Raw genomic sequence first — 57,671 nt, 5'->3', positions numbered from 1 at the left:
AGGTACATACCCACTCAGAAGCATTTGCCGAATCGTTACAACGTTTGCTACCTGATTTATCTCACCGTTCGGAGATTGAACAACACCTAATTTACCAGTTGATTTTAGCCTGTGGTGATGTGAGTTTAGCATCCTTTGTGAGAGTGCATGGTGGTGCGATCGCGGCTAGTCGTCAAGCCTTATCTGCCAGTTGTGAGATTTTGGTTGATATTCCTACCGTTGCAGCAGCTTTAGATCAAACTAGATTAGCTCATTTGGGCTGTCGCGTCACGACTTTAATTAATAACCCCCACATCACCACCGCCACAGAGGCCGAACAGGAATTTTGGCAACATCAAGAATGGCAAGAAAAATTACAACAAGTTGCCAATGGCTGCATTTTAGTCATTGGTTATGCACCGTCAGTTCTCCTCGCCGCCTGTACCGCCATCAAAGAGCAAAAAATTCAACCAGCCCTAGTGATTGGAATGCCTATCGGCTTTAGTCATGCTCCCGCCGCTAAACGCCAACTTCTGCAACTAGAAATTCCGGCAATTACAGTTGAAGGAACTTTAGGCGGTGGTTTACTGGCTGCAACTACCCTGAATGCTTTGGTTGAGTCTTTAATTGAAAAGCCTGATTGTCATTGTTATTTATCAGGCAGTGGAGAGTAAGTACTGAGTACTGAGTAATTAACGGTAATAATATTTAATTTTTTCTCTCGCCTATTTTCTCCTTGGCGTGTATATTTTTGTGAAATAATCCTGGGCTAATTGGTAATAAATGTGTTAACTACATCGATATCGACAACAAGAAATAATTTAGATTTTAGAGTATGTCAGCTATTCAATGGTTGAAAAAATTAAACAGGCCATGAATAATAGCAAAAGTCAAGATAAAGTAAAACACAGTATAGATTCGTATACGTAGATTACATAATTTTAAAAGAAACTTGACACCAGATGTATAATTAGCGCGTCTCCTCCTGGATAACAAAATCACATTGAGGACTGGCCGGTTCGCTGTTTTCTGTACCTTGGATTAGGAGTATATGGGGCAACAACAAAAAAAAGATAGTGCGATCGTCAACCTGGCATTAACGTTAGCTTTAGCTACCACCCCTATGGCAGCGACTCTTTTTGTGTCAACATCAGTGTTGGCACAATCTGCCACTGACACTCCCTCTTTCTCACTGCCACAAACAGTGGAGAATGGATCTACGGTGCGTGTTGATGGTTCCAGTAGTTTGGCGCTGATCAACCAAAACCTCAAAGCAGGTTTTGAGAAACAGTTTGCTGGCACAAAAGTAGAAGTGGCTAACAACGGTACAGATGCGGCAATTAAAGCTGTACTTGAGGGAAAAACTGATATAGCGGCCATTGGGCGTGGTTTAACTCCTGAAGAAAAAGCCCAAGGTTTAGAACAAGTCCGCTTACACCGCGAGAAAATTGCCATCATCGTCGGTGAAGAAAATCCTTTTAAAGGCAGTTTAACTGATAAACAATTTGCCAGAATTTTCCGAGGTAAAAGTGTGACTGATTGGTCACAGTTGGGAGGGACAGCAGGCAAAATTAGAGTAATTGATCGCCCAGATACTAGTGATACCCGCCAAGCCCTCAACAACTACCCAGTATTTAAGGCAGCAAAATTTGCTACAAGTGATACAGCTACCAAATTAACCGAAGACAACACTGCCGAAATTGTCAAACAACTCGGCAAAGATGGCATTAGTTACGCCAGAGTCAATCAAATCAGCAAGTTACCTGGAGTGCGGGTACTGCAATTACATCAAGCCTTACCCAATGATCCGAAATATCCTTTCTCTCAACCTTTAGTTTACGTTTATAAAAAGAATCCTAGCCCCGCTGTCGCAGGTTTTCTCGGCTTTGCTTTAGCAAAACCAGGAAAACAAGCGATAGAAACAGCTAGAACAGAAGAAGCAGATGCGATCGCCAAAGGCGAATCTCCTACTCTGCTGTTAGCAGTCAACCCCCCATCGCCGCCAGAAGCCACACCTCAAGCTAGTGTTTCTCCCTTTACGACAGCAGTACCAGTCGCAACTACAGCCCCGACTGCAACAGCATCACAGCAACCACCTGCTTCCATCGCCCCAGCTGCAACAGGCGAACAGCAACCAGTAACTCCCGCTGCGAATAATCCCATTGCTCAAGGACAAATACCGCTGTGGTGGTTGCTATTACCAGTAGGTGTCATCGCTGGATTGCTGTTGTGGATGATTAGAACTAGTCCATCGGGTTCCCCAACAGCAGAAGACATCCCACCAGCAAATCCTCAGCCACCTGCACCAGAAATAGCCCCAGCAATGGAAACCACTGCTATCAGCGAACCTGTAGCAGAAGTTTCCCCGACTAAGTGGGCTAACGGCAATGGGTCTTACAATGGTGCTAACGTCCTAGAAGGTACTATCCCAGCTTCAACAACCGATGCAGCTGTAGCTATTGGTACAGGAGCCGTGATCGGTTCAATTATTGTCGGCAAAAACTCAGAAAACCATCAAGCTGAAGACAGTGGTTACGATCTCGGCATATCACCGTGGGATATGGAAGCACCAGCCGCAGTGGTCAATACTTCCTATCCGCCCATGATAGATAGGTCGAAAACAACCGCGAATTCAGAATCATCAACAATATCTGACCAGCAAGAGGCGACCCCTGCAACAGTCGAAGTTCCTCCAGAAATTACGCCAGTAGCAGCAGTTAATCAGACTGAGACAGAGACAAACGTAACTCTCGACTTGCCAGAAATTCCCGAAAACTCAATAGATGAGGATGATTGGGGTTTTGAACTGACTGAAGATGTCACAGAACAAGACTCGCAATTAGACCCGGAAATAGAGAAATTGAATTTTGTAGCAGATGCAGCAGAACCTGAGCTAGAACCAACAGAGGAGTTGATTGTGACCAATTCAGAAAGCTTACCAGGTGCAGGGATGGGAGACTGGTCAGGGATTAATCTACCAGAATCAGCAGGGCAAATACCAACTACTACCACAACAGAAATTTTAGCGATCGCCGACCCTCACAGCAGTGTCACTCTCACACCAAAAACTCATGATCTAGCTGATGTGACTTGGGAAATTTCCGCAACTGGTCAGCAAATAATTCACAATGCTGGGCTATCCCAATTTATTTTGCGGCTTTATGATGTCACCGATATTGACATGAGCTATCAGCAGCCCCACTTGGTGCAGCAGTATGAATGTGAAATCACTACATCTGGTGGCTCGGTGGCGATTCCTCAAACTGAACGCGATTACGTTGCAGCAATTGGTTATGAAACCGCAGATAACGGCTGGGTAACGCTGGCTCATTCTCAGATTGCGCGTGTCTTTGGCAGTGCTTATACCAATCCTAAAGCTGCTAATGTGGTGTTAGTTGATGAAACCAGCACTGTAACTTTGACACCTAGCTCTCATCAATTAGCCGATATTGCTTGGCATATTTCCGACACTAGCAAGCAAATGCTGCAAAATGCGGGAATATTCCAATTGGCTTTGCGGCTTTATGATGTCACCAACATTGACATGAGTTATCAGCAACCGCAATTAGTCCAGCAGTACGAATTTGATTTCGCCACATCTGCAAGCTCTGTGGGTATTCCCATAGCCGATCATGATTACATTGCAGAAATTGGCTACCTGATTGTGGGCGATCGCTGGGTTAGCATTGCTCGTTCTCCCATTGTGCGTGTCTTCAGCCCACTCTATACAGAAGATGAGCATCTACCAACGTTAGATCAGCCATCGCCCTCACCAATAGACAATAGTAGTATTACCTTGACATCACGCACACCTAAGTGGGCTTATGCTGCTTGGGAAATTTCCGAGACTCGCAAACAAATGCTGCAAAACGCTGGCATCTTGCAATTAGCATTGCGGCTTTATGATGCTACTGATATCGATATGAGTTATCAGCAGCCCCAATTGATTCAGCAGTATGAATGCGAAGAAATTACCCATGACCGCTATGTGGCAATTCCCACGAGCGATCGCGACTATATGATTGAACTCGGTTACGCTACAGAAGGCGATGGTTGGGTGACAATTGCCCGTTCTACTGCGGTTCGCATCTTCAGTCGCCCCCAACGCGATTTCTGGTTTGTCGCTGATGCAGAGTTAATCATCCACGGTGCAACCGAACCCAATGCTACTGTCAATATTGCTGGTAATCCCATCGCCCTTAAACCAGATGGCACATTCCACCTCCGCGTTCCCTTCTCAGAAAACTTGATTGACTATCTGATGACGGCGGTTGCTGCTGATGGGGAAAAATCCAAAACAATTCATAAAAAGTTCTCCCAAGAAGTGCCAGAAGCATAGTTGTTAAGAACAGGGAACAGGTAATCAGTCTGTTCCTGATTCTCTAAAACATCAATTCAAGTATCCTAGAATAACCTTTCCCTCAGCCCTTCTCCAGATTGGAGAGGGGCTGTATCGTTTTGCTCCGCCCATAAAAAAAGCTACAGTGTACACACAAGTAATATCTGCCAGGAATTACGCAAAATTAACGTAAATCTGTCATTACGAGCGATAGAGAAGAAATTTCCCCTGACGCTGGGATTCCTTCTCTACACTCCGTTCCGGTCGCAATGACATATCAGCGTTGCGGAAGTCCTAATATGCAAGGCTTTCAAGCTTTTTAGATCATTTAATTTGTGATTACGAATGTAGGGACGAGGAACGTTCGTGCAAGCATTCCCCCAGGGTAGGAATCGCCAGAACTACGAGATTATGCGATTGCTTCGTCGTTCCTCCTCGCAATGACAATATCGGCGTTGCGTAAGTCCTATAAAGGTCTATTTTTTGACAGTTTACCTTATAAATAACTTCTTTCAGAAAAATGAAAATTAAATGAAATTCTTCTATATCCAAAGATATATACAAAATTACAGTTCATTATTGATGCCTTTTTTATAAAAATGAAAATTAAACGAAATCTTTCTCTATCTAAAGATTTACATATCAAATATTGGAGCATTGATTCATAAATGTTGATTTATTTTCTTACAAAAATGAAAACTAGATGAAATTTCTCTATGCCTAAAGATAGATATATTAAATTGCGGCATATTATCAATATTAATTTCCTAAAAAATGAAAATTAGATGAAATTTTTATCCACCCAAAGAGCAATAAAATATTTTAATTCCTTCCAGATACTGTACTTTATTATTACTGTATGCTTAGTCATAGTAAAGTCTGATAAAATATGTAGTCTCTCCGAACAAATCGGTATTCAAACCTAATATATTGTTGCCTTATCTTGCCAGAATATAGCCGCCATTTTCATAAGATATAAGTTGAATTAGAAGTGAAAATCTGAAGATTGTTAGCAGCTAATCTAGTCTCAAAAGTATCTTATTGTTTAAACAAAGTTCTTGTGCAGTAGTATTTTTAGGCATTTATTGATATTTGCTGTAAACCTGAATAAGGGCAAATACTTATTACCATTTACGCTACACTAAACTTCAGATATTGAGAATGAAGCGTAATACTGATAGCAGGTATTTCAAAAAAAAAGGTGATTGCTTTTCACCAGCCCTCACCTTTGACTTAGTTAATGCGAGCCTTAATTATGCCACAAATATCAAACAATAATCCAGTCCCCTAAAATTATTTCAAATACAATATCCAGTCGATAAACTTGATATTCACTTAAGATGATAAATTGTTTGCTGTCAACAACAATAGCTAGGCGAAGGGTGCAACCTGTGAGTTAAGGCTCGGTTAATAAGCGTATGTTTGTGCAAAATCTTAACCTAATTACTGTATCTAAATTTGGCAATATTTGTTTAGTACAGTCTCCGTAAAATTTTCAAGTGCTAATAAAGCAATTATTAAATTATTAGTAAAGAGATGGAGAATCTACTGGTTATGTATTGTATCTTTTATTTATGTTGAAGTAGTGTATGTTTCTAATAGCGCAGCAGTACAAATCATCACTTAGTTGATGATTGACAGCCTTGTAAAAAGCAACTTTCCTATACAAACCTCAAAACTTATGAGAGAGCGAAACATCTTGAGGTTTACGCGTAAGCGTAAGCTTCCAACTTTGTTATTGATAGTATGTTGTTCATTTGCCCTTGCCATATTTTCGGCGGCTCTCTTCCCAGAGATCGGCTTGGCAAGTATCTTCTCTTCTGCTCCTATTGGTTCCAATGTGCCTGACGATGCTACATTACTGGCTCAACGGCAAACGGAGGTAACAGCCAATGTATTTGATGTCGCAGAGCCAGGCCCCGGAACCGTATTTACTCCAGCAGAGCGTGTCCCCCGGAAAAAGTTTGGTGTTGTAGGAACCTTCCCTCTAGGTCTGAAAGACTTGGATGCGTTGGTATATCCTTCGGCAACCAAAACACAACGTGAGGCTTTGGTAGAAGGGATAGCCTTCTTTACAACACCCCACCTTGCAGTAGAAGGTGCTGGGCCAATTGCCAACCAGCAGATGTGTTTGGGTTGTCACTTGAGTTCAGCAGAAGCAACACCCAACAGCCGAGTAGTGCGTGATGTTTCTAACGTATCCCGCGCGGCACGTTCGACACCAACTAACTTCAAATTCACAGCCCTTGACCCTGCTACCGGTGGTGGACGGGCTGCTGATAACCTCGATGCCATCAATAACACTGGACTAACAGCTGCCTTTACGACCTTCGGTGACTATAATCCCGCACAAAACATATTCGACCCTCTTGATGGGGTTGCTAGAGGTGGAGCTTCACCGCGCCTCGGTGGCTTTGTGCAACACACTCGTTTTTCCATCCCACAGTGTCTACCTGAGCGCATTCCGACAATTGCTGAAGACCCGAATCTACCTAATATTGACCCGGTAACAAAACTTAGTTCCCTTGGTTTCCGAAGAGGTGTGGTAGAGTTTGCAGGGCCTCCATATATTGGTCGTGGTTTGATGGAGGCTATTCCAACAAACGATATCCGACGCTTTGAAGATGAAGGTTCTGATACCCAAAGCATCCCCTCATCTCTCAACAATGCAACCATCTTTGCTTGTACAGGCGATTGTATTACAGGTAAAACCAACACTATTCCTACCCCTTCAGGGACTGCTATCACTGCTGGTTCAGCCTTTGCCGGTGGTGTAGGACGTTTCGGTTTGCGGGCTAATGGTGTAGAAATCCTTCAGTTTGTTGCTGGTGGTCTTCAAGGGGAAGTTGGTTTTACAAGCATTCTCAACCGTAATGAACCAACTGAATCTCCCACCAACCGAGGTCGTCCAGGATGTGATGATCCATACCCTGACACTCTAGAATCACACCTCAGCGTGCCATTGAGCGAACGAAACTTCTTACGGATGACGGCTCCTCCAGAATTTGGTGACACACTATTAGCTGTGTTGAATAATCCTACACGCTCTCGTCCTGCACAAAGCCCGGAAGGTCAAGTTAAGCGCGGAGCAGAGCTGTTTGGGATTGACTTAGTAGCCTTCTCTAACCGGATGATTCCAGGCCGCTTTCCCGGCAGTGGTGATGGTCGCGATCCTAATGCCATTAATCGGAACGATTCTATGGTAAGTTGTGCCAGCTGCCATATCCCAGTTCAAAGAACAGGACAATCACCAGCAACCACAACCAGAGATGGTGCAATTGTCGCGCAACATCTTAGCTATAAATGGGCGCCAATTTTCTCCGACCTACTTCTGCACAACGTACCGCAAATCGATGCAGAACGTTGGGCTTCTTTACCTCGTGACCCACTGGTTGTTAACAGACAATATCAACCAACTCTTTCCAAAGAGCAAGACGCTACTAATGCTGTAGGTCGCTCCTTCGCTACCTTTGATATTCCTCGCAACTTAGCTGGCGATGTATTTGCAAACGGTCAAGCCGCTGCTTTTGGTGATGAGTTCCGCACACCACCTCTGATGGGCTTGGGTAGAATGGGGCCTCCATTCTTACATGATGCTCGTGTGTACTTGAGCCGACTCACATTTAACACCAACCCTGCTGGTACTGTATTCACCAATAATCAAGTTACCAATGCGCCACTAGTAGTTCGTACTTTGGATGATGCTATCCGTGCAGCTATTGAGTTACATGACTTACCAGCGCCTGATGACAGTCGCACACCCGCGGGTGGCGGATGTCCAGTACCCCCAGGTGGTGCCGTAGGCAATATTTCTTATGGCTCTTCACCCAGTGACGTGATTTGTCCTCCTTACAATAGCGAAGTTTCTAGAACCCACCGCAGTGATGCGAAGGAAGTCATTCGTCGCTATCGTTCTTTAAGTCCATCTGACCAACAATCCATAATTGAATTCCTGAAAGAGTTATAAAATTTACACTCACCTAAATATTCCTAACTCTAACGGAATTTAATCATTGTTCATTTTGATAGTCAGAGGAGAGATGAGCAATGCTCACCTCTCCTTTTTTTTATTACATGGAATTGTAAAATTTATGGCAAATATCAATGGTACGAACGGCAATGATAACCTCATTGGCACAACGGGCAATGATATTATTAGTGGCTTGGCCGGGAATGATACCTTATTGGGCAATGGTGGCAACGACATTCTAGATGGTGGTGCGGGAAATGATAGCCTCAATGCGGCCACAGCAGTTGCCAGTTCCACAGGGAACAGTATCCTCAGAGGTGGAACAGGAGATGATTTTTTAAATATTACCCGTTCTACTGGAAATAACCTTTTAGAAGGTGGTGATGATAATGACACTCTACTAGCTATCTTTTCTACTGGAAATAACCTGTTGAGTGGAGGTGAAGGTGACGATATCATCGATATCAGTTCCTCTACCGGAGACAATCTGGTGGAAGGTAGTAATGGGAATGATGAGATTTATGCAGAACGAGTCGCCGGAAATAATAACCTATATGGTGGTGCAGGGAATGACTCCTTCTACATCAGCAACCCTGTGTCACAAGAGCCAAGTTCCACAACAGTCACTCAAATAGTTGATGGGGAAGATGGCGAAGACTATCTTTCAGTTGATTACAGCGATGCTGATGCAGCAATCTCCTCAACGTTCAATAGTGCAAGAAACATCGGCACAATCACAGCCGGCACAAATGAGGTTAGCTACAGCAACATCGAACGTTTGAACATTATTGGTACGCAGTTCAATGATTTCATCACGATTAGCAATGCGCGTTTAGATGACAGCATTGATGCAAGTGATGGAGACAACAACATTGCAGGTGAAGATGGCAATGACACAATACTAGCTTCCTTTACCACAGGAGATAATACCCTGAGTGGGGGTGAAGGTGATGACCTGATTGATATCAGTTCCTCTACCGGAAACAATCTGGTGGAAGGTGGTGATGGAAATGATGAAATTTATGCAGAGCGAGTCGCTGGAAATAATAGCCTATATGGTGGTGCAGGGAATGACTCTTTTTACATCAGCAACCCTGTGTCACAAGAGCCAAGTTCCACAACAGTCACTCAAATAGTTGATGGGGAGGATGGCGAAGACTATCTCTCAGTTGATTACAGCGATGCTGATGCAGCAATCTCCTCAACGTTTAATAGTGCGAGAAACATCGGCACAATCACAGCCGGAACAAATGAGATTAGCTACAGCAACATCGAACGTTTGAACATTATTGGTACACAGTTCAATGATTTCATCACGATTAGCAATGCGCGTTTAGATGACAGCATTGATGCAAGTGATGGAGACAACAGCATTGCAGGTGAAGATGGCAATGACACAATACTAGCTTCCTTTACCACAGGAAATAACACTCTGAGTGGAGGTGAAGGCGATGACCTGATTGATATCAGTTCCTCTACCGGAAACAATCTGGTGGAAGGTGGTGATGGAAATGATGAAATTTATGCAGAGCGAGTCGCTGGAAATAATAGCCTATATGGTGGTGCAGGGAATGACTCTTTCTACATCAGCAACCCTGTGTCACAAGAGCCAAGTTCCACAACAGTCACTCAAATAGTCGATGGGGAGGATGGCGAAGACTATCTCTCAGTTGATTACAGTGATGCTGATGCACCAATCTCCTCAACATATAATGCTTCAACTAACAGTGGCAGAATTACCGCAGGTACAAATCGGGTTAGCTACAGCAACATCGAAAGTCTAAATATTATTGGCACAGCCTACAGTGATAGCATTGTCGGCAGCAATGGCAATGATACACTTTATGGTGGTAGTGGTGGCAATGATCAGATCAATGGCGGTGCAGGTGACGATACTTTAAATGTTGACTATTCCATCGGCGATAACCTGCTGAATGGTGGCGCAGGAAATGATGTGGTTTCCGCTATTGGTGCTTCTGGTGAGAACAATCTTGATGGTGGAGTGGGTGACGATAGAATAATTGCGGATGATTCTACAGGCAATAACTTGCTGAATGGTTACAACGGCAATGATGAGCTTTATGCTATTGGTTCGTCTGGGAATAACACCCTCATTGGTGGTGCAGGTGACGATATCTTAAATGTTGACTATTCCACAGGGGATAACCTGCTGAATGGTGGTACTGGTGATGATTCTCTTTATGCTGTTGGTTCATCTGGAAATAACACCCTTAATGGTGGTGCTGGGAGAAACGCATTAATTGTGGATGATTCAACAGGTAATAACCTGTTGAATGGTGATAACGCTGATGATTTTCTCTCTGCTGATGGTGCATGGGGGAATAACACTCTTAACGGTAGATCTGGTAATGACATATTAATTGTGGATGGTTCCAGTGGCACTAATATCCTAAATGGTGACAATGGTAATGATTATCTGTCTGCTGATAGTTCGTCTGGGAGTAACACTCTGAATGGTGGTAATGGTAGCGACATATTAATCGTAGATAGTTCTAGTGGAAATAACTTACTCAATGGTGGTAGTGGGAATGATTATCTTTCGGCCGCTGGTGCTGTAGGTAATAACACCCTCGACGGTGGTATTGGCAATGATATTCTCACTGGTGGTATTGGCAATGATATTTTGATAGGTGGCCAAGGTAGAGATATTCTTTCAGGAGGTGGCGGTGCAAATACTTTTGTCTTTAATAGTTTCAATGAAGGTACTGACACTATTACTGACTTCAGCATCACTAATGACATCATTCAAATATCAGCAGCTGGTTTTGGTGGTGGTTTATTAGCAGGTTCGTTTTCGATTAGTCAGTTTACTTTAGGAACATCTGCAACTACCAGTGATCAGCGATTTATCTATAACAATACGACTGGTGCGCTGTATTTTGATCAAGATGGTAGCGCTGGTGGATTTAGACAGGTGCAACTGGCACAAATAATTGGTACGCCTTCATTGAATGTTAGTAATTTTGTGATTGTTTGACAAAATAAATGATTCGTTAGTTATTTGGCACATTTGAAATAGTTCAGCAACCCAAGGTTACGCTATAGCGTAACCTTTTTATATTGTGTTCGGTAAAAGACGGCTTTTTGAAACCGCAGAGAGCGCAGGGAAGAAGACTATAAAGGCAGCCGGATTGTAAATGTGCTACCCAAACCAGATTGACTTTGAACGTGAATAGTGCCTTTGTGTGCTTGAACGATCGCTAAAGCAATGGCTAAACCCAAACCAGAACCACCAGAACTACGAGAGCGATCGCGATCTATTCGATAGAACCGATCAAAAATTCGCTGTTGATGTTCGAGCGCAATCCCAATTCCGGTATCTTGGACTTTAATAATGGCGTAAAGCTCACTATCTTCTAAAAAAATGATAACTTTTCCCCCACTAGATGTTGCTTGAATTGCATTGATCATTAAGTTAGAAATTAACCGATAAAGTTGTTCTTCATTTCCTTGAACATAAACTTTTTTTGTAACCAATATCTGACCAGAAAGATTGACGTGATGCTCTACTGCTAAAAATGCTAACTCCTCAATTAAATCGCTAATTAAGTCATTTAAACAGCAAAGCTGATATTCTCTGGTTATTTGTTTTTGATCTATCCTTGTCAATAGCAATAAATCACCAACTAATTGTGATAGGCGATGATTTTGGCGTTTGAGAACATCTAAAGTGCCATTATTAGATTTTTGTTCCGGCTGTAACTTAATAGCAGCTTCAATAGTAGAGTGCATTGCGGCTAAAGGTGTACGGAATTCATGGGCTGCATCAGCAGTAAATTGTTGCATCTGTTGATAGGAACTATACACAGGCTGCATTGCCCTTTCTGCTAACCACCAACTAGATAAAGCAACCAAAATCAGGGAAATTGGCAATCCTAAAATCAAAGTTAATCTCAAATAAGCAACATGTTGCTCCAAATCAGTAATACTCCGTGCTACTTGGAGATAACCAGAAATTTGGTTGTTAGTATACAAGGGTAAAGTGATTTGGCGGTAATGAGTCCCAAAAGCATCAGTAATAATTTGCCACTTTTGTGACGATAAGGTAATTTGTGAATTATCAAATTGTATATCTGTACTTGCAAAGACTTTTTGTGAACTATCTAATAAGCGTATATAGTAATTAACCTGATTACCTGCTTCCTCTATTGGTTGTTGAATAATTGTTGTTTTCGGCAAACAGTTTGTCGGATTTATACATAATTCTAAGGAAAGTTCTTTAGCTAGTTCTTGTAAATGTCCAGGTTGTTGCCAAGCAGGTTCAATGCTTTTATGGAGTGCCTTGGCTACTGATTTTAATCCCTGGTCTATAGTTTCATAATAAGTATGGGCAACCACAGTATAAACTCCTAAGCCAGACAACCCTAAAATACTACTCATAACTAGGGTATACCAAGCTGCTAATCTCAATCTAGTTTCGGAGAAAATAGGATTACGTTTCATATTAATTAACTGCCTATTTCTGTTACCGGAATATTGAGACGATAGCCAACACCATAAATAGTTTCTATCAAAGCTTCGCTATCTTCTTCTCCTAATTTACGTCTCAATAAACGAATTTGCGCTGCTACTACATTGCTGACTGGCGCTGCACCAATTTCCCAAAGTTGATTAATAATCTGGTCGCGGTTGATAATTTGGTTAGGATGTCGCATAAAATATTCTAACAATTGAAATTCTTTGATAGTTAAAGTTAATATTTGCTTTTCACCATTAGGATATAGGCGAGTTAGTTCATGAGTGTTGTAATTAAGTGTCAGATAACCTATTTGTAAACGTCGAGTTTGGACTTGGGGTATAACCGATATGCCTGTGTAAGCAGCCCGTCTTTGTAAGGCTCGCAATCTTGCCAGCAGTTCTGCCATGTCAAAAGGTTTAACTATATAATCATCTGCACCGCTATCTAGACCAATAATTTTTTCTTCCATCCGGTCTTTAGCAGTTAGCATCAACACAGGTAGAGTTAATTGGCGCGATCGCAACCACTTACACAACTCTATCCCAGAAACTCCAGGCAGCATCCAATCAAAAATTCCTAATGTGTACTCTGTCGAGCCATCTTTTAGAGATTGCCATGCTTGAGTCCCATCCAAAAACCAATCCACTACATACGCCTCATGACTGAGAACTTGTTTAATTGCTGCACCTAAATCTGTTTCATCCTCAACTAATATCAATCTCATAGTCAACCAATGCTCAAAACTTGCTTTAAATTATTCTAAATTTCTGCCATGTAAATTTTTATCTTGAGATAGATATGTTTATGAAAAATTTTGTTTAAAATTTTTTATCAAAATTATTTAATTTTAGGATATTACTTTGGTTAATAATCTTCGTAACCGCTTCAGAGAGTTCAAGAAAAAAAGGGTTGAACCTTTAGAAATACAACAGCTTGTGGCTGAATTTTTTGAAGAATCGACTCCTAATAATACATATTTAATTTTAATTATTGGTTCTTGTGCGATCGCTACATTTGGGCTACTCTCCAATAGTACGGCGGTAATTATTGGCGCGATGATTATTGCCCCTTTAATGTTGCCAATTCGGGCTTTAGCTTTTGCTGCATTGGTAGGCAATGTCAACTTATTTCGTCAAGGTACAATAGCAATTTTATTCGGCACCTTATTAGCTCTGTTAATTTCTTATAGTATAGGTTTGCTAGTTAATTTACCAAGTTTTGGTAGTGAAATTTTATCTCGCTCTAAACCTACCTTGCTGGATTTAGGAATTGCCGTTGCCGCAGGTGGTATTAGTGGTTACGCAAAGGTAAATTCAAAAATATCTGCTAGTGTTGCAGGTACAGCAATAGCTGTTGCCCTGATGCCGCCAATTTGCGTTATTGGCTTAGGTCTAGCAAAATCTGATTGGTCGCTGAGTTTAGGTGCAACTTTGCTCTACCTAACGAACCTGTTAGGCATTAGTCTTGCCTGTATGTTGACATTTTTATTCACTGGCTATTCTCCTTTCCGTCGCGCCCGCAAAGTACTTTTATGGGCGTTGTCTTTGACAGGGGTTTTACTTATTCCTTTAACTGTGAGTTTTAGCGAATTATTTAGACAAGCACAACTCGAAACTTCGTTGAAAAGAGCTTTGTTAAATCGCACCGTAACTTTTCAGCGTTTGGAACTACTAAAAACTGATACTAATTGGCTAACTAATCCGCCCCAAGTCCGCTTAAGTGTTCGCGCCCAAAAACCTGTAACATCCAAGCAAGTGCGTCTTTTAGAAGCATTTCTTAAAAAAGAAATGGGTCAAGTTTTCACCTTAGTTTTTGAAGTTAGTCAAGTTGAAGAAGTAAGGAGAGAAAACTCTATTGCTCCTGATAAAATACCAAAAAAAAGTAATCCAGCAAAATTTTAATCATCCTATTTATAGACTACAAAAACTTACTAGAGATGGAATTAAATAATAGGAGTTTTTCTTATTATCAGCAATGCTGATCATTAAGCAACTATCATGAATGCAGATATATCCGCACTCTGGAATCAAATCCAGGGAATGATTAACGGATTGATTGTTTTGCTACCGAATATTGTGCTGGCGTTGATTGTATTTACAGTCTTCTTTGTTGTAGCTAGAGAAATTAAGAGATTGGTGAAACGCTTGACACGCGATCGCCACCAAGCTAGAAACTTAGGATTAGTACTAGGACGCTTGGCACAAGGTACGATACTATTACTAGGACTATTTGTTGCTTTGTCGATTGTAATTCCCACATTCCGTGCTGGTGATTTAGTACAACTACTGGGGATTAGTGGTGTAGCGATTGGTTTTGCTTTTCGAGATATCCTGCAAAACTTCTTGGCGGGGATTCTAATTTTATTAACAGAGCCATTCCGCATTAATGATCAAATAGTTTTTAAAGATTTTGAAGGAACTGTAGAAAATATCGAGACACGCGCGACAACAATTAGAACTTATGATGGTCGCCGCATTGTAATTCCCAATTCAGAATTGTTCACTAATTCAGTGACTGTAAACACAGCTTTTGAAAATCGGCGGCTTCAGTATGATGTCGGTATTGGCTACGGTGACGATATTGATCGAGCTAAGGAATTAATGCTACAAGCATTGCATAGTGTCCCGGAAGTATTGCCAGAACCAGCACCCGATGTTCTCGTTATGGAACTTGCGGAAAGTACTGTCAATATCCGCGTTCGCTGGTGGATAAAACCGCCGCGACGTGCAGATGACCTCACCTCACGAGACAAGGTGCTGACTGCAATTAAGAAAACTTTGGTCGCCAACGGCATTGATTTACCCTTTCCCACACAGCAAATTTTACTTCACGACCAAACAGAAGAAACCGATGGAAATCGCTCTCGTCAGCGAGAAGGCTGGCCTGCTGGTAGAAGTGAAGTTCCCAAACCTCGCCCGATGAGCGATTCATATCAGATGTTTGCCCAAATGCAAACACAGAAAAATGATCACAATAATGGCAAGATTTGATAGTAAATATTCTGTTTAATTTGAATACTTTTATGACATTAGAATCTGCTGCGGGTGAAGTTGTAATTGCAGAACAACTTAAGCAATTTCTGTTAGTACTTTCTGTCTCTTTAGGTGTAGCAACACTACCACAAATTTTTAGTTGGTTGCGCCGCATTCCTTATACACTGCTACTAGTCATAGTTGGATTAGGGTTGGCATTCGTAAATGTACGATTGGTAAATCTCTCTCCTGCATTAATTCTCGTAATTTTCCTGCCACCTTTACTATTTGAAGCTGCTTGGAATTTGAAATGGTCAGACTTAAAGCGGGATTTATTACCTATTTGTTTGTATGCAGTGATTGGGGTAATCATTTCGATTGCCGGGATGGCATTTGGTCTGCATCAATTAGCTGGTATTGAACTAAATATTGCGCTTTTAATTGGAGTTAGTCTATCAGCAACCGATCCAGTTTCAGTAACAGCTTTGTTTCGGGAACTAGGAGCAAGCAAACGTCTGACAACACTGATGGAAGGGGAAAGTTTATTTAATGATGGTATGGCGGTTGTGGCTTTTGGTTTATTAGTTGCCTTGCCTTTAGGCACTGCCAAATTAGATTTACAATCTGCTGTATTAGAATTTTTTCAGGTGGTAGGTATTGGTATCGGCGTTGGCGGATTAACGGGATTTGGTATTTCTTACCTTACACAACGTTTCGATTTACCATTAGTAGAACAGTCACTCACCTTAGTTTCAGCCTACAGTACTTATTTAATTACAGAACATTTGGGTGGTTCGGGAGTCATTGGTGTAGTTACGACGGCTTTAATTTTAGGTAACTTTGGTTCGCGCATTGGTATGAACCCGCGTACACGCATTATTGTGACTGAGTTTTGGGAATTTTTGGCTTTTTTTGTGAATTCGATTGTGTTTCTGTTAATTGGTGATCAAATTCACTTTGCGGTATTAGGAAATAACCTCAAAACTATTGCAGTCACAATTACTGCGATGACTTTGGCAAGAGCGATATCTATTTATGCTTTAAGTAGTATTAGCAACTGGTTGACTAAATCGGAAATTCCCTTAGCTGAACAAGCTGTATTGACTTGGGGTGGATTACGTGGCTCTGTTTCTATAGCTTTGGCTTTCAGTGTACCAGCTATATTTACGCAAAGAGAAGAAATTATTGCGACAGTATTTGGAGTAGTTTTATTTACATTGTTAGTGCAAGGTTTAAGCACCCAAACATTATTAGAAAAATTACATCTTTTAGGTTCGCAACCATTACGTCAACAATACATGGAAGCGATTGCGCGTCAAGTTGCTCTCCAGCGATCGCTAGAATATTTAGAGACAGCACAAAAGCGTCCTGGTATTACCCTAGAGTTTTATAAATATCAAAAAACTTTGATTACTGGAGAAATCAATTTATTGCAAGAAATAATTGACAAATTACTAGATGAATACCCAAATTTGCAAGAGTTTACAACTGAGGAATTATGCGGGGAACTATTGGCTATCGAAGCTGATACATACGCTGAGTTTGTTCGTGCAGGGAAGTTAAATAAAGAACTTTCACCTTTTTTGCAAACAAATCATGATAGTAATTATTCAGAATAAGTATTTTGTGTAACTTCCAAATAAATATGTTCTAAACGCACAGGCTGACGCGCGATCGCCTCAAGTTTTATACCTTCAAATCTGGCAATAATTTCTTTTAATTCTAGTGGTTCTGGTAGCCAAAAAGCTAACTCATTACCATAATATTTAGCAGTAAAATTATATTCTTGAGCGCGGGCGATCGCTTGTTCTTTTTGGGAAGTTTGTACTACTACAATTTCGGCGGCAGGAATTAAGTTACGCAACTGAGCTAAACTACCTTCAGCCAAAATTTGCCCATTTTTGAGAATACCGATTCTATGACAAAGACGTTCGGCTTCCTCTAATAAATGCGTCGTCAATAAAATACTAATTCCCTGGTTACTCAACTGCCGAATTAACTCCCAAATCTCGTACCGAGATTCAATATCTAACCCGGTAGTTGGTTCATCTAAAATGACTAACTTTGGTTGATGCACTAATGCAACAGCAATATTTAACCGTCGCTGCATTCCACCGCTGAGAGTTTCTACAGGACTTTTCGCCCTATCTAATAAATTTACCGCCGCCAGAGTTGTTTGTATTTGTTCTTGACGAATTTTTCTATCTAATCCATAAATATCAGCAAAAAATTTTAAATTCTCTTCACAAGTCAGAGTTTTGTACAATAAATTTTCTTGCGGGGCAATGCCAATAATTTTTTTGGTTGCATCGGAAATTGGCTGCTGATTAATTATCACATCACCACTATCAGCTTTGAGTAAGTTGCAGATAATATTAATTGTGGTTGTCTTACCAGCGCCATTTGCACCAAGTAAACCATAAATTTCTCCTGGTTCTATATGTAAGCTTAAATCTTGTAATACTTGTCTTCTAGAGTAAGATTTATTGAGATTTTTAATTGTTAACATATTTTTATTTTCTCTGTTGAAACTATTAAATAGGAAATATCAATTTTCAATAATTAGCAATTAAAAACATTCACAAATATTTTAACCACTTGCTAGGATGCTTTGCCTTATAACCCTTAAACCAACTACAAATAGGGTAAAGTAGAACTATCATGATTATCCAAAAATTGTAGAGCATTGGTAAATCATATCCATAATCAGCAGGCATTAGGGAAGAAGCGATAAAAGGCATAATAATTGCTTTTAATCCATATTTAGGGAAGGCCAGCAAAATAGCCATCAAATGGAGCAGCCAAATATGAACTATATAAAAAAATAGAGGAACCTGACCAAATAAAACTAGCGGTTTAAAAATTCTAAATCTGTGCTTTTCAAAAAGGTAAAGTAAGAGCGCTGCTAGACCTAATGTGATTAACAAATAAAGTAATGAAGGTGGATATTTCTGACAGTTAATAAACGATAATATGGTAAACGAGAAATTATTCTGTACAGTCCAAGGGGAAGGATCGCCATATATATTTAAAGCGCGGAGAATTACGAAGCCAGTAATTAAACCCAGTCCTAACCTGAGCAAAAATCGCTGCCGATAACTTTTTTCCTGCTTCAGCACTATCCCAAAGGCATAACCTGTTGCCATCACTCCAATCCAAGGAATCAGGGGATAGCTAATGATCAAACTTTTATTAGCAAAAGGCATAAGCATTTTGGGTTCATGAAGTATTACCCAAAACCAACCCCATCTTCCTAATTGTTCAGCATGGATATGATCAAATAAATTATGTCCACATATCAGCACAATTCCAACAGTGGCTATCAGAGGAATTGGCATTCTAATTAATGCGGCTAAAACAACCATTGACCAACCAATTGCCCAAAGTACACCCGCAGCCGAAAAAGAGTAGGTAGGTTCAAATATCCAGCCAAAACGTACCACTGTTAACTCTAGAAACACTAACCATAGTCCCCTAATTATCAGATAGCGTGATAATTCTAGCTTTGTTTGAGGTCGATTTTCAAAATAAAGATAGGCTCCTACCCCAGCTAAAAATATAAATGTGGGAGCGCACAAATGAGTTAACCAGCGGGTAAAAAATAAAGGTATATTTGTCTGTGTTAAGTCTGTAGGACGGAAGCGAACATTAGTGAAAAAAATACGCACATGATCTAATACCATCAGCACCATTACTAGCCCACGCAACATATCTATTGAGATGATTCGCTTGGTTGGCAATTGCTCAGAATTAGAATTTGTAATTGAAGAATCCATAGTTTATTCAATGTTTGTCAAAATAATTATGATTTTTCCCTATTTATAATCTTCTCTCTACTAGTAACATACGGCGATAAGATAACCATCCACCAATAATCATCACCAAAGTAAATACCACTAAAAACCAAAAGTGTGGTGCAATATCACCAATTTGTTTACCTTTAGTTGAAACCCCTACAAATGCCTCATTCATGTGATAAATTGGGTCATATTTAGCAATATTAATTAAACTTTTGGGAAACAATGAGCTTGGTAAAAAGGCTCCACCTAAGATTAATAAAGGTACGCCAAATGCAGCGACTAAAGCATTCACATCTTCAATTCGCCTAGCTAATTGCGTGCCTAAAATAAACCCTAAGCCTACATAAGCGGCAATACTCATCAAAATAATTATGAATCCTAAAAAAATAGAACCTTTAAATGTAGCACCCCAAAAAGCAGCAACGGTATAAACTAGGAAAGTTTGTCCTAAGCCAATGCAACTATGAGCTAAAAAAATTCCTAAAAAATAGGATATACCACTCAAAGGCGAAAGAAACAGGCGTTTGAGGGTTTGCTGTTCTCTTTCTGCAACGACAGTGGCGACGCTACCACCCAAACAACTAAAAAATAGTGCAGCACCCACTAATGTTGAAGGTGCAGTATATTCAAAAGCTGTGTTGATTGGTAGTTTTGCACGTTCTGCCAAAATAAACGCACCCAAAATTAATACGGAAATTGGAAAAATACTCCAAAAAATCAGGCTGCGGCGGCGACGTAATAATTCAATGAGAATGCGTTGAGTGACAGCTATGGTTTCGCGCCAATATTTCATCTGAGGAAGTCTCCAGTATTGTGTACTCTTGACAATTTCTGCCATTCTGGCAAAATAAATCCGTTCGGGACTTAGCACGGTGAGAAAAAAATACCCTTAACAATACAATCTGCGAACTCACAGTTATCATTTCACGACTGTGTTGTGTGTGAAAAGTTAATTTTGTAACCAATGCGCCAAATACCTAATTTGCTGGAATCATCTACTATCTCCCGTCGTACACTGCTGAAGTTGTTCGGGGTCGGTACAGTTGCAGGAGTCACAGGATATTCGCGGTTTACTAAGCCAAAACCAACGGTATTTCAAAAAGATACTCTCGACTTACCACAAATATTAAATCAATCCAAAACTGTTGTTGTGATTGGGGGTGGTTTAGCTGGTTTAGCTTGTGCTTACGAATTGAGTCAGCGGGGATTTATTGTCACACTATTAGAAAAATCTCCTCAATTGGGTGGCAAAATCGCTAGTTGGCAAATAGAAGCGGCTGGGGAAACTTTTATGATGGAACATGGGTTTCATGGCTTTTTTCCTCAGTACTATAATCTGAATAGTTTAGTAGCAGAATTAGGGATAACTAATAATTTTCAATCGTTGAATTTTTATTCTGTTGTTTATCAGGATTCTCATTACAAACCAGAGATATTTCGCCCCAGTAGTTCGGCTTTTCCTTGGAATATTATAGATTTAGCGATCGCATCTCCAAATCGCTTCCGTTGGGGCATAAATTTAACTAAAATCAAACATCTGCAAGTTTTTCAAGCTATCACAGGCTTTCAAAGAGAAAAAAATTATCAGCGATTTGATAATATATCTGTTGCTGATTGGGTAGAAACAGAATTCCCTCAAGGTTTATACGATTTATATTTTCTGCCTTTTGCTAAATCTAGCTTGAATGCACCAGATTTAATGAGTGTGGGAGAATTAATGCAGTTCTTCCATTTTTACTTTTTTGGCAACCCTGAAGGATTAGCTTTTAATGGGACAAAAGACGATATGGGGACAAGTTTAGTCCAACCCATTGCTCAGGCAATTAAGCAACAAGGTAGTAAAATTATCACCGATGCAACTGTAACTGAAGTGGTAGCTGTAAATGGAAAAATTGATGGGTTAAAATATAACGCTGGTAGTAATCAAACTGCGGCACCGTTTATAGCCAAACAAAATACTGCGATCGCAGATGACAAGATAGAATATTTTGGCGCGGCTGATGAGGTCTTTGCTTTACCATCAGGCTCTCAAGAAGTAATTTCTCTTACCTGCACTCATCAAGGTTGCACTGTCCAAAAAGCTGAAGATGGAAAGTTTTTGTGTCCTTGTCATGGAGCAGTATTTTCTGCGGATGGTAAAGTTGTTAAAGGGCCTGCTAAACGAGATTTAGCTAAGTTTAAAGTATTGCAAAGACAAGGTGATGAGGTACAACTAGTAGCAGCAAATCAAGAGTTAGCATTACCCGAAAAACTCCAAGCCGACTATTATGTTTTTGCTACTGATGTTCCCGGAGTGCAGAAATTATTTCAGCGCGTCAGTGGCGATATTGATACTACAGTAAAAAGTCAAGTAGAAAATTTGAGTATTGCTGATCCATTCGCTGTGTGTCGCTTTTGGTTTGACCGCGATTTTGAGTGGCAACAAAGTAATTTTACTTCTTTATCTGGATACAGGTTAACAGATAGTATTACTCTGTATCATCGCATTCAACAACAGTTTATTGAGTGGTCACAAAATACTGGTGGTAGTGTTATCGAGCTACACGCTTACTGTTATAAAGAAAAAGACTTTCCCACCCAGGAAGCTTTGATTCATACTTTTGAACAAGAACTTTATGCCATTGTTCCAGAGTTAAAACAAGCTAAAATATTACACAGAGAATTAGTTAATCAACATAATTTTTCGGGATATCCACCTAATAGTTATGCCACACGTCCCGAAACAAAGACGAATATTTCTAACTTAATATTTGCTGGTGATTGGGTGAAAATGCCTTTTCCCTGCGGTTTAATGGAACGTGCTGTGAGTAGTGGTTTATTAGCAGCTAACGAAATTTTATACCAGGAAGGTTTGCAAAGGCGATCGCTATTTTCTGTCAATCCTGAAGGGTTATTGCAAATATAAACTTTTCCCAGAAGACGTAGCTACTATTTTTTCCTCATAGAAGCTACGTCTTTGTTCTCTGTTACCTAGCTTAACAAGCAATTTCACAACTCATTGAGGATTGCTATATTGGATTCAGTAAATTTTCATACCAACAAAATAAATGAATAAGATGGGATTGGTAGTTGCAGCAGTTCTTACTATGTCACCATTGACGTTAGGACTAGTAAAAGATGTACAAGCTGCTGTGAAGGAGCAAGTAAAATCAGCGCCAGCTAATCAACCAGAACAATCTGTACAAAGAACTTTTACTAGCCTAATAAATGCCATTGAACAAAAAAATTACAATAAGTTTATCTCTCAAGGAAATGCAGCGTTTAAAGAAGGCCTTACACAACAAACATTTACACAAGTTAGTGGACAATTAGCACCTCGGTTCAATAAAGGGTATTCGTCCGTTTTTTTAGGAAAACTGAATCAGCAAGGCTATCAAGTCTACTTATGGAAATTAACTTTTAAAGATGGCAGTGATGATATCTTAGCCAGACTTAGCCTCAAAGCTGGAAAAGTCGGTGGATTTTGGCTGAATTGAGGAACTTCCAGCAAAAAAATCCAACTAAATATTTAGTGCTTTACCGTTTTATGCTGAAGATGGGTAATTTCTGTTGTGGGTGAGAATGTGTTTTTCAGCGTTGTGATACCAACTTATAATCGCCTGCCGATTTTAGAAAAGTGCCTCCGAGCCTTGGAAATGCAGGAATTGAGTGCGTCAAAGATAATTCAGGATTACGAAATTGTCTTAGTAGATGATGGTTCTACCGATGGAACCTTAGAATGGTTGGCAGCCCACAAGCAAGAGTTTCCCCATGTGCGATGCTTTGAGCAAGATCATGCTGGCCCCGCAGCGGCGCGGAATTTGGGAGTAGAACAGGCACTAGGAGATACAATCATATTTATTGATAGTGATTTAGTCGTGCTGAAAAACTTTCTGCAAGCTCACGCTGACGCATTATTGCAGGGAAAAGAGAAATTAGGTAGCGATCGCTTTTTTACTTATGGTGCAGTAATTAATACCTCTAACTTCGAGAATCCTACGGCTGAACCTTATAAAATTACAGATTTCTCTGCGGCTTTTTTTGCTACAGGTAATGTCGCCATCCCTAAGTATTGGTTAGAAAAAGCTGGATTATTTGATATTGGTTTTCAACTTTATGGTTGGGAAGATTTAGAATTAGGCGTGAGGCTGAAAAATCTCGGTTTAAAACTGATTAAATGTCCAGAAGCAGTTGGTTATCACTGGCATCCAGCATTTAATTTAGAGCAAATTCCTAACTTAATTGAAAAAGAAATTCAACGCGGCCGTATGGGAGTTTTGTTTTATCAAAAGCATCCCACTTGGGAGGTGCGAATGATGATTCAAATGACATGGTTACATCGCTTACTCTGGGGCATTCTCTCATTAAACGGGCTGCTGAATGAACGTACAATGGCTCCCTTTTTACGCTGGCTGATTAAATTAGGTAAACCTCAATTAGCTTTAGAAGTAGCTAGGATTTTCCTCAATTGGTACAACGTCAAAGGTGTGTATGAAGCTTATGCACAGGGAATTGGGGAGTAAATTTTGATTGGGTTTAGGGGTGTGTGGGTGTGAGAAACATCACCCCTCCATACCCTTGAAGAAACTAGGACTTATACCATTTCACGAAAAAAATGATCCGAATTTATGGGTTTTTTATTCTTTCCCCCTGCGGTCTATTTGTATCAAACTTAAAGTGAAACGGTATTATACTCAGCACTCCCTTATGTTGACTGTAATATTCCGCGGCCATTTTCGGCAAATTCATCAATGGTTTGTGCTGACAGTTCGTGATTAGTTATGGACTGCAACATTGCTAAAGGTAAAGTGAGATGATGCGCACCAGCTTGTAGGGATGCAACTGCTTCTTGAGGAGATTTGATGCTGGCTGCCATAATTTCGGTGTTGCTTCCTGCTACAACACTCGCCATTTCGCGGACTAGTGCTACTCCATCACCTAATAGTCTAGTGGCTCGATTGACATAAGCGATCGCATATTTTGCTCCTGCTTCTTGAGAGACTGCTGCTTGTGCTGCACTGTAAATAGCTGTGACTGCACAGGGAATTTCTGGCGCTAGTGCAGCCACTACCTGAAAGCCAACTAAGGACGCAGGAATCTTTAAGACTGTTTGCTTTCCAATTAACTCAAAGGCGGTTCTACCTTCTGCTACCATTTCGTCAAATTCAGATGCCATCAACTGATAAAATACTGGCCCTGGAGTTAATTGTGCCAGTTGTTTTAATATAGTCTCGACTGGTAATGGGCTTTTGCCTAACAATGTTGGGTTAGTAGTGATGCCTTTTACCCAACCTAATTTTTTAGCAGCTTCCGCCTCCGCTGCGATCGCTGAGTCCAAAAATAAGCTCACTGAATTTATTTTCCTTAATGTGCTATCGCTGGCATCATACCAATTTTGGCTTTAAAATTTCAGTCTTTATATTATGTCCGACTGATCAGTGATGATTCAAGCCATCTGTGCAGAAAACGCCAAATCATCTCCCCTGCACCGCTATGTTTTTGGAAAATTAAACAAGCACTTGATTTTTCTAGCAGTAGCATATATATTGCTACCCATCTTTTGCCGCTAAACTTTTCTATCCTCTACGTAACCATGCGGTTTCTATATCTATATCATGTCTAGCCAAAGCATAATTCAAAGTATATATACTGATGGCGCTTGTACTGGGAATCCTGGCCCTGGAGGTTGGGGTGTTGTAGTTTATTTTAACGATGGCTCAGTTCACGAAATGGGTGATGCTGCATCCCATACAACTAATAATAAAATGGAGATGCAAGCCGCGATCGCTGCCTTAAAATATTTCCATGCTTCTCAACAATCTCAACCCATCACTCTTTACACAGATAGCGAATATCTCATCAACTGTGTTACTAAATGGGTAAAGAACTGGAAAAGAAAAGGCTGGAAAAAAGCCGATGGTAATCCTGTACAAAATCAAGACCTTTTGGAAGTTTTAGATGAACTGAATACTCGCCAAATCACTTGGCAACACGTTCGGGGTCACGCTGGTAACGTTGGTAACGAACGCTGTGATGCGATCGCCCGGAGTTTTGCTGCTGGTAAAATCCCATCACTCAAAGAATTATCTTCTAGCAATGCTCACAAAACTTTACCTACTTCTCATGAGCGAAATGTAGCGAAAGTTTCTGAAGATAAGGCACACTCGACAATAATTACCAAAGAAAAATCGGAAACCATTACATCTGCATCAGACATAAACGTTATGGAACCATCCACCGCACAGACTGCGGCCGCAATTGACACAACAACGCCTGGAATCAGGGTCGACCAACTTCGTAACTTGGTTGAAACTCTACGTATCGCTGATGAAATCGCTGACAAAGGCTATCTAATTACTAGTTCTGAATTAGCAGACTTAATGGATGTCCACGCCAGCGCCGTCACTAGCCGGGGGGATCAATGGCGCTGGCGGAACTGGATTGTGTCACGAGTCCGCCGCGAAGGTAATCAAATTCTCTGGGAACTTGAACGAGGCGATCGCGTGGGAGGTGAGGAGGAATAGGGGTGTAGGGGTGTATGGGTGTATGGGTGTATTAAGACTCAGCACTCATTCCATACTTCCTACCTCGCCATTCTCGTGGGGTGCGGAATGCAGATAAGAAAATGCGTAACACAGCGATGGGATCAGCCAAAGGAGACAGCCAGAATAACCAGCCACCTTTAGCGATTGTGCGGTCATAAGAAGGTGCGATCGCCAGTAGCATCCCAAAGCGAATCAGTAACAGAAATCCATTCAAACCCAGCAATAACATCTGTGGCACAGATAACGGCGTAGGCAGAAAAATCAAGTAAGTAAGTATAATCAGCAGGGGCAGACCTTGAACTGCTGAAAGTATCCATAAATCTCCCCAAATTTGCCCAGAAGTCGATGCGTCTTTTAAATCTAGGCTACGCCCCCATTCTTTCCAAGTCTCCAGCGCCCCCTCATACATCCGCACCTTCAGCACCTTGGCCCCATCTAAAAAACCTACCTTATATCCTTGAGCCGCAATATACCGCGCCAAAGTCACATCATCACAAAAAGAACTACTAGCACTGGTATAACCACCCACAGCCGCTAAAACAGCGCGACGACATAAAAAACATTGCCCATTGGCCATTACCCTTTCTGGTTGCTCAGTTCTAATTCCCGCAGGGTCAAAGCGATACAGCAAAGTCATCAATAAAGCTGGTTGTAATAAACACTCTCCCGGATACTGAAGGATGAATTGGGGTGAGAGTGACACCAAATCATAGCCTTGTGCTATTGCAGTCTGCACTAAACCAGCAACTAAACCCGGATGTGGTTGAGTATCAGCATCCATCCCCAAAAACCATTCACTATCCTCACAACTATGTAAAAAGCCATTATGTAGCGCCCAAGGACGACCCACCCACTCAGCAGGTAAAGGGTCATCTGTCATCACCCGAAAGCGGGGATCTTTTTGCTGTTTAGCTTTTACTAAGTCAGGAGTCCCATCTTGGGAATTACTATCGACAACGATAATTTCTCGAACTTCGTAGCTTTGTTGGCTCAAGCCCGATAATAAAGGAGTAATGCGCCCAGCTTCGTTCAACGTGGGAACAACAACGCTGACGTTACCAAAAAGCTCTGGAGTTGGCTGTTGGGGTTGAATTGGCGGTAGTCTTCCCGGCCCTTTCAGCAGACGCGACAGCAAAATTGCTGTTGCTGGTAGTTGGATAAGTAGCAATATAAGCGGTATAACGCTTTCTACTATCGAAGCGTTGGCCATAAATCTGTATTAGCTCTACGAAGGCTCATCTGTAACTTGACATAGGTTGAAGTATAAATTTTATCAATTCACAAAGTGAGAGAATTGTAAAATTTAGTTAAAATAATACACTTTTTTTCTAGCTCTTAACCTTCCGTTTACCTATACGTCTCTCCTTTAGGATTATCGTAGAGGCGCTAACCTGGAAAGTTACTGAAAATTAACACAGATGCTCTCACGTCTACATGCAATAAAAAATAACCGTCTTGCCTCTTCAACAGCAGTGTTATTACTGACATTAAGTCTAGCTGCTTGTGGCGGACAGCAAGGTTCTGACAGTTCTGCTACCAAGGAAGCACCTACCGGCACAGCGCAAGATGCTACAGCTTCCAGTCCAGCTAAATTAGATTTGGGCGGCAACGTTTCCTTAACAGGTGCAGGAGCTTCTTTTCCCGCACCACTATATACAAGTTGGTTCACTGAGTTAAACAAAAAATATCCCAGTTTACAAGTCAACTATCAGTCTGTGGGTAGTGGTGCTGGGGTTGAGCAATTCATCAAAGGTACTGTCGATTTTGGTGCCAGCGACGTGGCGATGAAAGATGAGGAAATTCAAAAAGTTCCTCAAGATAAAGGCGCAATTTTGTTACCGATGACAGCCGGTAGTATTGTCCTCGCTTACAACTTACCAGATGTTGCTGACCTGAAGTTACCACGGGCAGTTTACACCGATATTTTATTAGGCAAAATTAAAAACTGGAACGACCCCAAAATCAAAGCAGCTAACCCAGACGCAAAGTTACCAGACCAAGCAATTACAATTGTTCATCGTTCAGATGGTAGTGGTACTACAGGCGTATTTACCAAACACCTCAGCGCCATCAGTCCAGAATGGAAAAGTAAAGTTGGTGATGGCAAAACTGTTAACTGGCCAGTAGGTGTGGGTGGTAAGGGTAATGAAGGTGTAACCGCCCAAATTCAACAAACTCAAGGTTCTCTTGGTTACGTTGAGTATGGTTACGCCAAACAAAATAATCTCAAATATGCGGCTTTAGAAAACAAAGGTGGCAAATTTGTTGTACCAACAGAAGAATCAGCCGCTAAAACTTTAGAAGCCGTAACTCTGCCAGAAAATCTGCGGGCTTTTATCACCGACCCAGAAGGTGCAGATTCTTATCCTATTGTTACCTACTCTTGGATTTTGGCTTACAAGAAATATAGCGATCCTGCAAAAGCTAAAGCAGTGGAAGCTATGATTGAGTATGGTTTAACTGAAGGTCAGAAATTAGCTCCAGAATTAGGTTATGTTCCTCTACCGCAAAACGTTTTGCAGAAAGTAGCAACTGCGGCTGACCAAATTAGCCCAGACTACAAAATTGCGATTAGTGGTAGCACTAGTGCCAGCAAATAACATTTAAAAATCACGAAAACTGAGTGAGACATCTATAGTCAAAAATTGATTTAATTAATAGTAAATGAAAAAACATTGCTATTAAAAATCATTTGCTGATGTCTCAATTTCTTAAAACTTTTGGCGACTTGACTACGCTGGTTTGCTCTCACATTTTTCTCTGATTTAATCTATAAAGTCAGTATTCATGGCTACAAATTCTCAAAATTTGTCATCAGCAATTAAGAATCGCTCCGATATTGGTAAGTCTTTAGATCGGGGTTTTATCTGGCTGACTCGGATTTTTGCTCTAGCAGTTGCTGCAACTTTATTATGGATTGCTATACAAGTTGCCATTGGCGCTTGGCCAGCCATCCAAAAGTTTGGTCTGAGCTTTTTAGCAAACAGTACTTGGAACCCAGTTAAGGATGAATATGGAGTATTACCTCAAGTTTATGGAACTATAATTAGTTCGCTGATTGGGTTACTAATTGCTGTACCAATAGGCGTTGGCACTGCTATTTTATTAAGTGAAAATTTTCTGCCAGCCAAAGTTAGACTAGTGCTGGTATTCTTGGTAGAACTTCTGGCCGCTATTCCTAGCGTTGTTTATGGAGTATGGGGAATTTTTGTCTTAATTCCCATTTTAAACAACATAGGTAGATGGTTGAATACCTATTTTGGGTGGTTTCCGCTTTTTAGCACGCCTCCCACTGGGCCAGGAATGTTACCTGCGGGGATTATCTTGGCAATTATGACTTTGCCAATTATTACAGCTATTTCTAGAGATGCTTTGATTTCTGTTCCATCTAGTTTACGGCAAGCATCTATAGGGTTAGGTGCAACACGTTGGGAAACGATTTTTCAGGTTTTGATTCCAGCAGCTTTTTCTGGGATTGTTAGTGCTGTAATGTTAGCACTTGGTCGGGCAATGGGAGAGACAATGGCGGTGACAATGTTGATTGGTAATTCCAACAAAATTAGTGCATCACTATTAGCCCCAGCCAATACAATTTCTTCTTTATTAGCAAATCAATTTGCCGAAGCTAGTGGTTTGCAAGTGGCAGCTTTAATGTATGCTGCTTTAGTTTTATTTGTCTTAACACTGATAGTCAATATTTTGGCAGAGTTCATCGTTCTCCGAGTCAAGCGAGTGTAGCTGAATTGTGGGTTAAATTTATGGTTTCTCATTATCCAGAAAGGAGTTTAACTAGTGCCTCTATGTCGCCTCGGACACTGTTTAATACAACGATGACTGGGGTAGCGTTTATCTGTGGAGTTTTGGCACTTGTGCCTTTGGTGGCAGTACTTTCTTATGTTATAATCAAAGGCTTTGGCAGTCTTAATTTTAGTATTTTCACTGAATTGCCCCCCGCACCGCTGAGAAAAGGCGGAGGTTTTGGGAATGCAATTGTGGGAACGTTGCTGATGGTAGGAATTGCGTCCTTAATTAGCATTCCGTTAGGTGTGATTGCCGCAATTTATCTAACTGAGTTTAGTTCTGGTAAAATAGCTAGGTGGGTACGTTTTGCGACTAATGTCTTGAGTGGAGTGCCTTCCATTATTGCTGGGGTATTCGCTTATGGAATTGTGGTTTTGACATTAGTGAGGCTGAACCTAGGATCATATTCAGCTATTGGCGGAGGGTTTGCTTTGGCAATTTTGATGTTGCCAATTATTGTGAAAACGACTGATGAAGCTTTACAGCTAGTATCGAATGATTTACGGCAAGCATCTGTAGGTTTAGGTGCAACTAACTTTCAAACTGTTACACAAGTTGTATTGCCGGCGGCATTACCAGCGATTGTCACTGGATCAACTTTGGCGATCGCCAGAGCCTCTGGTGAAACGGCACCGTTGCTATTTACCGCTTTGTTTTCTACCTTCTGGCCAAATAGCTTGTTCCAACCAACAGCGTCCCTAGCCGTTTTGGTTTTTAATTTTGCGATTTCTCCATTTCAAAATTGGCAGTCGTTAGCTTGGGCAGCATCTTTGATATTGGTGTTAATGGTTTTAATCACCAGTATTTTTGCTCGCTGGGCAACTCGCCAAAAAGCCTGAATCAAGTCTGAAGTATGAAATAAAAAACACCATTGATGATGGGTGTTTTATTTCTGCCAAAAAATTCAGTCAATTACCCAAATAGCAAAGTTGCATTACTGTCTCAAAAACTTACATTAGACTTTTTATGGCTACTAACATTAGCACATTGAATAGTACAGACACCGTATTACGCACAGAAAATCTAAACGTTTATTACGGCAAATTTTTAGCTTTGCAGAATATTTGGCTAGATATACCCAAAAATAAGGTGACAGCCTTTATCGGGCCTTCTGGCTGTGGTAAAAGTACACTGCTAAGATGCTATAACCGTCTCAATGATTTGATTGATTCATTTAGAGCCGAAGGTCAAGTTTTTTATTACGGGAAAAACTTATACGCATCTGATATTGACCCAGTAGAGGTGCGGCGCAGAATTGGGATGGTATTTCAAAGACCAAACCCATTCCCAAAATCAATTTATGACAATATTACTTTTGGTGCCAAAATTAATGGCTACAAAGGTAACTTAGATGAATTAGTAGAAAAAAGTTTGCGCCAAGCTGCGTTGTGGGATGAAGTTAAAGATAAACTCCGCCAAAGTGGTTCATCTTTGTCTGGTGGACAGCAACAAAGATTATGTATTGCTAGAGCGATCGCAGTTCAACCAGAAATTATCCTCATGGATGAACCTTGTGCAGCTTTAGATCCTATATCTACATTGCGAGTTGAAGAGTTAATTCATGAACTGAAAGAGCAATATACAATTGTGATCGTTACTCACAATATGCAGCAAGCGGCGCGGGTTTCTGATAAAACCGCCTTTTTTAACGTGCGTCCTACAGAAACAGGTGGACGGATTGGCTATTTAGTAGAGTATGACGCAACAGAAGTTATTTTCAATAATCCTAAGCAAGAAGATACCCGCGATTACGTTAGCGGTAGATTTGGTTAAATATTGCAATTGAATTAAATATTTTCCGAATTGAGAATTAGGTATGCGGCGCATATCTAATTTTATTTTTTATAGACTTTGATTTTTCAGAATCAAAAGGCTCAGATCCCCGACTTCTTCAAGAAGTCGGGGATCTTGTTGTTCACGAGAATAACATCCTCAATAAATGTAGGATGGTTACTAAGCATGACTTAACCATAGAAAATTAAGTTGTGACTATCTTCATCTCCAATCTCTCGTAAATTCCGCATGGCTCGCATCTCCAAATTAACCTTCGATCGCGGTACATTAATTCTGCATCCACCACCACGCGGTAAAGCTTGGATGGATTATGCTACGTGGGACGATCGCGTGGAAAAATTTCGGATTCCGGCGATGCGTTATCGTGCTTTAGTTGAAGCACTACAAGGAGAAGAAGTCGATTTTATTGATGAGGCGAAGGAATTTTATCCGCTAGAGTTGATTGCAAGTTTGGAAATGGAACCCTATCCCCACCAAAGTGAGGCTTTAGCTGCTTGGAAATTGGCGGGAAGACAAGGTGTAGTTGTGCTACCAACGGCGGCGGGAAAAACTTATCTGGCGCAGATGGCGATGCAAGCGACACCGCGCACAACGTTGATTGTTGTGCCAACTTTGGATTTGATGCACCAATGGTATGCACATTTAGTGGCGGCGTTCCCCGATGCAGAAGTGGGATTATTAGGGGGTGGTTCGCGGGATAAGTCACCCATATTAGTGGCGACTTATGACAGTGCAGCGATTCATGCAGAAGCTTTGGGGAATAAATATGCTTTGATTGTGTTTGATGAGTGTCATCACTTACCCACCGATTTTAGTAAAGTGATTGCAGAATATGCGATCGCCCCTTATCGTTTAGGATTATCAGCGACACCAGAACGCACCGATGGTAAACACGCTGATTTGAATATTTTGATTGGACGAGAAGTATATCGTAAACGCGCTGAAGATTTAGCAGGGAAAGCCTTAGCCGAACATGAAATTGTCCAAATTAAGGTGAAATTATCGCAGATTGAGCGCGAAAGATACAATCAATTAATTCAAACTCGCAATGATTTTTTACGCCAATCGAAAATTTCTTTGGGGAGTATTCAAGGTTGGCAAATGTTTGTGCAGATGAGTGCGCGATCGCAAGCTGGCCGTAGAGCGATGTTAGCACACCGTGAAGCCAAAGAAATCGCTTTAGGAACTGATGGCAAGTTGCGAATTTTAGCTGATTTATTAGCGACACATTATCCTGAGCGCGTGTTAATTTTCACGGCTGATAACGCGACGGTTTATAAAATATCTCAAGACTTATTAATTCCGGCAATTACTCATCAAACTCCAGTCAAAGAACGTCATGAAATATTAACTAAATTTCGGGAAGGTGAATATAATACTTTGATTGCTTCTCATGTGTTGAATGAAGGTGTTGATGTTCCGGCGGCTTCTGTGGCAATTATTCTTTCGGGAACTGGTTCGACAAGAGAATATGTGCAGCGTTTGGGGAGGATTTTACGTAAGGGAAATGTGGAAAATAAACAAGCGATTTTATATGAGGTAATCGCAGAAGATACGAGTGAAGAAGGAACTTCGGCGCGGCGGCGAGGGGATAATAAAGCAGGGGAAGCAGAGGTAGCAGAGGGAGACAAAAAGCAGAGAGGAAATTTGCAGGTTGTGTATGGTACCGGAAAGGAAAAAAGTTTAAAGGCTGCGGAACAATTAGAAATTCATTATTCAATCCAAAATCCAAAATCCAAAATCCAAAATTCAGAAGATGTTACCAACGGAGTTACTAAGCCATCGCCTAAACGGAGAAGAAATCATTCCGAAAAGACTGAAGATTGATGATAAACATTTGGCGTTGACCAACGAATTAATTGCTTGTTTTCAAGCAGCGCAAGGTAAAACTCAAGGGGAGTTAGACAAGCTGCTTTTAGATTTGGAAGGTGACGCTACAGATTATCGGATAAAGCGGGGATTAGCTTATATTATTAAAAGCAATTTTTGTACTTTTGAAGTGGTGAGTCCTTTAGAACCACCGATGTTAAGAGAACGGGTGTTTGCATTGGCGGCTCAGTCAGTTGCGCGTCAGGACTCAACCCAAGCTACTTTAAACAAAATTGCTGATGAATTAAGTCAAGAATTAGAGCGAGAAGTTTTGTTAGAACAGGTGCGTGCTGGGTTATATGCTGACTTATCAGAAAATAAAATTTTGACGCAATTTGATACACCTTCGGCTGTAGATATATTAAATAGATATAATTTGTCGCAGGTGCAGGGAATTTTTTATAAAGCTAGTCAATTAGTATTAAATGCTCATCGCAATGTACCGGGAGAATATAAGCTATTATTTCGCTATTTAAAATTGTTTCAATTAATGGCTTATATAGAAGGTGATGCTGACCACGGGTTTACAATTACAGTTGATGGGCCGACGAGTTTATTTAATCCTAGTACGCGTTATGGGTTGGCGATCGCTAAATTAATTCCGGCTTTACTGCATGTCACCAAATGGAGTCTGTCAGCAACATTACAAACCCGTGATGCTTACACAGATACTTGGAAAATTGGCAGATTTACCCTCAATTCCGAATGTGGTTTAGTATCGCACTATTCTAAAGGTAAACCTTACGATAGTATGTTAGAAGCTTCTTTTGCTGATAAATGGGATGCTTTAAAAACAGATTGGGTGCTAGAGAGAGAAGTTGATTTAATCCCCATTCCTGGTAGTGTGATGATTCCTGATTTCCGCTTAGTGCATCCTAATGGACGGGAATTTTTATTAGAAATTGTTGGTTATTGGCGACCAGAATATTTACAAAAAAAGTTTTCTCAGGTGCGGCGTGCAGGATGTGATAATTTGATTTTGGCAATTTCAGAACGGCTGAATTTGGAAAAAGCAGGGGTAAAATTAAATGATGTACCTGCAAGAATCGTATGGTTTAAAGATAAGTTATTACCCAAGGCTGTGTTAGCAGTGATGGATTAAATATCTGTGTATTCTTTCATTCAAAATACCCGAAAAGTGACACAAAAAGGATAAATATTTTTCGTAAGTAGTTTAAGCAAAATATGTTCGGACAAAGGCGCTAAAAAAACTTTGCGCCTTTGCTCGAAATTATTCTTAAACAATCCCAAACACAGACCCGACAGTTGATTTAATCGAATCTCTAGCATCCTTTAAAGTTTGAGTAATTGGATGTTTAGATTGTAAAAATACCCGCGCACAATTGCGTCCTGGCATTCCAGAAATCGAACCACCTGGATGAGTACCCGCACCAGTTAAGAACAAATTTTCAATGGGGGTTTTGTAGTTGGCGATTTCCGGTAAGGGACGGAAAAATACCATCTGATCTAGGGTCATATCAACGTGGTAGTAATTGCCTTTATATGCGCCTAATCTTTCACCTAATTCTGCCGGACTTTCTACTCGTCTAGCAATAGTCGCTGTTTTGACATTAGGTGCATAAGTAGCCAACTTATCAACTACTTTGTCTGCAACTTGATTTTTCAATTCATCAGTCCAACCAGTACCTCTTAAGCCTGTACCTTCTGCACCAGCAATTTGATAAGGTGCAAAAAACTCAATCCAGACTGTATGTTTACCAGGAGGTGCTAATGTGGGGTCAAGGTAACTCGGCATCACCACATACATTGATGGATCAGAGTCTGGGATTTCTCCCAAGGTACACTTACTATGAGCCTGTTCCACATGAGCCACAGAATCAGCAATTAAGATAGAACCCACAAGATACTCATCTTTGTGCGCGTGGAAAGGAAAGCGCAGAGGTTCATCTAAAGCCAAATCTATTTTGAGGATGGTTTCGTTGTTGTTGACAATGCGGCGTTCTAATCTTTCCCACAAATCAGGATCGGCTGAGTCAATATCGCTTTTATCGGTCATTTGTAAAAACAACCGCTTGGCATCGATATTAGAAATTACACCGTATTTCGCCCGATATTCTGTGCCACCAGCAACGCGTACACCAGCAGCTTTCCCATCATCAATCAACACTTTTTCTACGTGCTGATCTGTGAGAATTACACCGCCTTTACTAGTGACTAAATTCACCAAAGCTTTGACTAATGCACCAGTTCCACCACGCGGTCTAGCCATACCAGGATTATGACGCATTGCCATCATAATTGCACCAATACCAAGAGTTTTTTGTGATGGTGGCGCACCTAATTCTGCTGCTAATCTTGCCAATGGTGCTTTTAAAAATTCTGAATCAAACCACTCATTGAGTAAATCTTCAGCACTGGTTAGCATGGTACGAACAAAATCTAATGTTTTGTTTGGTGAACCAATAACTGAGAATAAATCTTTGAGTTTGGTAATGTCGTAGTTACCAACAATATCGATGATTGATTTTGGTGGTGCATTAAACATAGGAATCATTGCACCTAATGCCCGTTGCCAATACTCAGTAAATTCGGCATATTTTTTAGCATCACGTTCACTATAACGGGCGATTTCTGCACAAGTTTTTTCTAATGATTTATGTGCTAGAAAATACTTGCCATCGGGATGAGGGCAGAAAACTACTGGATCACATTCGAGATATTCTAAGCCGTATTTTTTCAGTTCTAATTCTTCAACTACTGGCCCTAAGTGAATAAATTCGTGGTCAATAGCACACAAATTAAATTTAAATCCGGGGGCTTCTTTGGGTAAACATTCTTCCGTGGTTGCTGCACCACCAGGGACAGAACGTTTTTCTAAAAGTAGGACGCTATAACCAGCTTTGAGCAAATATGCTGCACAAACTAGTCCGTTATGTCCTGCGCCGATAATTACAACATCATATTCTTGCATATTTGTATTTTAGAATAAAGTGGCTTGTTAATAGTACAAAGGGTTAAAAGAAATGACAATCTTGATAATTGATTAATTTTTTGCTGTAAATTTTACATATAATAATTTAATCCATTAATTCTGTTACAGATTCAGGTATTTGGTTAACATTAGCTTCAATAAACAAAATTAAGTTTTTATTCTGCAATTCCATATTTTTAATCCTGAATTTCATATCTTCCAACTGAATATAAGGTAAATTGGATAATTCTTGGAATCTCTGCATTAACGAGACCATCAAGTCTAGAGATACACCTTCTCCTTGAGTACAGGTAAAACTGTCAAAAATTATGGGGCGGGATAAAGTACGAGGACGAAGTTTAGCGCTAAAACCTAATAACCGACTGTGACCATTTTCTTGCAACTGAAATTTTCCTTCTAAAGCGATTTGACCAGTATCATGTAAGTAGATTTGCATTTGTTGTAAAGCAAATTTGACAATTTTTCCTTCTACATTTAACTGGAATTTCTGTACTAAATCACGAGAGAACTTAGAATTAAGAGCATTGTTAATATCAGCTTCTGCCAGGGTAATACGAGCAACTAGATTTACTGATTTATTCAGTTTAATTTGCCCAAAAATAGCACTAATAGGATTAATATCAATGTTATCAGTTTGCAGTTTGATTTCTTGAAGACGGATATTTTGTTTAGTTACTAATCCTTGTCCGGCAAATCTCAAGCCGTCTACTTGACCTTGAACTATTTTTAAAATATCTGTTTCTACATAAATATCAATTTGTTCTGCTGCTTCTAGCTGATTAGATATACTGTTTTCAGCGACTTGAGAGATGATTTGCTGATCTAGGCTGTGTTGGTCTGCCATGAATACATAGTTTTTTCATTTACTATCATTAGTTACTTTAAACTCTCAATATCTATTGATGAATCTATAGCATGGTATATATCTATCAACTGAAAAGTCGGAAGATAGATAAGGAGGAGATTTAAATTACTGATTTTATTGATTGTCAATATGTAGCAAGGCTCAACATTTTGTACTAGTTGCTTGATGGTGATCGCTACCCGGTAGACTATACTGAAAACTAATACTACAAAATACTTGACTAGAGAAATTATCTGGTGTTGGTAGCTTTGAATTGTGACGAAAATCATTAGTTTGTGTGCTGTCTGCCAAGCTAACTAGCAGCGAAAGGAATTTTAGATTTTAGATGAAAAACTAATCTAAAATCCAAAATTTAATTGCCTTGTCCGTAAAATTAATTTGTCATCATCCTATGGTGGTAGTTTCTAAACTGCGAGACTTGATTTGACGCTGACTTTTCACCACCATTTGAATAGGACGATTTGGCCCGGTGACTAAACCACGACGTTGGGGTTTAACTTCTGTGCTATCAACTAAATCTAATTCTTTCATGGTTAAAATTTTAGCGATCGCTAGTTTCATTTCCCATTGAGCAAAAGCTAAACCAATACAACGTCTTGCACCAGCCCCAAAGGGTATGTATTCGTATGGTGAAAACTGTTTTTCTAAAAAGCGTTCTGGTTTAAACTGTTTGGGTTGTGGGTAGATATCTTCCCGTTGGTGGGTTAAGTAAATTGAACCCATAACTGGTGTACCCGGTGGAAGTTCACAACCACTGACAGTAATAGGTGTTTTGACTCTTCTAGGAAAAGTTAGCATTCCCACTGGGTAAATGCGTAAAGTTTCTGAGCAAACAGCACTGAGATAGGGTAGCTTGTAAATTGTATTTGGGTCTGAATTATCCCCCAAACTATCCAGTTCTTGGATAAGTTTTTCCTTAACTTGGGGTAACTTATGAATCCAGTACATAGCCCAGGCTATAGCCGTGGCTGTGGTTTCGTGGCCTGCGACCAACAAAGTCATCAGTTCATCGCGTAACTCGACATCCGTCATTTGTTGACCTTGGGCATCTCTAGCATCCATCAATAAGCTGAGGATGTCTGTGCGTGATGAGTCTGGATGTTCTCGCCGTTCTTGGATTTCATCATAGATGAGTTTGTCGGCTTGTTGCTGGAGTTCCTGTCGTCTTCTCCAGATTTTAATCGGCCCAAAATCTCTTTGTAATGCCGGGAAATATAGTGAAACTACACGCCACACAGAACTGCCATTTTCTAAAAGTTCCTTTAATCGCTGTTGGAGTTGTTCGGCGCGGAGTCCTTCATCTAGACCAAACACAGCCTGCATAATTACCCGTAGAGTAATGTCTTGGCTGACCGTGCGAATATTCAAAGGCTGTCCCACTGGGTATTGGCTGATAACTTTGGCAGTAATCTCATTAATAATCTGGCTGTAGCCGCGCATTCTTTCGCCATGCAAAGGCGGCATGATTAATTGCCGTTGGCGTTGATGTTCTTCACCAGACAGAGTAATTACAGAATGCTTACCCAGTAAGCCTTCTGCTAAACTATTTAACTCCCCAGGGGCTTCTAATTCTTTGGTATCGTGACTCAAAATTTGCTGTAAATCCTGGGGGTGACTAACAAACACTATAGGAGGAAACTTTTTTTGCAGTTTAAGGGCAAAAACGTCACCATAGCGTTTCGTACACTCTTCCATGTAGGGCATAGGACGGAATACCCAATTCAGCAGTTGTAAAGCTGCTGGAATATTCGGGGTTTTTGGTAGCTGCATAAAAATAGGTTTAATGGATATCGTTATTTTTACTTAAATTAGAAGTTAATTGCTGAGTGTTGAGTCAAGACACCAATCTCTAGTTATTTAAACTACTTATCTTTAGCATCGTGAAACACTGATATTTCTTCACATCCTTAAAGATGTAAAATTTCTGTTAAATTCAACGGGCATCTACAGTTTCCGTTCATCCTCATAAGGTACTCAGCATGACAGCAATTACACCAAAGGCATCTTCCGCGCTTCCTGACTTTTGCGAAGGAATTCAATATTTTGGCGAAGCGTTACCAGATTTTGCCACTTATGGTGCTACACCTGCGATAGATTCAGATAAAGTAGCGATCGCATCTCCTACAGATACCGCAGCCGTATATCAAACTTTACTTGCTGCTGATGCCCTGCGTTATTTAACATTGCAAGTTACTGGTAGTAAAGCATCAGGACATCCAGGCGGGTTTGCCAGCCAAGCGGAAGCGTATGCAGCATTGGTCATGCTGGGTTACAAAAATATTATTACCGAAGTGGGACACCACGCCCCTGGATTTTATAGTGCCATGTTTTTGGATCGCTCCTTAGAAGACATGGGCATTTTTACAGTACAACAATTGCGCGATCGCTTCCGCGAAAAGCACGGACTTTTAGGACACCTCTCCGGTTACATTCCCGGCATTCTCGCACCAGCCGGGCCTTTGGGACAAGGGCAACACTTTGCAATGTCGGCTGCGCTGTTGCACCGAGACAAACTTTTCCCCTTCACCCTTGGTGATGGTGGACTGGGTGAACCATACATCATGAGTTCAATGGCACATTTCAACACCGCTTACCCCAGCGTCACCAACTTCTTACCCGTGCTGGTATGGAACGGTTACAGCCAAGAACATCACAGTATGGTTTCCCTCAAAACTAACGAACAGATGAAAGCATACTGGCAAGGTAACGGTTTTGCAGAAGTCATTCTTGTAGATGCTAAAGAATTTGACGACCAAAATCAACCAGGAGACTACGTTGATAGTACCGCCTTTTCCTTCCAGCAACGCCTTGCCTTTACCCAAGCCGTATTAGTAGCCGTAGATAAAGCCGCACGTTCCGCACTTAGCGGTAAACTCACAGTATTCATTATCAAACAACTCAAAGGTGCAGGCGTTCACGCCAGAGGTGCAAAATCTCATAACTTATATCCCAAAGACACTTTAGATGCACCGCACATTATTAGTGCATTGCAAGGACGCGCCTTATCACAAGCAGCTTGGCAAACAGTCAGAACCAACGCCGAACGCGCTGGTGGTGGCCCAGCTGCCAAAACTGTAGTGACAGAATTTGAATTACCATTACCAGATTTAGGCGAATTGCCATTAGAAGAATATGCAGTTGGTGGCGAACCCAAAGTTTCGACAACCGCAATGGGAAGATTAGTTGGTATCGTCGGACAAAAGGATAAAAATTTCCTTGTCACCAACGCCGATGGTAACGAAGCATCAGGAATTGGCAACATCAACCAAGCATTAAAAATTATTCACCCCACAACCGACGACTTATATAATCAAGCACCAAACGGACAAGTTTATGAACCATTAAGTGAAGATGCTTGTGCAGGTTTAGCAGTTGGTTTATCACTCATGGGTGCGAGAAGTTTGTGGTGTTCTTACGAATCTTTTGCCATCAACGGTTTACCAATTTGGCAAACAGTCACCCAAGCAATGGCAGAATTACGCCGTCAAACTCCCTCAACAATTACCTTATTTACAGCTGGTGCATTAGAACAAGGTCGTAACGGTTGGACACACCAACGTCCCGAAATTGAAGCTTACTTTGCATCGATGATGCGAAATGGAAATGTATTTCCTGTATTCCCACCTGATGCTAATAGTATCCAAGCTTGTTATGACTGGGCATTGCAAACAAAAAATAAAGGAATTGTGATTACTGCGAGTAAGTCACCCTTGCCAATTCGCACAACATTAAAACAAACTCAACAAGGTTTAGAAGATGGTGCAATATTATTAAATGAAATTGCTGGCGATAAGCAAGTTGTATTTGCAGTTATAGGCGATATGACATTAATTCCTGTCTTTGAAGCAGCAGCTTTCTTAGAAAATGAAGGTATCGGTGTCAAGATAGTTTCTGTTATTAATCCTCGCCGTTTATATCGTCCTAATGATGTTGCTTGGGATACTTGTTCTGAAGCCGATGGTGGTTTTATTGATGATGCAAAATTCGCTGAATTATTTGGTGGTGATGCGTTAATTGGTGTAACTGGTGGTGCTGCGGCAATGCTAGAACCAATTATGTTAAGAAGCAACAGCAAACGCGATACTTTTGCCTGGAAACGTGGCGAAACTACAGCTAGTGCTGGAGAGTTAATGGCGTTTAATGGTTTGACTGCTGAGGCGTTGACGAAACGGGCTATTGAGTTAGTACATTAGGATTTAATCGCAATGGTGGGTTATAGTGAAATGTAAGTATATTTGTTAATATCATTTCACAAGTAGCACCTAACCCACCTTGCTTTTATAAATGTTTAAAATCATCCATTTGGTTTTCAAATTGTGCGAAACATTTATTAGAAGAATTTGTTCCTAAAATACATTTCCAATAAAGATACTAAAAAATAGTGGCGATCGCCATCAGCTTCTTGTAAATCATCACACTCATAATTTTTACAGCAATTATAAAAAAATACGAGCATACGACGGTAGTTTATAATCAAAATAAAGTCATAAACATTATTTAACTATGACTCTCCAAACCTTAGATAAAAATATCACAATTCTAGAACAGCGATTTCTCCTACCTGGACATTACACCTGGGAAGAACTGGAGAAAATAGAAACCTTAACCGCAGATGCAGCAGGTTTGCGGATAACTTATCTTGATGGGTGCATTGAATTTATGACGCTTGGTGAACAGCACGAAATGATTAAAAGCGTGATTGGGATATTATTAGCATTATACTTTTTTGAAAAAGGTATAAACTTTATCCCAGTGGGTAGCGCCACGCGTCGCGCCAAAGAAAAAAGTGCTTCCTTTGAACCCGATGAATCGTACTATATAGGAGAGAAAAAAGAAAATCCAGATTTAGCGATTGAAGTTAATATCACCAGTGGCAGTATTGACAAACTAGAAAAATACAAACGGTTTAATATTCCTGAAGTTTGGTTCTGGGACAATAATCAATTTTATCTATATCGTCTAAAAAATGATAATTATGAGCAAATTCAACAAAGCGAATTATTCCCAGATTTAGATATACAATTATTAACTAGTTGTGTTTTAATGCCTTCGATTATTGATGCTAGAAAACAATTTATGCAGGGAATTAAAAAATAGCTATAACTTGGATAGTACGAACCCTATACAATAGACTGATTTTAAGTCAAAATTATTTAAAGAATATGCGTGACCAAATATCAACAATATCTACCATCTTGTCGGCGCTTATACCCTTAACTTGTTTTTTAGCACTAGGAATTGTTACTCTGGCTATTACATCTTTTAGAGATTCAAATTGTTTCTTCTTCCGTGCTTTTTCAACACTTTCAGCCACTTGAACAGCTTTTTTATCTGTAAATCCAGCCGTTCTTAATCTTAAAGTGAGTTCCAGTAGATTTAAACTATTAAATGCTTCTAATGGTGTAATCTGCTTGGGTATTTGAGTTTCAAGTGACTTTATGTATTCATAAAATTTTTGTCTTTCTTGCCTTTCTTGTGCTAACTCTACCCTTAAGTCATTAATTTGCTTTTCTATTAAACTCAATTCATGTTTTCCCAAACTTGATTCAGATTGATTGGTTTCTTTTAATACCTTATTCTCTATATTCTTAGAATATTTAAATTCTTTAAAAGCAGATACTTGCTTAAATATTGTATCTTCATTCTTCGGTGAAATGACAAAAGCATTCACCATTTCACCCTTCCGGGGATTTTTTTCCTTTGCTTTTACAGCAGCATAGTACTCAAAATGCCCATCAATAACTGTATAAGTTTCTGCATCTGTTGGTTTTAAAACTAATGGTCTTATAATTCCTCCACTTTCTATAATCATATCTGCTAAGTTGTCGATATCAGCCTCAGCAAAATTTGAACGCGGAATATTGGAATTAATGTCTTTCACATCTACAAGATAAAACTTCATCATTAATTAATCCCCATTTTTTGTAAAACTTCATCTGCCAAAATTTCAAACTCCATAGCAGATTGTTGAGCATTAGATTTAACTTCTGCATATTTAATAACAGACTTAGGATCAGGATATTCTAATTCTCCAACTGTTATTGTCTGATTCATACACTCTGACAACACTGTTCTATCATAAATTACTGCTTCCATCAGAGGTAGATTATAGCGTTCTAATATTACTTCTCTTTGCTTTGGAAATGTGTATTGTAAAAATTTAGCATTTGTTGAAATTTTAGAAGCAACAATACCCATTATATTGATAGGTAATTTACCTATATCATCTCTATATTCATTAACTTGCTTAATAAAATTTCTTACTGTCGGTAAACCTTGGTTGGCAAATGGTTTTAAATCGGACGGAATGATTAAGTAATCAGCTGCAATCAAGGCAACCTCAGCATAATAATCTCTTGAAGGAGGTGTATCAATAATCACAATATCATAGTTGCTTTCTACCATATTCAGTTTTTTTACTAACCTACGTCTAGTAGCAGCAATTTTATTTAGTGTATCTTGGTACTCAATCAAAGTTATATGAGAAGGTATTACATCAATCTCAGGATTATTAAAGTATTGAGACTGACGAACAATATCTGGAATATAATTAAATTCTCCTGATTCTATTAAATGGTATACATTTTTATCTTTTAAATCATCATCTTCTTCAAATTGAAATTTAATTAGCCCTGTAGCAAAAGTAGTATTTGCCTGAGAATCGATATCAATTAAAAGAACCCTTTTACCTTTTTTACTTAATGCTGCTGCAAGGTTGACAGCAACTGTTGTTTTTCCAACACCGCCTTTATTATGGTATATTGCAATAGTTTTCATAGAATTTTTCCCCTGATCTGGTAAATTTAATTCTTTTTCAGAGTTATGAATTGTTGCACTATCTGTTAATTGGTTTTTGTTGAGGCTATCTCTACCAATTAAATCTTTAATTTCTCCTAGCTTTGTCTCTACATCCTTCCCATAACAAGAGAAAACCAACTTAATATCATCACCTGATTTTTCATAAATTCTAATCTCTTTGCCATTAGTCAACAAACCATATCTCACATTCAAGCTGGTTAAATAATGCCTGAGTCTGAGAAAGTGATTATTTAAGTTTTGCTTAGGATGCTTTGCCTCCATCACCACACTCAATGGTGAATTAGCATCTATGACAAAGGGTAAGACTTGTGCTGCAAATGCTAGAAAATCTAATCGTATGCTACCAACTGCGACTTCTTGATGCCAGGTATCGGGGGTATATCCTAACTGTGGTAGCAAATATTGAACGATGAGTTTACTTTCAACTTCGCTTTCGTTACGACACAACTCAGGATTAAAAGGCAAATTATTTACCTCTATAGAGTTTAGTTTATGGAAAAACACTTAATATTTGTTTGATTTTGTCACAAGATTACTTATAAAATTTGTGTATCAATATTTTTTAAGTATTTGTAAAAAAAAGAAATATATTTGATTGAGAAAATAATACTGTATTCAAGGCTCAGATTCCCGACTTTTTAAAGAAGTGGCGGATCTATTTGTTCACGAAAGATATATGACTGCTATAATCTAACAGCGTTTATTTTTGATTTGCCACAAATATTAAATTTAACGAAAGTTTTAGTTATTCAGGATGGGTGTACGCTACCTAGATGGGAATGCGTCATCAGAGGAATTAACCAATGGGATATGTAATTGCTACTGCAAATATGAAAGGCGGTGTCGGGAAAACTACTCTCACCGTCAACTTAGCTACTTGTTTGGCGAAAAATTACGGTAAAAAGGTACTAGTATTAGACTTAGACACCCAAATTAGCGCGACACTTAGTCTAATGTCCCCTTTAGATTTTGCCAAGCGTCGCAAACAAAGACTGACATTTAGATATCTCATCGACGATGTTATCAATCCAGATCCCAACAGTAAGGTAACAATTAACGATATTATTCAACCCCAAATTTGTGGACTTTCTGAACTGAGTTTATTACCGGGAGATATCGACTTATATGATGAGTTTGTTGTGTCAGAAATGCTGCATAAGCAAACGGTTGCGTTTGGTGAACAAAACTTTGAAACAGTTTGGAACCGTTTTGAACGGGTTTTGATTAATAACATTTTAAAACCAGTGCGCGAGCAATATGATTTTATTCTTTTAGATTGTGCGCCTGGTTATAATCTTTTGACTCGTAGCGCCTTAGCTGCGAGTGATTTTTACATTCTCCCCGCCAAGCCAGAACCTTTATCTGTGGTGGGAATTCAACTTTTAGAAAGACGCATTGGCCAGCTAAAAGACAGCCACGAACAAGAAGCGAAAATAAATATCAAAATGTTGGGAATTGTCTTTAGTATGTGCAATACTAATTTGCTTACTGGCAGATATTACAAACAAGTTATGCACCGGGTTGTCGAAGATTTTGGTGTAGAACAAATTTGTAAGGCGCAAATTCCTGTTGATATTAATGTGGCTAAAGCTGTAGATAGTTTTATGCCTGCGGTATTGAATGCACCTCAATCTGCTGGTTCTAAAGCATTTTTGCAGTTAACTCAAGAGTTGTTACAAAAGTTGTAATCATCATTTGTAGAGACGTTGTATACAACGTTTCTACAGATTTATTTTTGCAATAAATCACTTTAACCTCTGTTATGCTTCTGGATAATTTCACTTATTTACTACTTGCTTAATTCGGAGAATTATACAATGGGTATAGCTGAACAAAATACCCGACTTCTTAAAGAATCGGGTATTGGAAAATATGGATTTTTGCAACTCAAATAGGAATGTTCAATAGTTTTCCTGCTAAATTCTGAATTGTGTGTTCTCAATACTTTAATTACTGCTTACACAATACCTGGCGCATTTTCCGCATATTTGCAGGTAATTCAAAATTCATTGCTTGTTGAATAAAAATTGAAGGGATGGGGATATTAGGTGTAGCTTGCACATTATAAGCAAGCAATGTACCATTACCAAAATCTTTTAAATCTACGCAGGCAGTAAAGTCATCAAAAGTGCCTTTTTCCATCCGAAAGTGGATTTGTTGTCCAATCACTTCAACAACATTGAGGTAAATTTCCACTTGAGCAGTAAAAAATAAAAAAGCCTTTTGTGCTGCTTGATACAGGCGCTTAACTTCGCCTCTCTGGACAACTTCGCTTTTGGTAATGTCAGGAAAATAGTGTACCCAACGAGGGTAATCTGTGAGTTGCTGCCATACCTGCGATCGCATCATTGGTACATACATCCATGCAGTAACTGCACCACCCCACGCCGTATGCGATCGCGCTTCTACTAAAATTTCGCCCTGTATTAATAATCTTCGCTTGTCATCGCTCCAAGCCATATCTAAACCTGCAATAATTGGGTCGGAAATATGAGACGCAGCCATACTAATTCACTCACTCCTCACTTTGCCACACTTCCAGCGTTGATGCTCATCAACTGTCGATTTAACTTTAGATCAACTCACTCAAATTTTAGTTCCACTTCCCAAACACTGTTTTCCGGAACTAATCTCATTTCTGGTCATTATTCTGGGAAATCACTGATAAATTCGTATTGATGATTACAGTTAATCAAATCTATATTTAAGCAGCTTTAACAATAGCACCACTTTTAATATAGAAGTGTAATAAATTTTGAATCAAAGGCGCATTCCATGAATCAATCTTCTCTAAATCGTCGGCTAACCCAGGCTTTTGGTATGCTACTAGGCATTGGTATCACCATTTGGATTCTCAGAGGCCTTGGTATTCTTACATTTCTACCTGGAGGAATTATTTGGCTATTTGTCTTAGGTGCGATCGCTATGGGAATTATTAGTTTTGCTCAAAGGACATGGTGGCGTTTCTAATCTATATAACAAAATTGTGTAATATTACGTAAATAAGATTGTTAAAGTTGCCATAAATCTAACTTGTGTAAACTTTTAAATCTTAGTAATTATGGTCATAAAAGCCATATATCTTGTTTTCTCTTGAGTGTACAACTGTGCTAATTGTAGTTTGACACTCAAACATGCTCCAGAAATCATTGAAATTAAGCGATAAAACAATGGAAACTTACGAATGCACTGTTTGCGGCTACGTGTATGATCCAGAAGTCGGTGATCCTGAAGGTGGAATTGCGCCAGGAACACCATTTGAAGATATTCCTGAAGATTGGGTGTGTCCAGTTTGCGGCGCGACAAAAGATCAATTTGAACCAGCAGAAGTTTAATGTAGGAAGTACTAAATAAGTCAAAAGTCAAAAGGTAAAATCTTTTACTTTTCCTTTTTGCCTTTTAACTTCTTACTTGACCATTGACCAATCAACGAGATTTTTTAAAATTGCAACCGTTAACAATTGTAGTTATTGGGGGTGGGGCTGCGGGATTTTTTGGTGCGATCGCCTGTGCTAATGCTAACCCTTACGCCCGTGTTATTTTGCTCGAAGCCAGCCGTCAACCACTAGCCAAAGTCAGAATTTCTGGTGGTGGTCGCTGTAATGTGACTCATGCTTGTTTTGAAGCAGCAGCCTTAGTGGCGAATTACCCCAGAGGTGGAAAAGCTTTGCGGGGTGCTTTTAGTCGCTTCCAAGCTAAAGATACGATATCTTGGTTTGCCAACCAGGGAGTACCCCTGAAAAAAGAAGCTGATGGCCGGATGTTTCCTGTTACAGACAGTTCAGAAACCATCGTGCAATGTTTGATGAATGCTGCTGAAGAAACGCAAGTAGAACTGCGGACTGGGAAACAAGTTGTTTCAGTTAAACAGCTACCCAGCAATGAATTTGCAATCAATTTAAAGTCAGGTGAAACTTTAAAATGCGATCGCTTACTCTTAGCCACTGGTAGCAACCCCATAGGCTATAAAATCGCCAAAGAGTTCGGCCATCAAATTGAACCGCCAGTCCCTTCACTGTTTACCTTTAACATTGTTGACCCAAATTTGCGAGCCTTAAGCGGTGTAAGTATGAATCCAGTGCGCTTGCGGCTGTCTGTTCCCGAACAACCTGCTTTAGAACAAATAGGGCCTTTACTAATTACTCACTGGGGTGTGAGTGGCCCGGCTGTGCTGAAGCTTTCGGCTTGGGGTGCAAGAATGCTGCATAACAACCGTTATCAAGCCACTTTATCAATTAACTGGCTACCAGATTTACAACAAGAACAAGTACGAGAAAAACTTTTAGCCGTTAAAAATGAATGGGGTAAAAAAGCGATCGCCTTACATCGTGGAGTTGATCTACCTCATCGTCTTTGGCAATACTTTATCACCCGCATCGGTATTAGTGCGGAAGACCGTTGGGCTGAAATATCCAACAAAACCCTAAATCAGATAGTGCAAGAAATTTCTCAGGGAAAATACTTAATTAATGGCAAAGGAGCTTTCAAAGAAGAGTTCGTCACTTGTGGTGGTATTTGCCTCAAAGAAGTAAACTTTAAGACAATGGAAAGTAAAATAATTACTGGTCTTTACTTTGCTGGAGAGATTTTAGATATTGATGGTATTACGGGTGGTTTTAACTTCCAAAGTGCTTGGACAACTGCTTATTTAGCGGGTTTAGCAATTGCAGAAAATTAATAAAAAATACAGGATTCAAAAAATTCGTCTACAGAAGTACTGTATATTTTTTTCTACTATAAAGAGAAAGCAATATTAACTCAGTAAAAAATAATTTAATGTAAAAAACAATACTATCTTTCAGGCATTTCTCTCATTGTCACTCTATATTTACAACAGTCACCCTAGAGTAGGCGATTTTTCGTGTATTTTTTGTTAAAGGGTGTATGTCAAACTACCAATCTACTCTGTCGGAAATTACATTACAGGGCAGTCAGTATATGCTGCACGGCTTTCCTGTATTAGGAATTCCCGATCAAGAACGTGCAGTTAAATACTTCAGTCTTAACCCATTTCTCCCAGATGCCCGGAATCGTTGTCCGGTTGAATGTGCTTATTGTGTCTGCCATCAAGACAGTGAATGGCATCATCATCCAGAAAACTTTGAGAAAAATTCTACTCCATCAGACCTGCTTGATCGTTTATTAGACCGCATTTTTGCCACTCCAGAAGGACAAAAAGGCTTTCCTATTTCCTTATGCGACTATTCCGATCCCTTCATTCCAGCCCATCGGGAAAGGGTACTGTCAATCCTCAATGCACTGATTGACCGTCAAGCAGCCAACATGGTCTATATCACAACAAAAGTCCATCCTGGTCAAGCATTTCTCGAACGTCTCAAAACTACCTTAGCTCAACCAAACTCATTACGAGTTACAGTCTTTGTGAGTCTCCCGCCCTTGAAACCAGGGTATGAACAAGCTTCCATTCCAGGACGAGTTAAGCTGCTACAAGATTTAGTTAACCTTGGGATTCCTTGTTGCTGGTATCTTCGCCCCCTAGTTGAACAGTGGTTTGATCAAGCTTTAATGTGGCAATTGACACGCTCACTTCTACCCTACGTTGCCCATCATGTTATTTTGTCTGGAATTGTTATGTCTGAAGAAATTGAAGAGAGTTTATTAAAACAGGGATTAACTGTACCGCAATGGGATCGGACACAACCAGGACGCAAACAACTTTTATCAGTAAAATTTGAGTCTCAACTGCGTTCTATTCTCAGCACAGTTGCTAGTGAGCAAAATATTTCCCTTGGCCCAGTCATGGGACACCGACTTTGCGGTACTAATGGCAATCATGCTTACGGCTGTTTAATCTGTGCTAAACAAGAGCGTTATTGTCAACTATTTCAACTACATCATTACGGTGAGGCGATCGCCGCCGAAGATAATCAAAAACTCAAAATTCTACTGCGACAGAATCTCCAAACCAAAGTACCATCAGCAGAAGAATGCCATTGAAGAAGAATTCTGAATTTAAAATCAATCAGTGGCGGGTCTGAATCCGCCACTTTCTTGTTGATCAATAGTTCCTTTATGGTACAAGCCCTCAAATTTATCTGTGGCATCAATCCAAACTCCAAAATCTCAAATCCAAAATTATTTGACTCCTGAATTCTGGGTTGATAAAGAGGGAAAATAATGTTGCCTTTGACGAATTCTCCATCAACTTAAAAAATGAAATTTAGCGAAATCATCAGCCAATTCGGGGACATTTCCACTAATAACAGCCTAACAACTAACCCAGACCAAGACATAGAAATCACTGGGGTAGCTGCTATTGATGAAGCCACAACTGGGACTATCAGTTATGTAGAAGGCGGAAAATTTACATCTTTAATTGGTCAGACAGGCGCAAGTGCTTTGATTTTGCCAGAAGATCAAACCTTACACACCCAAGCACAAGAACGGGGGATTGCTTGGATAAGCACACGGGAACCAAAACTTTTATTTGCCAAAGTTCTGACTCTGTTTTATCAACCCTATCGCCCCAATCCCGAAATTCATCCGACTGCTGTCATTCATCCCACCGCCAAAATTGGCAGTGATGTTTACATTGGCCCTCATGCAGTGGTGCAAGAAAGAGTAGAAATTGGCAATCAAGCAGTGATTCATCCCAATGTAGTAATTTATCCCGATGTGAAAATTGGCGATCGCACTACCTTACACGCTAACTGTACAATTCACGAACGCAGTCAAATTGGTGCAAATTGCGTAGTTCACAGTGGCGCTGTCATCGGTGCAGAAGGTTTTGGCTTCGTACCTACCCGGACTGGTTGGTTCAAAATGGAACAATCTGGCTACACAGTCTTAGAAGATGGCGTAGAAATTGGCTGTAACACGGCTGTTGACCGTCCAGCAGTTGGAGAGACACGCATTGGACGCGATACCAAAATTGACAACTTAGTACAGATTGGTCATGGTAGCCAAATTGGGATGGGTTGTGCGATCGCCGGTCAAGCTGGGATGGCTGGCGGTGTCAAAGTTGGTAATCGCGTAATTCTGGCGGGTCAAGTAGGAATTGCCAATCAAGTCAAAATTGGTGATGGAGCGATCGCCTCTGCCCAAACTGGCATTCACAGTGATATCGCTCCCAAAGAAATTGTTTCCGGTACTCCAGCTATGCCCCACAAAATCTATCTCAAAGTCAGTGCGATTACTAGTCGTCTCCCAGATATGTATCAAGCATTCAAACGCTGGCAACGCCAATAAAATCAAAAGTGAAAAATAAAAAGGTAAAACATTTTTTACTTTTACCTTTTTATTTTTGCCTTTTTACTTTTGATGTTTATATTCCCAATTTTTCTAACACTGGTTTTGTCGAAACAATATGCCTATCTAAACCAAGCTCTTGAGGACTAATACCCAGCGCTAAAGCAATCAACTGCGGTAAATGTAGCACTGGTAAACCTAGCTTCTGCCCAATTACTTTTTCGACTTCTGGTTGACGAGAATCTAAGTTTAAATGGCATAAAGGACAAGGCGTAACTAGACAATCTGCACCATTGGCTAAAGCTTCTTGAATGTGCATTCCAGCCATTTTAAATGATTCGGTAGTGGCGTAACTTGCCAACGGCCAGCCACAACATTGGGTGCGCCCACGATAATAAATTGGTGTTGCATCCACAGCCCGAAAGACATTTTCCATTGCTTCAGGTTGGAAAGGGTCATCTAATAGCATGGTCTTTTGACCGCGCAGCAGATAGCAACCGTAAAAAGCTGCACACTTTAAATTTGTTAACTTACGAGTAACGCGACGCGTAATTTCTGCCAAGCCATAATCTTTGACCAAAGCATAAAGCAGATGTTGAACTTCTGTACTGCCCTGATAAGGCGAACAGTTCTCCTTTTTCAGCAAGCCATTAACTTGGTCAATGTAAGTTGGATTGCTATTTTGGCATTCTTTTAGGCGTTCATTAACATGACCAATCACACCTTGACAAGTGCTGCAATGAGTGAGTAACGGTAAATTTAATGATTCGGCTAGGGCAATATTTCTGGCGTTAACAGTATCTTCCAGCAATTGAGAATCTTCTTTAAATGTGCCAGAACCACAGCAAGCAGCTTTTTTCAGTTCAATCAATTCAATACCCAACGCTTGGCTGAGAGCTTGAGTTGATTGGTGAAGTTCTCGACAAGCACCTTGGGCAACACAGCCAGGAAAGTAAGCGTATTTCAGCGTTTGAGAAACCATAAAATTAAGGGGGGAGAGGGCAGAAGGCAGTATTTAATACTATTGACCATTGACCATTGACTATTGACTACTCACTCAGAATTTATTTGGACATTAGCCAAAAAAATAGTAACAATTAATAAGTAGAAGCATTTATACAGTGTATGCGATCGCTGAAATTGCCTGACTACTCTGTCTGAACCTAGGGGGCTAGGGAGCAGGTTTTCTAGAAGAAAACACCTCGGTAGTATACGGGCGATCGCGCTTTCCGATAAGATGTATATGCTCAAAAACCATGTCACTCATCAAGAGCGGCTAATAGCAACTGGTCAAGGAATTTTATTGTATGAGCCAAAACGAAACTTTTGAAAAGGTCAAGAAAAGCGTCGCTGATCAACTAAGTGTTGACGAAGAAAAGATTACTGCCCAATCTAATTTTATCGATGATCTAGGTGCTGATTCCCTGGATCTCGTCGAGCTAGTTATGGCTTTTGAAGAAGAATTCGAGATTGAAATTCCTGATGAAGCCGCCGAGAAAATTTTGACAGTCCAAGATGCGGTTGACTATATTGACAAGCAAGTTGCCGCATCCGCCTAAGAAAGTGCCGAGTCACCGAAGTTCAGATCGGCGGTAGCCGCCGCTCCGACTTCTCGCTGAATAGTAAGTGCTGAGTAGTCAAGAATTGTTTTCCTAACTGTCTAACTTAGTCTTCCTACTTAAAAACTCAGCACGGGCTGAACGCCCCGCTACCGCTAACAGCACTCAGCACTTGAATTTGCAGCTTTCTCGCTACCTTTAACTGAGTCATGACAGATTATATACGTAAACGCGTTGTTGTCACTGGTGTTGGCGCGATTACACCTATTGGCAACACACCAGCTGAATATTGGCAGGGATTGATCAGCGGTCGCAATGGCATTGACTACATCACACATTTTGATGCGTCCAGCCATGATTGTCGCATTGCTGGTGAAGTGAAAAACTTCGATCCACACAATTATCTAGAGCGCAAAGAAGTTAAGCGCATGGATCGGTTTTCACAATTTGGGGTTTCAGCAGCAAAGCAAGCACTAGCTGATGCAAATTTGGTCATTAATGAGCTAAATGCCGAACAGGTAGGGGTAATTATTGGTTCGGGGATTGGTGGTATTAAGGTATTAGAAGACCAGCAAACAATTTACCTCAACCGTGGCCCCGATCGCTGTAGTCCCTTTATGATTCCGATGATGATTGCCAACATGGCAGCTGGACTCACAGCAATTCACACTGGTGCTAAAGGGCCAAACAACTGCACTGTGACGGCTTGCGCCGCAGGTTCCAACGCCATCGGCGATGCTTTTCGCCTGATTCAAGGAGGATATGCCCAAGCAATGATTTGCGGTGGTTGTGAAGCAGCAATTACACCTTTATCTGTAGCTGGATTTGCCGCTTGTAAAGCCCTTTCTTTCCGCAATGATGATCCGGCTCATGCTTGCCGTCCCTTTGACCGCGATCGCGATGGATTTGTCATGGGTGAAGGTGCGGGAGTTTTAATTCTCGAAGAACTGCAACACGCTCTCAGTCGTGGCGCACGCATTTATGGGGAAATGGTTGGTTATGCCATGACCTGTGATGCTTACCACATAACATCCCCAGTTCCCGGCGGAGAAGGCGCAGCTAGAGCCATTCAACTAGCACTAAAAGATGCAGGTGTTACCCCAGAACAAGTTACCTACATCAATGCTCATGGTACTAGTACCCCAGCCAACGACTCCAACGAAACCTCCGCAATCAAAACAGCCTTGGGCGACCATGCTTATAAAATAGCAGTTAGCTCCACTAAATCAATGACAGGTCACTTGTTGGGTGGTTCTGGTGGCATTGAAGCTGTAGCAACTGTATTGGCGATCGCTAACGAGCAAATTCCCCCAACCATCAATCTCGAAAATCCTGATGTTGAGTGTGACTTGGATTATGTTCCTCACACCAGCCGCCCCCAAACAATTGAAGTGGCTCTATCTAATTCTTTTGGCTTTGGTGGTCATAATGTCACCCTAGTCTTTAAAAAGTACTAAGTGCTGAAGTCAATGCTCAAAAAGCAGAAGTCTAAGAATAAGATTTCATACTTCATACTTCACACTTCATACTTTTCCTCAGATGCGCCAGACAAAAGTATCATAGATATCATTCCCAGCTGAACCAAGGGTTCAGCATGACCAATATTCTCAGCTTGATTAATTACCATAAACTCAGGAGATCCCGCTTGTCCATCGCCAATCGGGAATGGGATGATGAGGATACTGTAGGGGGAATACCAATCAGTCATCAGTTTAAGAGCAGTAGTAAATTCTATCTTGATAACTGTGACCTGTGAACTGTTAAAACAACCCCGGTAAATGAGAAGCTCGTAGAGTGCTAACCCGTCGTTAAAAACAATCTTATTATGGCTGTTGCAACCCAATCCCTCGAAGAACTGTGTATTAACTCAATCCGCTTCTTGGCTGTCGACGCTATAGAAAAGGCAAAATCGGGACACCCAGGGCTGCCGATGGGCGCTGCTCCAATGGCATTTGTGCTATGGGATCGCTTTATGCGGTATAACCCCAAAAATCCCAAGTGGTTCAACCGCGATCGCTTTGTCTTGTCTGCTGGTCATGGTTCTATGTTGCAGTATGCGCTGCTCTACCTGACAGGCTACGACAGTGTAAGCATCGAAGATATCAAGCAATTTCGTCAGTGGGAATCTAAAACCCCTGGACACCCGGAAAACTTCATGACCGCTGGGGTAGAAGTTACCACCGGGCCTTTAGGACAAGGTATTGCCAATGCAGTCGGTTTAGCCATAGCAGAAGCTCATTTAGCAGCTAAGTTCAACAAACCCGATGCCAAAATTGTCGACCATTATACTTATGTGATTTTAGGTGATGGTTGCAACATGGAAGGTGTTTCTGGTGAAGCAGCTTCTTTTGCTGGACACTTGGGATTAGGTAAACTAATTGCTTTATATGACGACAACCACATCTCCATTGATGGTTCTACAGATGTGGCATTCACAGAAGATGTTTCTAAGCGTTTTGAAGCTTACGGTTGGCACGTTCTCCATGTCAAAGATGGCAACACCGATTTAGAAGCCATCCATAAAGCTATTGAAGAAGCAAAAGCTGTCACCGACAAACCATCGATGATTAAGGTGACAACAACTATTGGTTATGGTTCTCCCAATAAAGCCAACACTGCTGGAATTCACGGTGCTGCTTTGGGTGGAGATGAAGTAGCATTGACCCGCAAAAATTTGGGTTGGGAACAAGAGCCATTCGTGGTTCCTCAAGACGTTCTCAACCATACCCGCAAGGCAGTAGAACGCGGTGCAGGCTACGAAGCTGACTGGAACAAGGCATTTGCTGACTACAAAGCTAAGTATCCTCAAGAAGCTGCTGAATTTGAGCGTTACCTCAGCGGCAAACTGGCTGACGGTTGGGATAAGGTACTCCCCACCTACACCCCCGAAGACAAAGGACTACCCACCCGCAAGCACTCAGAAACCTGCCTCAACAAGATAGCTGCGGTTTTGCCTGAACTCATTGGTGGTTCAGCTGACTTAACTCACTCTAACTTGACTGAAATCAAAGGCAAGGGCGACTTCCAAAAAGGACACTACCAAAACCCCAACATCCACTTTGGTGTACGGGAACACGCAATGGGCGCAATCTGTAACGGTATTGCCTTGCATGGTTCGGGATTAATTCCCTACGGTGCTACCTTCCTCATCTTCACAGATTACATGCGGGCTGCCATCCGCTTATCTGCCCTGTCTCAAGCTGGGTCGATTTGGGTAATGACTCACGACTCAATCGGTCAAGGTGAAGACGGCCCCACCCACCAACCAATCGAAACTTTGGCTTCCCTACGGGCTATTCCTAATTTGACAGTGATTCGTCCTGCCGATGGTAACGAAACCTCTGGTGCTTATAAAGTAGCGGTTGAAAGATCAAAACAAAATGATCCTACTTTATTGGCATTCACTCGGCAAAACGTCCCCAACTTGGCAGGTACATCAATTGAGGGTGTTACTAAAGGTGGATACACTGTTGTAGATTCTGAGGGTACACCAGAGCTAATTATCATTGGTACTGGTTCAGAATTAAGCCTCGCTGTCACTGCTGCGGAGAAACTTGCAGCCGAAGGTAAGAAGGTGCGTGTAGTCTCCTTACCTGCTTGGGATTTATTTGAAGCGCAAGATGCAGCTTACAAAGAATCTGTTTTACCTAAAGCTGTTACCAAGCGTTTAGCTGTGGAAGCAGCTTCTAGCTTCGGTTGGCACAAGTATATTGGTACTGAAGGCGATACTGTAACTATTGATCGCTTTGGCGCTTCGGCTCCTGGTGGCGTTTGTTTAGAGAAGTTTGGCTTTAGTGTTGATAATGTATTAGCTAAGGCTAAACAACTGTTGGGTTAATCGCAACAGCCAACATATTCTCTGAATTTGCTAGGGTGGGTAAATTGCCTGCCCTTTTTTTGTTTTTTATATGACTTACGCATAAAAACGAAAAATCCAGCTTGGGGAGAGGGTGAAGCGACAATGCAACCCAACATTTGCTGTTCAAACAATAAAAGTTTGAGTTCTGAAGGCGAAGTTTCAGCCTTTTTGCTTGAACGTTGAGGTTCAGAGGGTGAATGTTGAGCCTTTTTACTCGAACGTTGAGGTTCAGAAGGTAAACGTTGAGCCTTTTTGCTTGAACGTTGAAGTTCAGAGGGTAAACGTTGAGCCTTTTTGCTCGAACATTGAGGTTCAGAGGGTGAATGTTGAGCCTTTGAGGTGGAAGTGTCAGGAAATTTTCTGCGTTGGGCGTTGTGGGAGGTTAAATTTTCTCACGCAGAGGCGCAAAGGCGCGGAGAGGAAGGCGAGATTTTTTGACTTTTTTCACAACGGTTTTGCGAAAATTGCTGAGTCCGGCATGATTTACATCATAGCCAAACCTATAAGCTTGTAAGTTGACTGTGAAAAAATTACTTAGTGCAATTAATGCTGCGGGTATGTGTCTTGTACCTTGGATGGTAGCAGGTGCGATGACAACAGGGTTAGTTTTAAGTATGCCAGTCACAGGCATAGCGCAACAGCAAACCCCCACATATTCAGCAGAGAAACAAGCAGCTTTAAAGGAAGCGGAGGAACTGACTCAACAAGTAATAAAGTTATACCAAGAAGGTCAATACAGCACAGCCATACCTTTAGCAGAAAGCGCTCTGGCTATTACAGAGAAAGTGCTAGGTCAAGAACATCCCTCAGTCGCCACTAGCTTGAATATTTTGGCTCTACTGTATCGGGAACAGGGAAATTATCAACAAGCCGAACCTT

At 40.6% G+C, this 57,671-nt stretch carries 44 protein-coding genes (1 of these 44 running past the window's edge); 29 read left to right on the top strand and 15 right to left on the bottom strand.

All coding sequences use genetic code 11. The features are described 5' to 3' along the window. The 4 genes from NCWK1_RS10220 to NCWK1_RS10200 form a co-directional block, all read left to right on the top strand. Positions 1–653 carry the 3' portion of a precorrin-8X methylmutase gene (locus NCWK1_RS10220; RefSeq protein WP_103124636.1) on the top strand. 457 nt of this gene lie to the left of the window's left edge, so only the last 653 of its 1,110 coding nucleotides appear in the window; the start codon falls outside the window, past its left edge; the stop codon is at positions 651–653. Positions 654–1,030: 377 nt separating this feature from the next. Then, positions 1,031–4,318, top strand: a complete 3,288-nt coding sequence (locus NCWK1_RS10215) for a DUF4912 domain-containing protein (protein ID WP_103124635.1) — start codon at positions 1,031–1,033, stop codon at positions 4,316–4,318. Between the two features lie 1,801 nt (positions 4,319–6,119). After that, positions 6,120–8,285 carry a cytochrome c family protein gene (locus NCWK1_RS10205; protein ID WP_146033973.1) on the top strand — a complete coding sequence of 722 codons (2,166 nt, stop codon included), beginning with the start codon at positions 6,120–6,122 and terminating at the stop codon, positions 8,283–8,285. Positions 8,286–8,409: 124 nt separating this feature from the next. After that, complete coding sequence (locus NCWK1_RS10200) at positions 8,410–11,286, top strand: beta strand repeat-containing protein (RefSeq protein WP_187308111.1); 2,877 nt, start codon at positions 8,410–8,412, stop codon at positions 11,284–11,286. A 137-nt stretch (positions 11,287–11,423) separates the two neighbouring features. On the opposite strand, the gene rppB is transcribed toward NCWK1_RS10200, so the two are convergent. Together rppB and rppA are read right to left on the bottom strand one after the other, a co-directional pair. Next, positions 11,424–12,752, bottom strand: a complete 1,329-nt coding sequence (rppB, locus tag NCWK1_RS10195; RefSeq protein ID WP_103124631.1) for a two-component system sensor histidine kinase RppB — start codon at positions 12,750–12,752, stop codon at positions 11,424–11,426. A gap of 5 nt (positions 12,753–12,757) precedes the next feature. Then, the gene (gene rppA, locus NCWK1_RS10190) at positions 12,758–13,492 is read right to left on the bottom strand and encodes a two-component system response regulator RppA (RefSeq protein WP_103124630.1); all 735 of its coding nucleotides are present in this window, start codon (positions 13,490–13,492) and stop codon (positions 12,758–12,760) included. A 136-nt stretch (positions 13,493–13,628) separates the two neighbouring features. Here rppA and NCWK1_RS10185 point away from each other — a divergent pair, with 136 nt between their 5' ends. The 3 genes from NCWK1_RS10185 to NCWK1_RS10175 all read left to right on the top strand — a co-directional run bounded on the left by NCWK1_RS10185 (position 13,629) and on the right by NCWK1_RS10175 (position 17,359). Beyond that, the gene (locus NCWK1_RS10185) at positions 13,629–14,669 is read left to right on the top strand and encodes a TIGR00341 family protein (RefSeq protein ID WP_096575280.1); all 1,041 of its coding nucleotides are present in this window, start codon (positions 13,629–13,631) and stop codon (positions 14,667–14,669) included. A 96-nt stretch (positions 14,670–14,765) separates the two neighbouring features. Further along, entirely contained in the window at positions 14,766–15,758 is a 993-nt protein-coding gene (locus tag NCWK1_RS10180) for a mechanosensitive ion channel family protein (protein ID WP_096575278.1), read from the top strand. A 32-nt stretch (positions 15,759–15,790) separates the two neighbouring features. After that, positions 15,791–17,359, top strand: a complete 1,569-nt coding sequence (locus NCWK1_RS10175) for a cation:proton antiporter (RefSeq protein WP_103124629.1) — start codon at positions 15,791–15,793, stop codon at positions 17,357–17,359. Here the strand turns inward: NCWK1_RS10175 and NCWK1_RS10170 are convergent. The 3 genes from NCWK1_RS10170 to NCWK1_RS10160 all read right to left on the bottom strand — a co-directional run bounded on the left by NCWK1_RS10170 (position 17,347) and on the right by NCWK1_RS10160 (position 20,333). Beyond that, positions 17,347–18,249 carry an ABC transporter ATP-binding protein gene (locus NCWK1_RS10170; RefSeq protein ID WP_103124628.1) on the bottom strand — a complete coding sequence of 301 codons (903 nt, stop codon included), beginning with the start codon at positions 18,247–18,249 and terminating at the stop codon, positions 17,347–17,349. The two genes, NCWK1_RS10175 and NCWK1_RS10170, sit on opposite strands and share 13 nt — an antisense overlap. Before the next feature lie 70 nt (positions 18,250–18,319). After that, positions 18,320–19,516 (bottom strand): acetyltransferase domain-containing protein, encoded by a 1,197-nt coding sequence (locus NCWK1_RS10165; protein WP_103124627.1) that lies wholly within the window; start codon positions 19,514–19,516, stop codon positions 18,320–18,322. Positions 19,517–19,559: 43 nt separating this feature from the next. Further along, the gene (locus NCWK1_RS10160) at positions 19,560–20,333 is read right to left on the bottom strand and encodes an ABC transporter permease (protein WP_103124758.1); all 774 of its coding nucleotides are present in this window, start codon (positions 20,331–20,333) and stop codon (positions 19,560–19,562) included. Between the two features lie 171 nt (positions 20,334–20,504). Between NCWK1_RS10160 and NCWK1_RS10155 the strand changes: the two genes are divergently transcribed. From NCWK1_RS10155 to NCWK1_RS10145, 3 genes are all read left to right on the top strand, one after another. Then, positions 20,505–22,445: an FAD-dependent oxidoreductase gene (locus tag NCWK1_RS10155; protein WP_103124626.1), complete on the top strand. Its 1,941-nt coding sequence runs from the start codon at positions 20,505–20,507 to the stop codon at positions 22,443–22,445. A 181-nt stretch (positions 22,446–22,626) separates the two neighbouring features. Beyond that, positions 22,627–23,016 carry a hypothetical protein gene (locus NCWK1_RS10150; protein WP_245894872.1) on the top strand — a complete coding sequence of 130 codons (390 nt, stop codon included), beginning with the start codon at positions 22,627–22,629 and terminating at the stop codon, positions 23,014–23,016. 75 nt (positions 23,017–23,091) lie between these two features. Continuing rightward, complete coding sequence (locus tag NCWK1_RS10145) at positions 23,092–24,042, top strand: glycosyltransferase family 2 protein (protein ID WP_245894871.1); 951 nt, start codon at positions 23,092–23,094, stop codon at positions 24,040–24,042. Between the two features lie 182 nt (positions 24,043–24,224). Here NCWK1_RS10145 and NCWK1_RS10140 read toward each other — a convergent pair whose 3' ends face one another. Next, a complete protein-coding gene (locus NCWK1_RS10140; protein WP_096575264.1) occupies positions 24,225–24,869 on the bottom strand; it encodes a transaldolase family protein in 645 nt (214 codons plus the stop codon). Between the two features lie 265 nt (positions 24,870–25,134). Between NCWK1_RS10140 and rnhA the strand changes: the two genes are divergently transcribed. After that, positions 25,135–26,043 carry a ribonuclease HI gene (gene rnhA / locus NCWK1_RS10135; protein ID WP_103124624.1) on the top strand — a complete coding sequence of 303 codons (909 nt, stop codon included), beginning with the start codon at positions 25,135–25,137 and terminating at the stop codon, positions 26,041–26,043. 31 nt (positions 26,044–26,074) lie between these two features. Here the strand turns inward: rnhA and cruG are convergent, their stop codons facing one another. Then, positions 26,075–27,274: a 2'-O-glycosyltransferase CruG gene (cruG, locus tag NCWK1_RS10130; protein WP_103124623.1), complete on the bottom strand. Its 1,200-nt coding sequence runs from the start codon at positions 27,272–27,274 to the stop codon at positions 26,075–26,077. A 208-nt stretch (positions 27,275–27,482) separates the two neighbouring features. Between cruG and pstS the strand changes: the two genes are divergently transcribed. From pstS to NCWK1_RS10100, 6 genes are all read left to right on the top strand, one after another. Next, positions 27,483–28,664: a phosphate ABC transporter substrate-binding protein PstS gene (pstS, locus tag NCWK1_RS10125; protein WP_103124622.1), complete on the top strand. Its 1,182-nt coding sequence runs from the start codon at positions 27,483–27,485 to the stop codon at positions 28,662–28,664. A gap of 187 nt (positions 28,665–28,851) precedes the next feature. Continuing rightward, positions 28,852–29,802 (top strand): phosphate ABC transporter permease subunit PstC, encoded by a 951-nt coding sequence (gene pstC, locus NCWK1_RS10120; RefSeq protein ID WP_096575256.1) that lies wholly within the window; start codon positions 28,852–28,854, stop codon positions 29,800–29,802. Between the two features lie 20 nt (positions 29,803–29,822). After that, a complete protein-coding gene (gene pstA, locus NCWK1_RS10115) occupies positions 29,823–30,704 on the top strand; it encodes a phosphate ABC transporter permease PstA (RefSeq protein ID WP_096575254.1) in 882 nt (293 codons plus the stop codon). A gap of 127 nt (positions 30,705–30,831) precedes the next feature. Further along, positions 30,832–31,638 (top strand): phosphate ABC transporter ATP-binding protein PstB, encoded by an 807-nt coding sequence (gene pstB / locus NCWK1_RS10110; RefSeq protein WP_096575252.1) that lies wholly within the window; start codon positions 30,832–30,834, stop codon positions 31,636–31,638. Between the two features lie 249 nt (positions 31,639–31,887). Further along, positions 31,888–33,486, top strand: a complete 1,599-nt coding sequence (locus NCWK1_RS10105; RefSeq protein WP_103124621.1) for a DEAD/DEAH box helicase family protein — start codon at positions 31,888–31,890, stop codon at positions 33,484–33,486. After that, complete coding sequence (locus tag NCWK1_RS10100; protein WP_103124620.1) at positions 33,416–34,630, top strand: DUF790 family protein; 1,215 nt, start codon at positions 33,416–33,418, stop codon at positions 34,628–34,630. The genes NCWK1_RS10105 and NCWK1_RS10100 overlap by 71 nt, the downstream gene beginning before the upstream one ends. Before the next feature lie 135 nt (positions 34,631–34,765). On the opposite strand, the gene crtO is transcribed toward NCWK1_RS10100, so the two are convergent. The 3 genes from crtO to NCWK1_RS10085 all read right to left on the bottom strand — a co-directional run bounded on the left by crtO (position 34,766) and on the right by NCWK1_RS10085 (position 39,116). Then, entirely contained in the window at positions 34,766–36,460 is a 1,695-nt protein-coding gene (gene crtO, locus NCWK1_RS10095) for a beta-carotene ketolase CrtO (RefSeq protein ID WP_103124619.1), read from the bottom strand. A gap of 106 nt (positions 36,461–36,566) precedes the next feature. Continuing rightward, positions 36,567–37,325: an LmeA family phospholipid-binding protein gene (locus NCWK1_RS10090; RefSeq protein WP_103124618.1), complete on the bottom strand. Its 759-nt coding sequence runs from the start codon at positions 37,323–37,325 to the stop codon at positions 36,567–36,569. A 405-nt stretch (positions 37,326–37,730) separates the two neighbouring features. Beyond that, the gene (locus tag NCWK1_RS10085) at positions 37,731–39,116 is read right to left on the bottom strand and encodes a cytochrome P450 (protein ID WP_103124617.1); all 1,386 of its coding nucleotides are present in this window, start codon (positions 39,114–39,116) and stop codon (positions 37,731–37,733) included. 209 nt (positions 39,117–39,325) lie between these two features. Between NCWK1_RS10085 and NCWK1_RS10080 the strand changes: the two genes are divergently transcribed. Beyond that, positions 39,326–41,539, top strand: a complete 2,214-nt coding sequence (locus tag NCWK1_RS10080; RefSeq protein ID WP_103124616.1) for a phosphoketolase family protein — start codon at positions 39,326–39,328, stop codon at positions 41,537–41,539. 310 nt (positions 41,540–41,849) lie between these two features. Continuing rightward, a complete protein-coding gene (locus NCWK1_RS10075) occupies positions 41,850–42,443 on the top strand; it encodes a Uma2 family endonuclease (RefSeq protein WP_103124615.1) in 594 nt (197 codons plus the stop codon). Between the two features lie 52 nt (positions 42,444–42,495). Here the strand turns inward: NCWK1_RS10075 and NCWK1_RS10070 are convergent, their stop codons facing one another. Both NCWK1_RS10070 and NCWK1_RS10065 read right to left on the bottom strand, forming a co-directional pair. Beyond that, on the bottom strand, positions 42,496–43,251 hold the full coding sequence (locus tag NCWK1_RS10070; protein WP_103124614.1) for a ParB N-terminal domain-containing protein: 756 nt from the start codon (positions 43,249–43,251) through the stop codon (positions 42,496–42,498). Continuing rightward, positions 43,251–44,630 carry an AAA family ATPase gene (locus NCWK1_RS10065; RefSeq protein WP_103124613.1) on the bottom strand — a complete coding sequence of 460 codons (1,380 nt, stop codon included), beginning with the start codon at positions 44,628–44,630 and terminating at the stop codon, positions 43,251–43,253. The genes NCWK1_RS10070 and NCWK1_RS10065 overlap by 1 nt, the downstream gene beginning before the upstream one ends. 338 nt (positions 44,631–44,968) lie before the next feature. On the opposite strand from NCWK1_RS10065, the gene NCWK1_RS10060 reads away from it, so the two are divergent. Then, on the top strand, positions 44,969–45,853 hold the full coding sequence (locus NCWK1_RS10060; protein WP_103124612.1) for a ParA family protein: 885 nt from the start codon (positions 44,969–44,971) through the stop codon (positions 45,851–45,853). Positions 45,854–46,115: 262 nt separating this feature from the next. On the opposite strand, the gene NCWK1_RS10055 is transcribed toward NCWK1_RS10060, so the two are convergent. Next, complete coding sequence (locus NCWK1_RS10055) at positions 46,116–46,670, bottom strand: SRPBCC family protein (protein ID WP_096575234.1); 555 nt, start codon at positions 46,668–46,670, stop codon at positions 46,116–46,118. Positions 46,671–46,940: 270 nt separating this feature from the next. Between NCWK1_RS10055 and NCWK1_RS10050 the strand changes: the two genes are divergently transcribed. From NCWK1_RS10050 to lpxD, 5 genes are all read left to right on the top strand, one after another. Then, a complete protein-coding gene (locus NCWK1_RS10050) occupies positions 46,941–47,135 on the top strand; it encodes a hypothetical protein (protein WP_096575232.1) in 195 nt (64 codons plus the stop codon). A 200-nt stretch (positions 47,136–47,335) separates the two neighbouring features. Further along, positions 47,336–47,500 (top strand): rubredoxin, encoded by a 165-nt coding sequence (gene rd, locus NCWK1_RS10045; RefSeq protein WP_096575230.1) that lies wholly within the window; start codon positions 47,336–47,338, stop codon positions 47,498–47,500. Between the two features lie 110 nt (positions 47,501–47,610). After that, positions 47,611–48,843, top strand: coding sequence for a BaiN/RdsA family NAD(P)/FAD-dependent oxidoreductase (locus tag NCWK1_RS10040; protein WP_103124757.1), 1,233 nt, complete (start codon positions 47,611–47,613; stop codon positions 48,841–48,843). Between the two features lie 206 nt (positions 48,844–49,049). After that, a complete protein-coding gene (locus tag NCWK1_RS10035) occupies positions 49,050–50,123 on the top strand; it encodes a hypothetical protein (protein WP_103124611.1) in 1,074 nt (357 codons plus the stop codon). Positions 50,124–50,339: 216 nt separating this feature from the next. Continuing rightward, positions 50,340–51,374 carry a UDP-3-O-(3-hydroxymyristoyl)glucosamine N-acyltransferase gene (gene lpxD, locus NCWK1_RS10030; protein WP_096575226.1) on the top strand — a complete coding sequence of 345 codons (1,035 nt, stop codon included), beginning with the start codon at positions 50,340–50,342 and terminating at the stop codon, positions 51,372–51,374. A 76-nt stretch (positions 51,375–51,450) separates the two neighbouring features. Here the strand turns inward: lpxD and NCWK1_RS10025 are convergent, their stop codons facing one another. Further along, the gene (locus NCWK1_RS10025) at positions 51,451–52,356 is read right to left on the bottom strand and encodes a CoB--CoM heterodisulfide reductase iron-sulfur subunit B family protein (protein ID WP_103124610.1); all 906 of its coding nucleotides are present in this window, start codon (positions 52,354–52,356) and stop codon (positions 51,451–51,453) included. 325 nt (positions 52,357–52,681) lie between these two features. Here NCWK1_RS10025 and NCWK1_RS10020 point away from each other — a divergent pair, with 325 nt between their 5' ends. Together NCWK1_RS10020 and fabF are read left to right on the top strand one after the other, a co-directional pair. Then, positions 52,682–52,933 (top strand): acyl carrier protein, encoded by a 252-nt coding sequence (locus tag NCWK1_RS10020; RefSeq protein WP_096575222.1) that lies wholly within the window; start codon positions 52,682–52,684, stop codon positions 52,931–52,933. A gap of 209 nt (positions 52,934–53,142) precedes the next feature. After that, entirely contained in the window at positions 53,143–54,390 is a 1,248-nt protein-coding gene (gene fabF, locus NCWK1_RS10015) for a beta-ketoacyl-ACP synthase II (protein ID WP_096575220.1), read from the top strand. A gap of 59 nt (positions 54,391–54,449) precedes the next feature. On the opposite strand, the gene NCWK1_RS10010 is transcribed toward fabF, so the two are convergent. After that, a complete protein-coding gene (locus NCWK1_RS10010) occupies positions 54,450–54,641 on the bottom strand; it encodes a hypothetical protein (RefSeq protein ID WP_096575218.1) in 192 nt (63 codons plus the stop codon). A 117-nt stretch (positions 54,642–54,758) separates the two neighbouring features. Between NCWK1_RS10010 and tkt the strand changes: the two genes are divergently transcribed. Together tkt and NCWK1_RS09995 are read left to right on the top strand one after the other, a co-directional pair. Next, complete coding sequence (tkt, locus tag NCWK1_RS10005; protein ID WP_096575216.1) at positions 54,759–56,771, top strand: transketolase; 2,013 nt, start codon at positions 54,759–54,761, stop codon at positions 56,769–56,771. Positions 56,772–57,313: 542 nt separating this feature from the next. After that, positions 57,314–57,671: tetratricopeptide repeat protein (locus NCWK1_RS09995; protein WP_146033976.1), on the top strand; the 358-nt coding region annotated here is incomplete at its 3' end.

The organism is Nostoc cycadae WK-1 (assembly GCF_002897135.1).
Taxonomy (GTDB): Bacteria; Cyanobacteriota; Cyanobacteriia; order Cyanobacteriales; family Nostocaceae; genus Nostoc_B.
This window is presented reverse-complemented; position numbering and strand designations above follow the sequence as displayed.

What these genes read in the sequence shown, in the direction of transcription:
- NCWK1_RS10215 (WP_103124635.1), top strand. Translation starts at nt 1,031, where the DNA reads ATGGGGCAACAACAAAAAAAAGATAGTGCGATCGTCAACCTGGCATTA.
- NCWK1_RS10200 (WP_187308111.1), top strand. Translation starts at nt 8,410, where the DNA reads ATGGCAAATATCAATGGTACGAACGGCAATGATAACCTCATTGGCACA.
- rppB (WP_103124631.1), bottom strand. Translation starts at nt 12,752, where the DNA reads ATGAAACGTAATCCTATTTTCTCCGAAACTAGATTGAGATTAGCAGCT.
- rppA (WP_103124630.1), bottom strand. Translation starts at nt 13,492, where the DNA reads ATGAGATTGATATTAGTTGAGGATGAAACAGATTTAGGTGCAGCAATT.
- NCWK1_RS10180 (WP_096575278.1), top strand. Translation starts at nt 14,766, where the DNA reads ATGAATGCAGATATATCCGCACTCTGGAATCAAATCCAGGGAATGATT.
- NCWK1_RS10175 (WP_103124629.1), top strand. Translation starts at nt 15,791, where the DNA reads ATGACATTAGAATCTGCTGCGGGTGAAGTTGTAATTGCAGAACAACTT.
- NCWK1_RS10170 (WP_103124628.1), bottom strand. Translation starts at nt 18,249, where the DNA reads ATGTTAACAATTAAAAATCTCAATAAATCTTACTCTAGAAGACAAGTA.
- NCWK1_RS10165 (WP_103124627.1), bottom strand. Translation starts at nt 19,516, where the DNA reads ATGGATTCTTCAATTACAAATTCTAATTCTGAGCAATTGCCAACCAAG.
- NCWK1_RS10160 (WP_103124758.1), bottom strand. Translation starts at nt 20,333, where the DNA reads ATGAAATATTGGCGCGAAACCATAGCTGTCACTCAACGCATTCTCATT.
- NCWK1_RS10155 (WP_103124626.1), top strand. Translation starts at nt 20,505, where the DNA reads ATGCGCCAAATACCTAATTTGCTGGAATCATCTACTATCTCCCGTCGT.
- NCWK1_RS10150 (WP_245894872.1), top strand. Translation starts at nt 22,627, where the DNA reads ATGTCACCATTGACGTTAGGACTAGTAAAAGATGTACAAGCTGCTGTG.
- rnhA (WP_103124624.1), top strand. Translation starts at nt 25,135, where the DNA reads ATGTCTAGCCAAAGCATAATTCAAAGTATATATACTGATGGCGCTTGT.
- cruG (WP_103124623.1), bottom strand. Translation starts at nt 27,274, where the DNA reads ATGGCCAACGCTTCGATAGTAGAAAGCGTTATACCGCTTATATTGCTA.
- pstS (WP_103124622.1), top strand. Translation starts at nt 27,483, where the DNA reads ATGCTCTCACGTCTACATGCAATAAAAAATAACCGTCTTGCCTCTTCA.
- pstC (WP_096575256.1), top strand. Translation starts at nt 28,852, where the DNA reads ATGGCTACAAATTCTCAAAATTTGTCATCAGCAATTAAGAATCGCTCC.
- pstA (WP_096575254.1), top strand. Translation starts at nt 29,823, where the DNA reads ATGGTTTCTCATTATCCAGAAAGGAGTTTAACTAGTGCCTCTATGTCG.
- pstB (WP_096575252.1), top strand. Translation starts at nt 30,832, where the DNA reads ATGGCTACTAACATTAGCACATTGAATAGTACAGACACCGTATTACGC.
- NCWK1_RS10105 (WP_103124621.1), top strand. Translation starts at nt 31,888, where the DNA reads ATGGCTCGCATCTCCAAATTAACCTTCGATCGCGGTACATTAATTCTG.
- NCWK1_RS10100 (WP_103124620.1), top strand. Translation starts at nt 33,416, where the DNA reads ATGTTACCAACGGAGTTACTAAGCCATCGCCTAAACGGAGAAGAAATC.
- crtO (WP_103124619.1), bottom strand. Translation starts at nt 36,460, where the DNA reads ATGCAAGAATATGATGTTGTAATTATCGGCGCAGGACATAACGGACTA.
- NCWK1_RS10090 (WP_103124618.1), bottom strand. Translation starts at nt 37,325, where the DNA reads ATGGCAGACCAACACAGCCTAGATCAGCAAATCATCTCTCAAGTCGCT.
- NCWK1_RS10085 (WP_103124617.1), bottom strand. Translation starts at nt 39,116, where the DNA reads ATGCAGCTACCAAAAACCCCGAATATTCCAGCAGCTTTACAACTGCTG.
- NCWK1_RS10080 (WP_103124616.1), top strand. Translation starts at nt 39,326, where the DNA reads ATGACAGCAATTACACCAAAGGCATCTTCCGCGCTTCCTGACTTTTGC.
- NCWK1_RS10075 (WP_103124615.1), top strand. Translation starts at nt 41,850, where the DNA reads ATGACTCTCCAAACCTTAGATAAAAATATCACAATTCTAGAACAGCGA.
- NCWK1_RS10070 (WP_103124614.1), bottom strand. Translation starts at nt 43,251, where the DNA reads ATGATGAAGTTTTATCTTGTAGATGTGAAAGACATTAATTCCAATATT.
- NCWK1_RS10060 (WP_103124612.1), top strand. Translation starts at nt 44,969, where the DNA reads ATGGGATATGTAATTGCTACTGCAAATATGAAAGGCGGTGTCGGGAAA.
- NCWK1_RS10055 (WP_096575234.1), bottom strand. Translation starts at nt 46,670, where the DNA reads ATGGCTGCGTCTCATATTTCCGACCCAATTATTGCAGGTTTAGATATG.
- NCWK1_RS10050 (WP_096575232.1), top strand. Translation starts at nt 46,941, where the DNA reads ATGAATCAATCTTCTCTAAATCGTCGGCTAACCCAGGCTTTTGGTATG.
- rd (WP_096575230.1), top strand. Translation starts at nt 47,336, where the DNA reads ATGGAAACTTACGAATGCACTGTTTGCGGCTACGTGTATGATCCAGAA.
- NCWK1_RS10035 (WP_103124611.1), top strand. Translation starts at nt 49,050, where the DNA reads ATGTCAAACTACCAATCTACTCTGTCGGAAATTACATTACAGGGCAGT.
- lpxD (WP_096575226.1), top strand. Translation starts at nt 50,340, where the DNA reads ATGAAATTTAGCGAAATCATCAGCCAATTCGGGGACATTTCCACTAAT.
- NCWK1_RS10025 (WP_103124610.1), bottom strand. Translation starts at nt 52,356, where the DNA reads ATGGTTTCTCAAACGCTGAAATACGCTTACTTTCCTGGCTGTGTTGCC.
- NCWK1_RS10020 (WP_096575222.1), top strand. Translation starts at nt 52,682, where the DNA reads ATGAGCCAAAACGAAACTTTTGAAAAGGTCAAGAAAAGCGTCGCTGAT.
- fabF (WP_096575220.1), top strand. Translation starts at nt 53,143, where the DNA reads ATGACAGATTATATACGTAAACGCGTTGTTGTCACTGGTGTTGGCGCG.
- NCWK1_RS10010 (WP_096575218.1), bottom strand. Translation starts at nt 54,641, where the DNA reads ATGACTGATTGGTATTCCCCCTACAGTATCCTCATCATCCCATTCCCG.
- tkt (WP_096575216.1), top strand. Translation starts at nt 54,759, where the DNA reads ATGGCTGTTGCAACCCAATCCCTCGAAGAACTGTGTATTAACTCAATC.